This window comes from Mycobacterium sp. 050272, assembly GCF_039023525.1.
Taxonomy (GTDB): Bacteria; Actinomycetota; Actinomycetes; order Mycobacteriales; family Mycobacteriaceae; genus Mycobacterium.
Window position 1 is genome coordinate 1 of the sequence record NZ_JBCHKV010000022.1, and the last position, 57671, is coordinate 57671.

At 65.3% G+C, this 57671-nt stretch carries 52 protein-coding genes and 6 pseudogenes (1 of these 58 running past the window's edge); 40 read left to right on the forward strand and 18 right to left on the reverse strand.

Annotated elements, in window-relative coordinates:
* Positions 1 to 89: 89 nt before the first annotated feature.
* The 5 genes from AAHS21_RS28040 to AAHS21_RS28060 all read left to right on the forward strand — a co-directional run bounded on the left by AAHS21_RS28040 (position 90) and on the right by AAHS21_RS28060 (position 6636).
* Positions 90 to 383 (forward strand): transposase, encoded by a 294-nt coding sequence (locus AAHS21_RS28040; protein WP_342930788.1) that lies wholly within the window; start codon positions 90 to 92, stop codon positions 381 to 383.
* A gap of 421 nt (positions 384 to 804) precedes the next feature.
* Positions 805 to 1953 (forward strand): hypothetical protein, encoded by a 1149-nt coding sequence (locus AAHS21_RS28045; RefSeq protein WP_330981135.1) that lies wholly within the window; start codon positions 805 to 807, stop codon positions 1951 to 1953.
* 59 nt (positions 1954 to 2012) lie between these two features.
* The gene (locus tag AAHS21_RS28050; RefSeq protein ID WP_330981136.1) at positions 2013 to 2729 is read left to right on the forward strand and encodes a DUF4226 domain-containing protein; all 717 of its coding nucleotides are present in this window, start codon (positions 2013 to 2015) and stop codon (positions 2727 to 2729) included.
* Positions 2730 to 3141: 412 nt separating this feature from the next.
* On the forward strand, positions 3142 to 3885 hold the full coding sequence (locus tag AAHS21_RS28055; RefSeq protein ID WP_330981137.1) for an AAA family ATPase: 744 nt from the start codon (positions 3142 to 3144) through the stop codon (positions 3883 to 3885).
* A gap of 114 nt (positions 3886 to 3999) precedes the next feature.
* On the forward strand, positions 4000 to 6636 hold the full coding sequence (locus AAHS21_RS28060) for an adenylate/guanylate cyclase domain-containing protein (RefSeq protein ID WP_342930789.1): 2637 nt from the start codon (positions 4000 to 4002) through the stop codon (positions 6634 to 6636).
* 209 nt (positions 6637 to 6845) lie between these two features.
* On the opposite strand, the gene chrA (AAHS21_RS28065) is transcribed toward AAHS21_RS28060, so the two are convergent.
* Positions 6846 to 8036 carry a chromate efflux transporter gene (gene chrA / locus AAHS21_RS28065; RefSeq protein WP_330981139.1) on the reverse strand — a complete coding sequence of 397 codons (1191 nt, stop codon included), beginning with the start codon at positions 8034 to 8036 and terminating at the stop codon, positions 6846 to 6848.
* A gap of 190 nt (positions 8037 to 8226) precedes the next feature.
* Here chrA (AAHS21_RS28065) and AAHS21_RS28070 point away from each other — a divergent pair, with 190 nt between their 5' ends.
* From AAHS21_RS28070 to AAHS21_RS28085, 4 genes and pseudogenes are all read left to right on the forward strand, one after another.
* Entirely contained in the window at positions 8227 to 8718 is a 492-nt protein-coding gene (locus AAHS21_RS28070; protein ID WP_330981140.1) for a DoxX family protein, read from the forward strand.
* 74 nt (positions 8719 to 8792) lie between these two features.
* The gene (locus AAHS21_RS28075; protein WP_330981141.1) at positions 8793 to 9536 is read left to right on the forward strand and encodes an ArsR family transcriptional regulator; all 744 of its coding nucleotides are present in this window, start codon (positions 8793 to 8795) and stop codon (positions 9534 to 9536) included.
* 229 nt (positions 9537 to 9765) lie between these two features.
* The gene (locus AAHS21_RS28080) at positions 9766 to 11202 is read left to right on the forward strand and encodes a multicopper oxidase domain-containing protein (RefSeq protein WP_330981227.1); all 1437 of its coding nucleotides are present in this window, start codon (positions 9766 to 9768) and stop codon (positions 11200 to 11202) included.
* Positions 11203 to 11275: 73 nt separating this feature from the next.
* A pseudogene (locus AAHS21_RS28085) lies at positions 11276 to 11738 on the forward strand (polysaccharide deacetylase family protein); the annotation flags it as partial.
* 56 nt (positions 11739 to 11794) lie between these two features.
* Here AAHS21_RS28085 and AAHS21_RS28090 read toward each other — a convergent pair.
* The 5 genes and pseudogenes from AAHS21_RS28090 to AAHS21_RS28110 all read right to left on the reverse strand — a co-directional run bounded on the left by AAHS21_RS28090 (position 11795) and on the right by AAHS21_RS28110 (position 14435).
* Entirely contained in the window at positions 11795 to 12403 is a 609-nt protein-coding gene (locus tag AAHS21_RS28090; RefSeq protein WP_330981228.1) for a maleylpyruvate isomerase family mycothiol-dependent enzyme, read from the reverse strand.
* Between the two features lie 20 nt (positions 12404 to 12423).
* Entirely contained in the window at positions 12424 to 12912 is a 489-nt protein-coding gene (locus tag AAHS21_RS28095; protein WP_330981143.1) for an SRPBCC family protein, read from the reverse strand.
* Positions 12909 to 13232: a metalloregulator ArsR/SmtB family transcription factor gene (locus AAHS21_RS28100; RefSeq protein WP_330981144.1), complete on the reverse strand. Its 324-nt coding sequence runs from the start codon at positions 13230 to 13232 to the stop codon at positions 12909 to 12911. Before AAHS21_RS28100 ends, AAHS21_RS28095 begins: the two co-directional genes overlap by 4 nt.
* 95 nt (positions 13233 to 13327) lie before the next feature.
* Positions 13328 to 14079: pseudogene (mddA, locus tag AAHS21_RS28105) on the reverse strand (methanethiol S-methyltransferase).
* A 26-nt stretch (positions 14080 to 14105) separates the two neighbouring features.
* On the reverse strand, positions 14106 to 14435 hold the full coding sequence (locus AAHS21_RS28110) for a hypothetical protein (protein ID WP_330981145.1): 330 nt from the start codon (positions 14433 to 14435) through the stop codon (positions 14106 to 14108).
* A 12-nt stretch (positions 14436 to 14447) separates the two neighbouring features.
* On the opposite strand from AAHS21_RS28110, the gene AAHS21_RS28115 reads away from it, so the two are divergent.
* A complete protein-coding gene (locus AAHS21_RS28115; protein ID WP_330981146.1) occupies positions 14448 to 14933 on the forward strand; it encodes a TetR family transcriptional regulator C-terminal domain-containing protein in 486 nt (161 codons plus the stop codon).
* Between the two features lie 201 nt (positions 14934 to 15134).
* Here AAHS21_RS28115 and AAHS21_RS28120 read toward each other — a convergent pair whose 3' ends face one another.
* Together AAHS21_RS28120 and AAHS21_RS28125 are read right to left on the reverse strand one after the other, a co-directional pair.
* Entirely contained in the window at positions 15135 to 16475 is a 1341-nt protein-coding gene (locus tag AAHS21_RS28120) for an ATP-binding protein (protein ID WP_330981147.1), read from the reverse strand.
* Complete coding sequence (locus tag AAHS21_RS28125; RefSeq protein ID WP_330981148.1) at positions 16472 to 17170, reverse strand: response regulator transcription factor; 699 nt, start codon at positions 17168 to 17170, stop codon at positions 16472 to 16474. Before AAHS21_RS28125 ends, AAHS21_RS28120 begins: the two co-directional genes overlap by 4 nt.
* Positions 17171 to 17394: 224 nt before the next feature.
* Between AAHS21_RS28125 and AAHS21_RS28130 the strand changes: the two genes are divergently transcribed.
* Complete coding sequence (locus tag AAHS21_RS28130; protein WP_342930781.1) at positions 17395 to 18369, forward strand: DUF1259 domain-containing protein; 975 nt, start codon at positions 17395 to 17397, stop codon at positions 18367 to 18369.
* A 6-nt stretch (positions 18370 to 18375) separates the two neighbouring features.
* Here the strand turns inward: AAHS21_RS28130 and chrA (AAHS21_RS28135) are convergent, their stop codons facing one another.
* Positions 18376 to 19593, reverse strand: coding sequence for a chromate efflux transporter (gene chrA, locus AAHS21_RS28135; protein WP_330981150.1), 1218 nt, complete (start codon positions 19591 to 19593; stop codon positions 18376 to 18378).
* A 57-nt stretch (positions 19594 to 19650) separates the two neighbouring features.
* Positions 19651 to 19950 carry a PepSY domain-containing protein gene (locus AAHS21_RS28140; RefSeq protein ID WP_330981151.1) on the reverse strand — a complete coding sequence of 100 codons (300 nt, stop codon included), beginning with the start codon at positions 19948 to 19950 and terminating at the stop codon, positions 19651 to 19653.
* A gap of 516 nt (positions 19951 to 20466) precedes the next feature.
* Between AAHS21_RS28140 and AAHS21_RS28145 the strand changes: the two genes are divergently transcribed.
* The gene (locus AAHS21_RS28145; RefSeq protein ID WP_330981229.1) at positions 20467 to 21381 is read left to right on the forward strand and encodes a C40 family peptidase; all 915 of its coding nucleotides are present in this window, start codon (positions 20467 to 20469) and stop codon (positions 21379 to 21381) included.
* Positions 21382 to 21465: 84 nt separating this feature from the next.
* Here the strand turns inward: AAHS21_RS28145 and AAHS21_RS28150 are convergent, their stop codons facing one another.
* Positions 21466 to 21600: a hypothetical protein gene (locus AAHS21_RS28150; RefSeq protein ID WP_330981152.1), complete on the reverse strand. Its 135-nt coding sequence runs from the start codon at positions 21598 to 21600 to the stop codon at positions 21466 to 21468.
* Between the two features lie 27 nt (positions 21601 to 21627).
* On the opposite strand from AAHS21_RS28150, the gene AAHS21_RS28155 reads away from it, so the two are divergent.
* The 5 genes from AAHS21_RS28155 (at position 21628) to AAHS21_RS28175 (ending at position 26315) form a co-directional block, all read left to right on the forward strand.
* Positions 21628 to 23634, forward strand: coding sequence for a DUF4226 domain-containing protein (locus AAHS21_RS28155; RefSeq protein WP_330981153.1), 2007 nt, complete (start codon positions 21628 to 21630; stop codon positions 23632 to 23634).
* Between the two features lie 69 nt (positions 23635 to 23703).
* Positions 23704 to 24006 carry a type VII secretion target gene (locus AAHS21_RS28160; protein ID WP_330981154.1) on the forward strand — a complete coding sequence of 101 codons (303 nt, stop codon included), beginning with the start codon at positions 23704 to 23706 and terminating at the stop codon, positions 24004 to 24006.
* 7 nt (positions 24007 to 24013) lie between these two features.
* Complete coding sequence (locus tag AAHS21_RS28165; protein ID WP_330981155.1) at positions 24014 to 24310, forward strand: DUF2694 family protein; 297 nt, start codon at positions 24014 to 24016, stop codon at positions 24308 to 24310.
* An 11-nt stretch (positions 24311 to 24321) separates the two neighbouring features.
* Complete coding sequence (locus tag AAHS21_RS28170) at positions 24322 to 26004, forward strand: hypothetical protein (protein ID WP_330981156.1); 1683 nt, start codon at positions 24322 to 24324, stop codon at positions 26002 to 26004.
* Positions 26001 to 26315, forward strand: a complete 315-nt coding sequence (locus AAHS21_RS28175; protein WP_330981157.1) for a hypothetical protein — start codon at positions 26001 to 26003, stop codon at positions 26313 to 26315. Before AAHS21_RS28170 ends, AAHS21_RS28175 begins: the two co-directional genes overlap by 4 nt.
* Before the next feature lie 293 nt (positions 26316 to 26608).
* Here the strand turns inward: AAHS21_RS28175 and AAHS21_RS28180 are convergent, their stop codons facing one another.
* From AAHS21_RS28180 to AAHS21_RS28210, 7 genes and pseudogenes are all read right to left on the reverse strand, one after another.
* Positions 26609 to 27169 carry a hypothetical protein gene (locus AAHS21_RS28180; protein ID WP_330981158.1) on the reverse strand — a complete coding sequence of 187 codons (561 nt, stop codon included), beginning with the start codon at positions 27167 to 27169 and terminating at the stop codon, positions 26609 to 26611.
* Between the two features lie 53 nt (positions 27170 to 27222).
* Positions 27223 to 27861, reverse strand: a complete 639-nt coding sequence (locus AAHS21_RS28185; RefSeq protein ID WP_330981159.1) for a class I SAM-dependent methyltransferase — start codon at positions 27859 to 27861, stop codon at positions 27223 to 27225.
* A gap of 313 nt (positions 27862 to 28174) precedes the next feature.
* Positions 28175 to 28641 (reverse strand): annotated as a pseudogene (locus AAHS21_RS28190) (thioredoxin domain-containing protein).
* Positions 28634 to 29278 (reverse strand): class I SAM-dependent methyltransferase, encoded by a 645-nt coding sequence (locus AAHS21_RS28195; protein WP_330981160.1) that lies wholly within the window; start codon positions 29276 to 29278, stop codon positions 28634 to 28636. The pseudogene AAHS21_RS28190 and the gene AAHS21_RS28195 overlap by 8 nt, the downstream one beginning before the upstream one ends.
* Positions 29275 to 29904: a YHS domain-containing protein gene (locus AAHS21_RS28200; protein WP_330981161.1), complete on the reverse strand. Its 630-nt coding sequence runs from the start codon at positions 29902 to 29904 to the stop codon at positions 29275 to 29277. Before AAHS21_RS28200 ends, AAHS21_RS28195 begins: the two co-directional genes overlap by 4 nt.
* A 52-nt stretch (positions 29905 to 29956) precedes the next feature.
* The gene (locus AAHS21_RS28205) at positions 29957 to 30607 is read right to left on the reverse strand and encodes an isoprenylcysteine carboxylmethyltransferase family protein (RefSeq protein WP_330981162.1); all 651 of its coding nucleotides are present in this window, start codon (positions 30605 to 30607) and stop codon (positions 29957 to 29959) included.
* Positions 30607 to 31167: a class I SAM-dependent methyltransferase gene (locus AAHS21_RS28210; RefSeq protein WP_342930782.1), complete on the reverse strand. Its 561-nt coding sequence runs from the start codon at positions 31165 to 31167 to the stop codon at positions 30607 to 30609. Before AAHS21_RS28210 ends, AAHS21_RS28205 begins: the two co-directional genes overlap by 1 nt.
* Before the next feature lie 179 nt (positions 31168 to 31346).
* Between AAHS21_RS28210 and AAHS21_RS28215 the strand changes: the two genes are divergently transcribed.
* The 23 genes and pseudogenes from AAHS21_RS28215 to eccE form a co-directional block, all read left to right on the forward strand.
* On the forward strand, positions 31347 to 32120 hold the full coding sequence (locus AAHS21_RS28215) for an AraC family transcriptional regulator (protein WP_330981164.1): 774 nt from the start codon (positions 31347 to 31349) through the stop codon (positions 32118 to 32120).
* A 46-nt stretch (positions 32121 to 32166) separates the two neighbouring features.
* A complete protein-coding gene (locus AAHS21_RS28220) occupies positions 32167 to 33162 on the forward strand; it encodes a sterol desaturase family protein (protein ID WP_330981165.1) in 996 nt (331 codons plus the stop codon).
* Positions 33153 to 33563 (forward strand): metalloregulator ArsR/SmtB family transcription factor, encoded by a 411-nt coding sequence (locus tag AAHS21_RS28225; RefSeq protein WP_330981166.1) that lies wholly within the window; start codon positions 33153 to 33155, stop codon positions 33561 to 33563. The genes AAHS21_RS28220 and AAHS21_RS28225 overlap by 10 nt, the downstream gene beginning before the upstream one ends.
* Complete coding sequence (locus AAHS21_RS28230; RefSeq protein ID WP_330981167.1) at positions 33560 to 35524, forward strand: cation-translocating P-type ATPase; 1965 nt, start codon at positions 33560 to 33562, stop codon at positions 35522 to 35524. The genes AAHS21_RS28225 and AAHS21_RS28230 overlap by 4 nt, the downstream gene beginning before the upstream one ends.
* Before the next feature lie 34 nt (positions 35525 to 35558).
* Positions 35559 to 36012: pseudogene (gene lspA, locus AAHS21_RS28235) on the forward strand (signal peptidase II); the annotation flags it as partial.
* A gap of 14 nt (positions 36013 to 36026) precedes the next feature.
* A pseudogene (locus AAHS21_RS28240) lies at positions 36027 to 36625 on the forward strand (cadmium resistance transporter).
* Between the two features lie 64 nt (positions 36626 to 36689).
* Positions 36690 to 36869: pseudogene (locus AAHS21_RS28245) on the forward strand (TlpA family protein disulfide reductase); the annotation flags it as partial.
* A gap of 482 nt (positions 36870 to 37351) precedes the next feature.
* Entirely contained in the window at positions 37352 to 37918 is a 567-nt protein-coding gene (locus tag AAHS21_RS28250; RefSeq protein ID WP_330981168.1) for a hypothetical protein, read from the forward strand.
* Between the two features lie 1056 nt (positions 37919 to 38974).
* Entirely contained in the window at positions 38975 to 39454 is a 480-nt protein-coding gene (locus tag AAHS21_RS28255; RefSeq protein ID WP_342930783.1) for a hypothetical protein, read from the forward strand.
* A 1538-nt stretch (positions 39455 to 40992) separates the two neighbouring features.
* Positions 40993 to 41895: a hypothetical protein gene (locus AAHS21_RS28260; RefSeq protein WP_330981170.1), complete on the forward strand. Its 903-nt coding sequence runs from the start codon at positions 40993 to 40995 to the stop codon at positions 41893 to 41895.
* Positions 41895 to 42143 carry a hypothetical protein gene (locus AAHS21_RS28265; protein ID WP_330981171.1) on the forward strand — a complete coding sequence of 83 codons (249 nt, stop codon included), beginning with the start codon at positions 41895 to 41897 and terminating at the stop codon, positions 42141 to 42143. The genes AAHS21_RS28260 and AAHS21_RS28265 overlap by 1 nt, the downstream gene beginning before the upstream one ends.
* A complete protein-coding gene (locus tag AAHS21_RS28270) occupies positions 42143 to 42460 on the forward strand; it encodes a hypothetical protein (protein WP_330981172.1) in 318 nt (105 codons plus the stop codon). Before AAHS21_RS28265 ends, AAHS21_RS28270 begins: the two co-directional genes overlap by 1 nt.
* Before the next feature lie 111 nt (positions 42461 to 42571).
* Positions 42572 to 46822 (forward strand): type VII secretion protein EccCa, encoded by a 4251-nt coding sequence (eccCa, locus tag AAHS21_RS28275; protein WP_330981173.1) that lies wholly within the window; start codon positions 42572 to 42574, stop codon positions 46820 to 46822.
* Positions 46823 to 46972: 150 nt separating this feature from the next.
* Entirely contained in the window at positions 46973 to 47278 is a 306-nt protein-coding gene (locus AAHS21_RS28280; protein ID WP_330981174.1) for a PE domain-containing protein, read from the forward strand.
* Between the two features lie 27 nt (positions 47279 to 47305).
* Positions 47306 to 48502 (forward strand): PPE domain-containing protein, encoded by a 1197-nt coding sequence (locus AAHS21_RS28285; RefSeq protein ID WP_330981175.1) that lies wholly within the window; start codon positions 47306 to 47308, stop codon positions 48500 to 48502.
* Positions 48503 to 48588: 86 nt separating this feature from the next.
* On the forward strand, positions 48589 to 48912 hold the full coding sequence (locus AAHS21_RS28290) for a type VII secretion target (RefSeq protein WP_330981176.1): 324 nt from the start codon (positions 48589 to 48591) through the stop codon (positions 48910 to 48912).
* A gap of 48 nt (positions 48913 to 48960) precedes the next feature.
* On the forward strand, positions 48961 to 49263 hold the full coding sequence (locus tag AAHS21_RS28295; RefSeq protein ID WP_330981177.1) for a hypothetical protein: 303 nt from the start codon (positions 48961 to 48963) through the stop codon (positions 49261 to 49263).
* 93 nt (positions 49264 to 49356) lie between these two features.
* Complete coding sequence (locus AAHS21_RS28300; RefSeq protein ID WP_330981178.1) at positions 49357 to 50211, forward strand: ESX secretion-associated protein EspG; 855 nt, start codon at positions 49357 to 49359, stop codon at positions 50209 to 50211.
* Positions 50212 to 50286: 75 nt separating this feature from the next.
* Positions 50287 to 51789: a type VII secretion protein EccB gene (eccB, locus tag AAHS21_RS28305; protein WP_330981179.1), complete on the forward strand. Its 1503-nt coding sequence runs from the start codon at positions 50287 to 50289 to the stop codon at positions 51787 to 51789.
* Positions 51790 to 51865: 76 nt separating this feature from the next.
* Positions 51866 to 53509, forward strand: a complete 1644-nt coding sequence (locus AAHS21_RS28310) for a MinD/ParA family protein (RefSeq protein WP_330981180.1) — start codon at positions 51866 to 51868, stop codon at positions 53507 to 53509.
* Positions 53490 to 54992 (forward strand): type VII secretion integral membrane protein EccD, encoded by a 1503-nt coding sequence (eccD, locus tag AAHS21_RS28315; protein ID WP_330981181.1) that lies wholly within the window; start codon positions 53490 to 53492, stop codon positions 54990 to 54992. The genes AAHS21_RS28310 and eccD overlap by 20 nt, the downstream gene beginning before the upstream one ends.
* Positions 54992 to 56617 carry a type VII secretion-associated serine protease mycosin gene (gene mycP / locus AAHS21_RS28320; RefSeq protein ID WP_330981182.1) on the forward strand — a complete coding sequence of 542 codons (1626 nt, stop codon included), beginning with the start codon at positions 54992 to 54994 and terminating at the stop codon, positions 56615 to 56617. The genes eccD and mycP overlap by 1 nt, the downstream gene beginning before the upstream one ends.
* A protein-coding gene (gene eccE / locus AAHS21_RS28325) for a type VII secretion protein EccE (protein ID WP_330981183.1) crosses the window boundary here: on the forward strand, positions 56614 to 57671 show its 5' portion. Its footprint extends 691 nt past the window's final position; only the first 1058 of its 1749 coding nucleotides appear in the window; its start codon is at positions 56614 to 56616; its stop codon lies off the right edge, out of view. Before mycP ends, eccE begins: the two co-directional genes overlap by 4 nt.

Here is a 57671-nt window from a genome sequence, read left to right on the forward strand (position 1 = left end):
GCCGTCGGTCCGGCCGACCTGCGCCGCGCCTCAACGACGCAAGCGGGTCAACTTTCCGGGAACCGCAGCGGGTCAATTTTGAGAAACCGTTGACAGCCCGGGCGAAGTCCGGGCTCAACCGATCAATCAGTGACGCTGGCTGGGGTCAGTTCGTCTCGATACTGCGCGCCAAAGCGGAAGACGCTGGGCGCACATGGATCGAGGTCAACCCCCGGCACACCTCGGATGGGTGTGAATGCTGCGGTCACGCCGCACCCGAAAATCGCGTCAACCAAGCCGAATTCATCTGCCAACACTGCGGCCACACCGCACTAGCCGATGAACACGCTGCACGCAACATACTCAGGGCCGGACTGGCCCTACACGCCGCAACCGCAGCGTAAAAGAAGCCGACGGCTTCAGCCGTCGGAGAAGTCACTGCTGGTCGGCGATCCTGCGCGCGCTGCGCAGGACTTCGACGAGCTCGGCCACGAGCGGCTCTGGCAACGACGCGCGCACGCGGGCCAGTGACCCGATCCCGCTGTTGATTGGGGTGCCGGCGATCTGGTAGGACGCCTGTAGCAGCGCGGCGAGGTCGTCGATGCATTTGCCTGCGCGCTGTCCTGCGCGGAGACGGTGACGTTAGGGCTGTGGTGCACTCGCATGGTTGGATCGTATTGGGGCGCATAGGCATTGCCGTGCGCTAAATTGTGCAGCCGCGTGGTGTGGATGGGCCTACAATGCGCGTGCACCGGCGGCGGGCCCACCGATCGGGGGGCCAAAAATGTGTGTGGGGTGGGGTGTGGGTGCGTTGATACTTGAGGTGTGTCGATAGATGCGCTGGTGCAGCACGTGGGCCAGGTGCTCAATCGTGGGCATGCGTTGTTCGGCCAGCCCGGCACGGGTGGGGACGTGGCCGCGGGGCGCAGCGATGCGGCACTGGCCGGTGCTGCCGAGCTGGTGCGTCACAGCCAGCAGCGCATGTCCGGGTTGTCCGGGGTGCTGCCGGCGACCTACACCACGTTCGCGACCGATGCCGCCCCGGGCTTAGGCAGGGTCTCTACCGCCGATAACCGGCTGGGCACCCAGATACACGATGCGGTGCAAGTGGATTGGACCGGCGGGGCCAACTCGGGTTCGGTGGTCAAAGGCGCTGCCGCAGACACCACCACCTTGGCCCCGGTCTCGGGCACCCCGGCCGGCCAACGCGCCCTGATCGCCACCCTGCGCGCCCGCCTCGCCCAACAACAGCAGATCGTCAACGCGCATAAGGCTCGGGACGCGCAGCTGGCTTCTATGGTCCGCTCGATGCTGTACTCGCGTCGCCGCGGTAGTGGGGGTGGCGGGATGCCGATGGGCGGAATGCCGTTCGGCGGCGGGGGAGGGGGCCCAGGTGGCGGCACCGGCGGCGGCGGAGGGTTGAGTGGTCTGAGTGGACTGATCAGCCCGCTGGCGGCACTCGGCCGCGGTTCGGGTTCTCGGTCCGGGTCGACCGCCGGGCTGCAGCCAGCGGGACCGGCGGTCGGGACCCCACTTGGTGCGCTGACGCTTGACTCGAGTCCACGGGAGGTGGCGTCGGCCATCATCCATGAAGCATGGCGCCGCGGGTATTCGCCGTACCAGACGACCGCGATCCTGGCCGACGCCATGCAGGAGAGCAATTTGAATCCGCGGGCCAAAAGCCCGAATAGGCTGTGGGAGAGTATCTTTCAGCAAGACGCATCGTATTCGGGGCGGCGTAACCCGAATTTGGCGATCTCGGAGTTCTTCAACCGGCTCGACCACCACGGCGGCCCAGGATCACCGGATATCTGGAAATCGATCTTCTGGCTCCAACAGCGTCCCGGCGAACCCTCAGCGGCGGCGGCCTACGCCTATGGCCGGCAGGCCTACCTCTCGGAGATTCAGCGCCAACATCACAGGGCGATATCGATGTACCACGACATCGTCGGCGGCGGCGCCGTTATGGTCTGAGCCGCCTAGATTCCCAAATTTTGGCGGGCGCCGGCGTCGAGAGGCCGGATAATTGGTCTATGTCGGTTGTGCAGGCTTGTGTTGCTGTGCAGGCCGCGATCGCGCGGGCCCGCTCGTTGTTTGGTTCGGCGATCAACGGTGGCATTTCCGACAACTCCTCCACGCTGATCGCCGAGGCGGTGCAGATCACCACCGCGGCGCGTGACCGCACGGTCGACATGGCTGGCGGATTGGGAATGCCCTCCTACCGCGACATGGTGGATCGCTCGATCCCACCACTAATGACCGCGTCGACTAGCGATGCGGGCCTGACCACCCAATTGGCGGCCGCTGCCGCGGCCACCAGAGCCGGCGCTGACCGTCTTGATGCGATCGCCGCCCAGACCCGCGTCATCGCGCAGGCGGCCGCAGTCGCGCGCACCGCCGCAGCGCAGCGTGCCATCCTGACTGCATTGCGCGGCCAGCTCCAGCAGGCCTCCGAGGTTGTCCAAACCACTCAGCAACAAGGTGGTGCCGCGGCCACTCAGATCCGTGCACTCAGATACCCAAAGAGCGCGCCCGGGGCAAGCCTCGGGTACGGCCAGCACGGTCCGTTGCCCACCGACGGCCCTGGCGACCTATGGGACCCGTCGACGGCTTACAAGTTATTCAACTCACTGAATGAATGTGAGGCCTGGATTACGTTCCGCAGAGTTCTGTATCCCTGGCAGCAGTGGGAGTGCCACCTCGCCGGGCCAGGCGGAGTGGCGGGCTCGTTCATTGTCGACAAAGCTTAAAAGCGACGTGACGTCGCAGACTAAGAAAGGATAGTCATGTTCGATCAGCCCGTCTGGAATTACCGAGCAGTCATCAGCGCGGCTGACACCGATGCACAAGCCGAAGTCCGCGACAGGCTCTTTCGGACTCTTTTTCAAATTCAGTTATACAATGGCGGGACATTGACCAGCTCTGTATACAGAGCAGCCGACCAACTTGAGCTCTATAATCCAGATCACGTCGTTGACCTCTTCCAGGCCTTTCATGATGCGGGCGCCTACGAATGGGACTCGAAGACACAAACCATGTGTGAAGTGGAAGACCCAGACATTTACGTACACCGAGTCAAGCGGCCCGCCAACATACCTCGAACACCTGGGGCTCGCGAGTAAAAGGCGATAACAAGTTGGCGCAAAGTTTGAAAGGAGCGTGGTGTCGAATTATTTGAAACGCATTCGATTAGCGCGAAGCGCGGTCGAAGACTTCAACATATACCCATTTTCGCTGCCGCTCGTCAGTTCTCTGGACACGGTGGAGTTTGATTCGCAGGTGACATTTTTCGTAGGCGCCAACGGGGCGGGCAAGTCAACTCTGCTCGAGGCAATCGCCGTGGCGCTAGGCTTCAATGCTGAGGGAGGAAGCCGTCACTTCAACTTCACAACTCGAGCCTCCCACTCGAACCTGCACGCTTATCTCGACATTGCCCGCGGTACGCGCAAACCCCGCTCGGGGTATTTTCTGCGCGCGGAAAGCTTCTTTAATGTCGCGACAGAAGTCGATCAACTTGGCTCCGACATCATCGCCGGCGCCTACGGTGGCCGTTCTTTGCACGAACAATCGCATGGCGAATCGTTTTTGACACTGATGGTCGAAAGGTTCACCAACAACGGCCTCTACCTGCTTGATGAACCCGAAGCAGCGTTATCGCCCACGAGCCAGTTGGCCGCCTTGGCACGGATCCACGACCTCGTTCGCCAAGGTTCACAGTTCCTGATAGCGACGCATTCGCCGATCCTTATGGCCTATCCTGGCGCGACCATCTACGCCTGCACAGACGCCGGCATCAGCCAAGTCGCGTATCAGGACACCGAACACTTTCGAATCACGCGGGACTTTCTCGATGCGCCTGAGCAATTCCTACATGAATTACTCGACGTAGACTTACCGAAGTCCTAAACAGCAGAAACAGACGACTACGAGCGTCTCGGAAGTCGGTCGTGGTTGCTGCGCGGAAGCGGATTGGTGTGACATTCTGTGCGGGTGTCCGCCCGGGTGCCGCCGTCGGGGGTTGTGACGTTTCTGTTCACCGATGTTGAGGGGTCGACCCGTCGGTGGGAAGCAGACGCCGGGGGCATGCGGAACGCCCTGGCCGTACATGACGAGGTGTTGCGCTCGGCGGTCGAGGCGCACGGGGGCTGGTTGTTCAAGCACACCGGCGATGGGGTGTGCGCGGCATTCGCGTCACCAGGGGCAGCGGTAGATGCCGCCATCGCCGCACAGCGCGAGTTGGAATTGCCGGTGCGGATGGGCATCGCGACCGGCGAAGCCGAACTTCGCGGCGGTGACTACTTCGGCATCGTGCTTAACCGAGCAGCCAGGGTGATGGCTGCCGGGCACGGTGGTCAGATCCTGGTGGCCGAGTCGACGGCGGTGCTGCTCATTGGGGTTGATTTATTGGATCTGGGGCCGCGGCGGCTACGGGATGTACCGATTCCGATCGGGATGTTCCAGGTCCAAGCGGAGGGACTGCGCACCGCCTTTCCGGCGTTGCAGGCGCTGGACCCTAGTCCCGGCAATCTGCGGGCGCCGACCACAAGCTTCGTTGGCCGCGAGTCCACGGTCGCCGGGCTGCGAGCCGCGGTACAAGCTCATCGGTTGGTGACGTTGACCGGGGTGGGCGGGGTGGGCAAGACCCGCCTGGTGTTGGAGGTCGCGGCGCGGCTGGCTGACGAATTCCCTGACGGTGTTTGGATTTTCGAGCTGGCTGCGGTCACCGACCCGGCGGCCGTGTCGGACGCGGTGGCGGCGGTGCTGGGCGTCATCCAGCAGCCCGGGAAGAGCGTGTGCGAGTCAGTGGCCGCCGCGTTGGAGGGCAGAGTCCGGTTGTTGGTGTTCGACAACTGCGAGCACGTGCTCGATGCCGCAGCCGATTTGATCGAGGCCGTGCTTGCGTTCTCGGCGACGGTGACGATTGTGGCCACCAGCCGCGAAGGATTGGGAGTCGCCGACGAACGCTTATGGCCTGTGCCCTCGCTAGATGTCGGCGCAGGCATCGACTCTCCAGCGGTAGAACTGTTTGTCCAACGCGCACAAGCTGTTTTGCCGGGCTTCTCGGTCCCCAACGCTGATGAGGCAGCCGCGGTGGTGGAGATCTGTGCTCGCCTCGACGGGATCCCGTTGGCCATCGAATTAGCGGCCTCACGGATAGCGTCGATGACGCCGAGCGAGGTACGGGATCGCCTCGATCATCGATTCCGGCTGCTGGTCGGGTCGCGGCGCGGAGTGGAACGCCACCAGACGTTGCGTCAGGCGGTGGCGTGGTCTTATGACTTGCTCGAGGATGCGGAGAAGGTTGTGCTCGAGCGGTGTTCGGTGTTCGCCGGTGGATTCGGTCTCGAAAGTGTTTGCGCAGTCGCGGATTCTCATGACGAGTTCGCCATGCTCAATCTGCTGGACGCGCTGGTGCGCAAGTCGCTGCTGGTCGCCGACCGGTCGGCGGGGCGGACCCGGTTTGCGATGCTGGAGACGATCCGCCAGTTCGCCGAGGAGCAACTCGTCGCCCGCGGCGAGGCATCCGAGATTCGGGCTGCTCACGCGCGGTACTTCGCCGGACGTGAAGTCGACACTCTTGCCCTGTGGGACAGCCCCCGACAGCGACAGGCCTACGACTGGTTCACTCTCGAGCTGCCCAACCTGCGCACCGCGTTTCGGTGGGCCGCCGACCAAGGCGACCTCGACACCGCCGCCGCCATCGCCACCTATGTGGGGTGGCTCGGCAATATCGTCCAAACCTATGAGCCGATAGCCTGGGCTGAAGAGCTGATCGAGGCTGCCCGCGCCGTCGATCACCCGCGGCTGGCGTTCCTGTACGTGATTGCGTCGCTGTGCTACACGACCGGACGGATCGAGGCGGCTATCCGCTATTGCGACGCCGGCCAGATCGTTCTCGGCAGGAGCCGCGAGGCGCCGCCGTACGGCATCGAAGCCATGCTTGGATCTGTATACCTAGTCATCGGGCGGCCCGAACGATGTGTCGAGTTGTGCCGCGCCCAGCTCGCACGCCGCCGCGACACCCACGTCTACATCCGGGCATATCTGGTTGTCGCCCTTGCATTGGCCGGTTCGGGTGGGGAGGCGATGGATTCCGCGGATGGCCTCATCGAGGCTGCGGAGGCAACAGGCAACCGGTCCGTGCTCGCGTTCGCGCTCGGTGCCTACGGTCTCGCTTTCCGTGACGCGGATCCCGTCGGGGCGCTTAACGCCGTCGGCCGGGGTCTGGTGATCGCTCAAGACAGCGGCGACCGCGCCAACGCGTCAGTCCTGGCACACGCTCTGGCCCTACTCGAGGCCGAACAGGGCGAGACCGCGTCCGCGTTCGATCACCTCACTCTGGCAATCCGCAACTACCACGATTCGGGCAACACTACGACGATCCGCGGCGCGCTGGCCGTCCTCGTCGCCCTTTTCGACCGGCTCGGCCGCCACGAACCGGCGGCCACCATCGCCGGGTTCGCATTCAGTCCCTTCGCGACAGCGGCGACCCCGGAGATCACCACCGCGATCACGCACCTCCGCGATGTCCTCGGCGACCAGACCTACGAATCGCTCGCCCGCACGGGTGAGACGATGGCCACCGCCGCCATCGCGACCTACGCGAACGACCAAATCGACCAGGCCCGAGCGGAACTGAACATCGTCGCGAAATAGACCACATTCGAGAGTCTGGAAAGTTAGTTCCGGTTTGCTGGGTGTTCGTGGGTTGGGTGGGACGTCGTGTGCGGGTATCTGGTGGGGGCCCGCCTTCTGGGGTTGTGACGTTGCTGTCGCCCGAACGGGTCGGGTCCCATATCTGGTTGCGGTGTCGCTGCGACCCGCAATGCTGTTGTCGTGGGCCCTAATTGCTTAGTGGTTGGGCCTTAGTGCGGGAGTGCAAGCCCTGAGCTGATCAAGACGATGCCGGCGCCTGCGGCGGCGAGGAGGGTGAGCACGACGCCGCGGCGTAGTAGGAGGAGTAAGACTGCGGCGGCGGCGAGGACTGCGTACTGCCACGGCTGGGTTAGGGCTCTGGCGAGGCTAATCGCGGAGCCGAAGATGGCGCCGATCGCGGCTGGTCCGGCGCCGTCGAGAAATGCGCGGGCGATGGCGTTGGTGCGCAGCTGGTCGAAGTGCCGGGCGCCGAGAAGCACGAACGTGAAGGACGGGCTGAATACAACGAGGCACGCAAGGACAGCGCCGAGCAGCCCGGCGGCGGCGTAGCCGACTACGGCGACGGTCTGCACGACTGGTCCCGGTGTGATCTGGCCGAGGGCGACTGCGTTAAGGAACTGGGGGCCGGTCATCCAGTGGTAGTGATCGACAGCGTCGTTTTGCATCAGCGGGATGATGACGAATCCGCCGCCGTAGGACAGCGCGCCGACCTTGAACGCTACCCAGATCAAGGAACCGAGTGTGCCAAGGCTCAGCGTTCCGAGTGCCAGCAGGGGTGTGGGCGCAATGGCGGTCGGGCCAGTGGGCTCGCGGCGGATACGGCTGGCGATCTCGATCACGCCGCAGGCCAGCAGCGCTAGTACCAGCCAGGGGCCGATGGTCGCCGCTGCGAGCAGACCGGCAGCAACAAAGGAAATCCACCGGAGCCGACTGGCACGCCCGGCGGGGTGGGCGCCGTGCCAGCTGGTAGGCAGCAGGCCGGCTGCGGCGTGCACCGCGACGGCTGCTACCGCTGATCCGGCGCCGGCACCTGCGGCTAGGACCGCGCGCGGCGGTGCGTCGCCTAAGAACAGCACCGCCAGGGCGAGGATGAGGATTAGTCCGGGGACGATGAACGCGGCCCCGCCTAGCAGCGCGCCGCCCCAGCCACGGACCCGCCAGGCGCAAAAGATCGCCAGCTGAGTGGAGGCGGGCCCGGGCAACAGGTTGCAGGCAGCGACGGCGTCTTCGAACTCAACCGGCGTCAACCAACGCCGGCGCTCGACGCACAGCTCGCGCAGCAGCTTGATGTGTGTGGGCGGACCACCAAACCCTATACACCCGATCCGTCCCCACTCGCGCAGCACGATGGCCAGGCTCGGCCGCGGCGGCACCTGCGCGTCGGCGTCGGGGTCACTCATCGGTGCATGACAGAAGCCGATTTGCGCGCCTGGATTACTCGATGGGTCATCAAGTTCCCCGGGCTCTGGACACCGAGCGACATTACATCAATCTAGTTTGATATGTATGGCCGGTGCGTGCCTGCTCGGGCATAGGGTGGGTTGAGTATCTGGTGAGGTCAAAGGCGCTATGCGAGAAGGAGACAACGAAATGACTGTCTTTGCGAGCAAGGTCCTCGCGCTAGCCTCGACACATGCACCCGCGGCGGTTGTGCTGATTCGCCTCTATGTGGGGCTGGTTTTCGCATGCGAAGGGGTGCTGAAGTTTTTATGGCCTGATTCGCTGGGCACCGGTCGGTTCGACAAAGCCGGCATCCCAGCGCCGGCGTTCTTCAGCGCACTGGACGGCGTCTTCGAGATCGGCTGCGGCGCACTCATTCTGGTCGGGCTGCTGACTCGGCTGGCCACTGTGCCAATGATCGTCGACATGCTCAGCGCGTTGCTTATCACCAAATTGCCGATCGTCTGGGGCCATGCCCCACTCTTCGGCACGGAGCATGGCTGGTGGGACTTCATCCACGAATCCCGTGTCGACCTCGCGCAGCTGTGCGGCAGCGTGTTTCTGCTTATCGTCGGTGCCGGCAGCTGCTCTCTCGACGCCCACCTAACCAGTGGGAAGTCCCTGCGCCCACAGCGCCGCTGACCGTGTTCCGAGGCGATGCAGGAGGTGCTGCACGTCCAAACTCGATCAAATCATTTTGATGTAATGTGGCCGCCATGGCGACGACTGATCGCATGCCGGTTCCGCTGCTGATGCAGATGGCCTCGCATCCGCTGCGCTGGGCGCTGTTGACCGAGTTGGCGTCGAGCGATCGCCGAGTCCGGGAATTGGTTGTCGCCGTGGATGCCCCGCAGAACCTTGTCTCCTACCATCTGCGATTGCTGCGCGTGGCCGGGCTGGTAGCTACTCGTCGCAGCAGCTTTGACGGCCGCGACAGCTACTACCACCTCGAACTTGCGCGGTGCGCGGCGGCGTTCGGTGACGCCGCAACCGCTCTGCATCCTGCATTGGCCCCTGCCGTCGCCGCGAGGGCAGCGGCGGGCAAGTCGGTGTTATTCGTGTGCACGGGCAACAGCGCGCGCTCGCCGATGGCCGAAGGGCTACTGCGGCTTCGCGGCACTGGCCGTGTCCGTGTTACCAGCGCTGGCAGCCACCCCAAGCCGCGTCTACATCCCAACGCGGTGCGGGTAATGCGTGAGGCGTATGGCATAGACATCGGCCGCCGGCGGCCGAAATCGCTGACTGCAGTTGCCGAACGACGCTTCGATTACGTAATTACGTTGTGCGACAAAGTTCGCGAGTTTCCCTATGAGCACGGTTCGGCTGCCGCGATGCATTGGAGCCTGCCCGATCCGTCAGCCGGCCCGGCGGGCTATCGACAATTCCGGAGAGTGGCAGCCGAGCTCGACACCCGCATCGGATTTCTGCTGCCTGTTTTGGCGCACGCCACGGAAGGGTAAGTATGTCGATCGCATCGAAGCAACAGGCCGGCACCTGTTGCCTGGTCGACGATATAGAGCGGCTGCGCGCGGCTGGGCTGGGTTTCCGCAACGGCATCACCCGTGGCCCTGGTGGACACCCTGCCAGCACTCTCATCGAGCTATTCCAACCCGCCAACCGCTAGACCACACGGGGGCCCACGTGGTACTGGATCGACGCGATTTCCTTACATGGGGCGGCTTGGCGGTCATGGCCGCCGCCGGCGGCGTTGGTGTCGGAGTAACTGCTGGGTGCTCGCAGACGGCACCCACCCCGCCCACCGGCAAGCCTGACTACACGCTGCGGATCGGCACCGGCACCGTCGACTTGGCCCCAGACCAGATCGTGTCGACCACCGTCTACAACGGCCAGTTCCCCGGTCCGCTGGTGCGCTTAAAAGAGGGCCAACGGACGTCGGTGGACATCTACAACGACACCGACACCCCCGAGCAGCTGCATTGGCACGGCCAGCACGTGGGCGTTGATGTCGACGGCGCCGCTGAGGAGGGCACGCCCTACATCCCCTCGCACGGCATGCGGCGCATCTCCTTTGTGCCCGGCCCGGCCGGGTTCCGGTTCTATCACACCCACGTGGTGCCGCGCGCCGATCTGTCCCGCGGTCAGTACACCGGCCTGGTGGGCCCGGTCTACATCGAACCCAAGCAGAACCCCGGCGCATACGACCAAGAGATCTTCTTGACGCTCAAGGAATTTGAGCCTACCTTCAGCCGCGGCGGCGACATGGCCGCCGATTTCCTCGCCGGCGAGGCCGACCCCGATCTGAAGCACAAAGGCGAATCGGCGATGGATGCCTCACTGGCCCAGGGCAATCCCCATGGCTATGAGGTCAGCTACACGACATTCGCGATCAATGGGCGCATGCTCGGCCACGGCGATCCTCTCCGGGTGCAGACCGGTCAGCGGGTACTGCTGCATGTCCTCAACGGCAGCGCCACCGAAACCCGCAGCCTCGCACTGCCCGGACACAGCTTCACCGTGATCGCGCTGGACGGCAATCGAGTACCTAACCCCGCCCCGGTTCCGGTGCTCTGGCTGGGCGCAGCCGAACGGATCTCCGCGATCGTCAATATGACTAACCCAGGGATCTGGGTGCTGGGCGATCTTTCCGACGACGACCGCGGACACGGCATGGGCATCGTGGTGGAATACGCCGGGCGCAGCGGGGATCCGCAATGGGCGCCGCCCCCGCCCTTCAAATGGGACTACCGCCGATTCGCCGCACCCAACCCCAGTGCCGCGGCGCCGCCCGATCACACGATCGACATGCTGATCGAGAAGCGCAACGCTGCCGACAACGGCTTCAACCTTTGGACGATCAACGGCACACCGTTTTCGATGGACACCAATAAACCCGTGCTCGACCTACAACAAAACAAGCGATACCGGCTACGGTTTCGCAACGCCACGGATGACTTACACCCACTGCATTTGCATCGGCACACCTTCGAACTCACCCACATCGCCGGCACCCCCACCACCGGGGTGCGCAAGGATGTCGCAATGCTGGGCGGCTACCAGAGCATGGAGGTCGATTTCATCGCCGACCAGCCCGGTCTATCACTGCTGCACTGCCACCAACAGATCCATATGGACTACGGATTTATGGCATTGCTGCGCACCACCTGACCCGCGGCCGCCAGGGGTACCCGCATATGGATTGCGCGAAAGCCGAAAGGGATCAGTTCACGGCGACAATAACGCGGCGACGGGGCGCACCCCGACGCTCGACCGCGCTCCTGGTGGACTGCCCAACGGGGCGGTGCACGCCGCCGCCCGGCTGGGATTGGCCGAAATCCGTTGGGACGTGATCTCTTTCGATTGGATCGACGACGCCAATACGGCAGCGACAAGGTACATGCTGATGACCCAAATCAAGCCCGGGTCGGTAGTGCTGTTCCATGACACCTACTCGAGCACGGTTGACCTTGTCTACCAGTTCATTCCGGTGCTGAAGGCCAACGGCTACCGCCTGGTGACAGTCAGCGCGATGCGCGGGCCGCGCGCCGGGCAGCAGTTACGGTGACCGCGACAACGGCCCGCCGGTCAACGTCATCACCGACATCCCGGCCGCGAAGATACCGACACTGCCGAACACACCGTCACCTAAGCCGATGCCCAACCTGCCGATCACCGACATCCCCAACCAGAACCTCGGCGGGCCGCAATTGGAATTCCTGTCGCCTCGGCGGCGCCGTCTGTGTGGTTCGGCCGCAACCGACTACGCGGTAACGCGCGCGGCCAGCGTGGCCTGTCCGGGTCCGTCGAGTTCGGTGACCACTGAGTGCCGACCGGCCATTGCCATCAGGAGTGCTTCTCCGGTGCCGCTGACTTCCAAGCCCTCGCCGTGCTGCCAGTCGATGTCGGTCGCTCGTAGTCGGAGTCCTTTGATGCGACGCCCTGCGCCCAGGCGCGGATTTCCAGGCACCAAGGGCAGGATCCGTTCCAGGCGATCCGCGGGCACAGCGCGCCGATGTCCGAGTGCGCGGCGAATGTCCTGATGATGGATGGTGCCGTCGATGAGGGCAATCATGCCGCCGAAGCCAGCGGTCAGCCCGCGTGGTCGAAGATGTCTTCCAAGGAAGTGCCTCAACTCCTGCGGGGACAGAGGCGAAAGCTCTTGAACGCCGACCTCATTGGCATGGACGAACCGTCCCTTCGCGAAACGCTTCATCAATCCGAGTGGGCTCAACTCTTCGTAACTCACGACATGCGCAACGACGTCCTTCACCGACCATCGGTCACACAAGCTCGGTGCCTGCCACTCGTGTGGGCTCAGCGTTGCAAGGAATGCGGCCAGGTCGGCCCGCTCGTCATAGGCGAGGTCCATCAGAGACTTTTGATCGATGCTCACAGCGACTCCTCCCTCTTCGCGATCTCGACGTAGTGGCTGAGGTACAGCGGCCAACCCGCATCGCCGTCAACACCATCGGCTACGGCTTGCCAGCCCGTGCCATGCCGTTCCAAGTGTCGGTGTTCTAACTCCACGCGAGTGCGGTCCTCGGACTCGGCAATGAAGCGCACCTCAACCTCACTCGTCTTCGCGGGATCGGCTTCCAGTTGCCAGGTGGGGCTGATGTCCCAGGAAAAGACGACGCGGAACGGCGCCTCGTAGACGAGGACACGCGCCCATTCGCACCGGCTACCGTCGGTCCCCACGTCGTAGATGTGCCCGCCCACTCGCGGCTCGAAGACGGTTTCGGCAATCGGGACCGACAGCAGATTGTGCTCGCGCGGCTTGATGGCATCGAACTTGCTGATGAACAGCGTGAACGCACGCTCGATACCCGTGTTGACCGCGACGCTCTTGCGTATCGGCTCGACCTTTGATGAGCTCATCCCTGTTGCCCCTCTTCATCGGCGATCAGTGTGTAGGCGTCCAGCGCCTTGCCCCAGAACACGTCTAACTCCGACCTCAGTGCCTGAATGCCTTTCGGGTCCAACTGATAGACGCGCCGCGTTCCGACTGCGCGATCCGCAACAAGTCCAGCGCATTTGAGCACCTTGAGGTGCTGCGACACGGCCGGCCTGCTCACCGGCAAGCCATGAGCAAGCTCGCCGACCGCCATCGGCCCACCGGCAAGACGCTTGAAGATCGCTCGCCGGGTGCCGTCGGCGAGAGCGGCCCAGGCATCGACGGTGCCATGGTAAGTCGCCACGAACGGTAAGTCTACACTTACCGATCTATTCAGCTACAGCTCAGTGTCCAGAAAGGGCCGGAACTGAAGGTGTTGAGGGCACCGCTTGCACTGCCTCAACTGGCGCCCGTACGGCGGCCCGGCCGGTGAATCCGGGGGATAAGTTGTGGGACCCGGCGGCGGTACTGGCGATATTGATCGCCGAGCGCCGCGTTCAGATCATGCTCTTCGAGCTGCAGCGCGATCACGATGTAGCCGGTTGTTACTAGCGCGAAGAGCAAGTGCCCGGTCGTCATTGTCGGCGCGGCCCAAAACGCGATGATGAAGCCCAGCATGAGAGGGTGCCGCACAATTCGGTAGAGCAGGGGGGTCCGAAATCCGGTGTCGGTGTAGGGTTCTGCGCGCCACGCCAGGTACACCTGGCGGAGTCCAAACAGATCAAAGTGACTGATCATGAAGGTCGACGCGAGGGCCATAGCCCAGCGAGCCAGAACAGCACCTGCAGTCCGATCCGCCCCAACGGCCACGCGACGTTCCAAATGACTGTTGGCATCGTCCGCCATTGCCAGAACATAAGCAACAGAACCAGACTCGACAACAGAACATAGGTGCTGCGCTCAATGCTGTTGGGCACCAGCCGTGTCCACCAACGCTTGAATGCCGGTCGCGCCATCACGCTGTGCTGCACTGCGAATAGCCCGAGCAGCAGCATATTCACCACGACTGCCTCTCCGACGGGTGCCGTCACGCCGTGGTCGATGCTGCGTGGCACGACGAGGTTGCCGACGAAGCCGATGGAATACAGGAAGGCGGCCAGGAAAATTAGATAACTTGCCCCGCCGTATCCGAGTGTGAGATAGCGCTTCATGGTGCCCTTTCTGCTGTGGTGATGGCCTATGTCGTGGGCGCGCTATGGGTGAATGGTGGTGCCGCCGAGTCGGGTTTGGTGAGGGTCACTTGCCATAGCCGTCGGGGCAGGTCGCCTTCTTCGAATGCGTACACGTCGTTGAGTTTCCAGCCGTCTGCCAGCGCATCGACAAGTTCTCGGGAAAAGAAGTGGACCGCGAATCCGCCGTGTTCGAAGATGTCGTCACCGTGCGGGTTTCCGGCACCGTAGTGGGCGTCGCCGGTGTGCCGAACGGTGTAGATGAACGTTCCGCCTGGCCGCAGGACCCGCCGAACCTCGTTGACGATGGCGTGGATTTCCTTGGTCGACAGGGCCATACACAGTGCCATGTGTGCGAACACGGCGTCGACGGCCTCGTCGTCAACGCGGCATTGAGCCAGTGCTTTGGGATGTGGAATCAGCGCGTCGAGCAGGCATTCGAGGCGGCCGCAGGCCTGGCCCCCCGTGACCAACTGGGCGCCATCCTGCGTGCGGCAATCGATTCGTTCGCCGATCTGCGGTCGTCGGTGCACGCATGCGTCGAGTCCTATGCGCCGGCGCTGCGGTCGCAGGAGTTGCGGGAGAGACTCGCGGCTGGATACGCGGGAGTGCGTGAATCCGCTGTTCGGTTGGGCACCCAGCACATGGCCGATGTGGGTATGGCGGCGCCACAGAACCTGGCCCCGATCGCATCGGTGCTGATGGCGGTTTGCGACGGCCTGATGTTGCAATGGATTGCAGACCCGCAGGCCACCCCGCATGCAGCCGAAACACTCGACGCTCTCAGTGTGCTCGGAATGCTGGCATCGATGGGAGCGGACCAGGCTGCGCGCTAGGACTCGCCGCCATCTGGCGAGCGCCTGTGTGAACGCAACCGTAGCTGACGAAGCCGTGAAAGCTGTCGTGTCGAAATAGACGAGATATGAGGGTCTCGAAATTCCGTCGCGGTCGTCGCAGGGATAGTTCGGCGCAGACTTCGGCGTCACCAAGATCGTGCTCGGGGCGGCTTGTTTTCGACAGGATGCTCGTGGTCCGGCTCAGCACACAGAGGCGGCAGGAAGCTGGATGGTGATTTCGGCGCCGCCAGCGGGGCGGTTGTGTGCGGTGACGGTGCCGTAGTTGCGTCGCGCGAGGGTGTCGACGATGGCCAGGCCGAGTCCGGTGCCGCCCCTCGTGCGTGCGGGGTCGGCGCGGGTGAATCGGTCGAAGGCGTGCGGGAGGAATCCGGGAGGGAATCCGGCGCCGTTGTCGCCGACGCGGATCTCGACGCCGTCGTCGGTGGCCGGCTGGACGCGGATGGTGATCGGCGGGGCGCCGTGCTGGGTGGCGTTGTCGATGAGGTTGCTGATGATCCGGTCCAGGTCATTAGGGTCGATTCGGGCGTATTGGCCTGCGGGGCAGTCGATGTCGAGTTGGCCGTCCAGGCTGTGACGGTAGCGTTCGCCGATCGTTTGCAAGCGGGTGCGAAGGTCGATGGTTGGCGGCGGCTCAGCCGAGTTGCTGGTGTCTGCGACGGTGAGCAGGTCGCGAGCCAGGCGGGACAGCCGGGTGGTTTCGTCCAGGGCTGAGCACATCGCGGTGACCAGTTCGGGGTTGCTTCGTGGGCGCCGCAGGGCGAGTTCGAGTTCAGTCGTCAACAGACTCAGCGGAGTGCGAAGTTCGTGGCCCGCGTCGCTGACGAACTGTCGTTCTCGCTCTAGCGCGTCTTGCAGCCGTTGCAGGAGCTCATTAAATGTTGTTCCGAGATACCAGATTTCATCGCGAGCGGGTGGGACGGGCAGGCGGGCGTGCGCGTCGGTGGCGCTGATCCCCGCGGCGCGAGCGCGCATGCGTTCGACCGGTCGAAGGGCGGCGGCTGCTAACAGGTACGCGCCAATGGCGGCGGCCAACAATACGATCGGGAAACCGGTGGCCAGTTCGTCGCGCAGGTCCGCCACCGCGGCGTCGCGGTCGGCCAGGCTCTGGGCCGCCAGCACAAGGCGCCCACCGGGTGCAGGGCTCGCTGCCACCCGCACCGGGCTTTGCAGATTGCCGAGCCGGGAGTGATCGGCGACCAGCTGCCCGCGTCGGGCGGTGTCAAGCTCGGACGGTGACAGCGCGCTCTGCCCAGCGAGATTCGAGGTCGCGGCCAACACCCGACCGTCGGGGGCGATGATCTGTTGGGCCGCGTCGGGATCAGTGTCAGCGAGGACGGGATCGGTCGCGGCTGCGACCGGGCGCAAGTTGTCCAACCGATAGGACAGGGACTCGGTGATCGCCTCGTCCAGCGATTCTTTTGTGTGGGTGACGGTGAGAGTCCCAACGGCCAGTAAGACCAGCGCTATCACGGCGGTGAAGGCAGCGGTGAGCCTGATCCGGAGCGGCCAGCGCCGAATCATCTGGCTGTTTTCTCGGGCACGCCGCCATCGGTGCGTAGCCGATAACCGATACCGCGAACAGTTTCAATCGAGCGCACCCCAAAGGGTCGGTCGATCTTGTCACGCAGCGCGCGTATATGGACGTCCACGACATTCGAACGTGATTCGTAGGCGAAATCCCAGCAGTGTTCCATCAACAACTCCCGGGTCAGCACGGTTCCGGGTCGGCGCATCAGCAGCTCGAGCAGCCCGAATTCCTTAGTGGTCAAGGAGAATTCGACCTCGCCGCGCCAGCATCTACGGCTGGCGGGATCGGCGCGCAGCGCACCGACGGTCAACACTGTGGGTCGCGGAGTCGGTCCGCGGCGGATCAGCGATCGCAGCCGGGCGAAAAGCTCATCGAGGTGAAACGGCTTGGTGAGGTAGTCATCGGCGCCACCGTCGAGCCCGGCGACGCGGTCAGCGACGGCGCCACGGGCGGTGAGCATCAGCACCGGTACCCACTTCTGCCGGTCGCGCCATCTTCGGCAGATATCGAAGCCGGAAAGGCCCGGCAACATAGCGTCCAGCACGATCGCGTCGTAGTCGCAGGCCATGGCGGCCTGGAAGCCGCTGAGGCCGTCGGCGGCGACGTCAACGGCATAGCCGTCTTCGACCAGGCCCCGGCGCAGCAGGTCGGCCATCTTGGGCTCGTCTTCGACGACCAGCACACGCACCGTCGCACCGTCCTGTCTTTACTAGGCCCTTTGTGTACTTGGCGTTGTGCCCGACTCCATCATCACCTTTAGGCGAGGTAACGCAGTTGTATTCGGCATTCATGAAGCCACGATGAGGACGATGGCCGACAGCTTCATCGTGACTTCATGAAGACGCGATAGACCATGGGCTAGCCGAGCGGCCATCCAGACGGCGTGGATTTCTTCGAACATTGGGAGGGCTCATGGGTGGGGTCAGGCACGCGGTTGCGCGAACCGTGGTGATCGCCGCCACGGTGGCGGTGGTGCTGTCGGGCTGTAGCGCGGGTTCAAAGACGGGCGCGGGTAACGACAAAGACCAAGTCGGCAATCCCCATTCGGCCGTGCGGACAACAGATGCCGATTGGAAGCCGGTGGCCGATGCGCTGGGACGTGTCGGCAAGCTCGGCGATAACAACACTGCCTTCCGAATGGCCTTGGTGCGCAACGATCTTCAGGTCACCACCGACGGTGTGGCGATCAAACCGGGATTGTCGCTGGGCGGGTACGCGGCCTTCGTGCGCTATGACGACAATCAGACGCTGTTGATGGGCGACCTGGTGGTAACAGAAACCGAGCTGGCCAAAGTCATCGACGCACTACAGGCCCACGGCCTCGCCCAGACCGCGCTGCACAAGCATCTGCTGCAGCAAGTCCCGCCGGTGTGGTGGACCCACGTGCATGGCATGGGTGACGCCGTCCAGCTGGCCCAGGCGCTCAGAGCCGCCCTGGACGCGACCTCGATCGGACCGGCGACCCCGCCGCCGGCGCAGCAGCCGCCTCTCGGCATCGACACCGCCGGGGTTGAGCAGACGTTGGGCCGCAAGGGAACTTCGGACAACGGGTTGTTCAAATACGGCATCCCCCGCAAGGACACCATCGTCGAGGACGGGTACGTGCTGCCCGCGGTGTCGCTGAACCTGACGACCGTGATCAACTTCCAACCCACCGGCGGCGGCCGGGCCGCGATCAACGGCGACTTCATCCTCACCGCCCCCGAGGTCCAGAAGGTCATCCAGGCATTGCGCGCCGGCAACATCCAAATCGTCGAATTGCACAACCATGGCCTCACCGAACAACCCCGGCTGTTTTATATGCACTACTGGGCCGTCGACGACGCAGTAACTCTTGCCAAAGGGCTGCGCCCGGCGCTGGACGCCACCAACCTGCAACCGGCATAGCCGATTTCAGTACACGACGAGGCCGAGCACGCCAGTCGCGAAGACTACATAGGGTTCTTTGATCTTGAACCGCCATAGCAGACCGAGGGTGGCCACGGCGATGGCGGCGGTGATCCAGTCGGTCACAGCTTCGCGGGTGAGCACCACGACGGCACCGCAGAGTGCCCCCGCCGCGGCGGCGGTGGCGCCCGAAACGAAGGCGCGTAGCTGGGCGTTGTCGCGGTGTCGCAAAAACCAGCGGCCGGGCACGACGACGCCCAGATAGATCGGAGTGAAGATGGCGATGGCCGAGATGATCGCACCCGGCAGTCCGGCGACTAGGTAGCCGATGAATCCGGCGCTGATCACAACCGGTCCAGGGGTGATCAGGCCGATCGCTACGGAATCGAGAAACTGGCTGTCGCTTAGCCAGTGGTGCTGGTCGACCACCCCGGCGCGCATGAACGGCACGATCGCCAACCCTGACCCGAACACGATCGCCCCGGTTTTCAGGAAGAACAACCCAAGCGACGCCAGCGTCCCCGCACCGGCCAAGGTGCCAAGCCCGACCAGCAGCGGGACGGATTTGGGGCTGTCATCGGTCCCGGTGACGTCGTCTGGGGATTTTCGGCGGCGTCGCCGAATGCGCGGGCGGGCGTCGAGCAGGATCATCAGCAGACCCGCGCCGACGATGACCAGCACCGGTTCGGAACCGGTGAGCGCGGTGAGCGCGAACACTGCGGCGCTGATGCCCCAGAGCCGCCAGTCGCGGCGGTCGGTCAGTTTGATCAGCCTGATCGCGGCGATCGTGATGATTGCCATCACGGCCGGGGCGATGCCGTAGAACAGCGCCTGCACAACACTCGAGCCGGAGTAGTGCGAATAAACGGCGCCCACGGCCACGACGATGACGAACGACGGTGCGACGAAGGCGCCCGCGACCGCAGCCGCGCCTAGGGCGCCGTGGCGCAGGTAACCGACCCACATCGCGACCTGGGCCGCCAACGGGCCCGGCATGGTCTGTCCGAGGGCCACGCCGTCGAGGAAGTCTCGCCGATCCATCCACCGACGCTGTTCGACCAAATCTCGTTGCATGTAACCGACCGTGGCGATCGGTCCACCAAAGCCGATCGCGCCCAGCTTGAGGAAGTAGGTGAGGATGCGGCCGAAGGCGACTGGTTCGGGGTCAGCTTCGGCTGATGGGTGATGCTCGTCGGCCGGTGGCTGCGGATCGGACTCACTCACGCCGAATGATCTTTCCCCGACTGTGAAGCTGCGGCGATTCCAACCGAGATCCCGGGGTCAGTCGTTGTCCGGAGCTTCTGTGCCCACGAATCGGAAGCCCTGGTCCAGGTGTACTTCTACTCGACTGCCGTCGGTCTTGGTTACGAGGACCCCGTAGTAGGCGGCGCCCTCGTTGGATTCCTTTTCGACCTTCCCAGCTTTGCCCGGTACGGCTTGCACCGCCGCGGCGCGGGCCTGATCTGCTGCCGGGCCAGTGACCTCGCCGTCGTCGGCGACGGCGACGAAGACGCCGAGGCCAACGCCCCCCAGGACGGCGGCACCGGCCACACCGATACCGATCCTCGTTCGAATTCTCATCGACCCATCCCTCCTCGTCATAAACCCTGGTATCGAAAGCGACGCTAGCGTCGGCACATGAAGCCAGGATGAAAGTGAGCACCAAGGCTAGGCGCGGTTGCCCGACCGCGAGACCCGCCGATAGCGCGTATCGAAATACTGCGACACAGCGCGCGTGCGACACATGTTTCGGAATGCGTGCCCTGAACGAACTTTGGAGCCCGCGTCCGATACTCCGAGAATGTGTCCGGCCGCTTCCGACTAAACCGTCGCGGTGCTTAGCTGCAGACACAGCAATAGCGCAGGCGGAGCAACAGCGAGTTCGGGAAGCTAGCCAAAAATGTGTGTGGGGTGGGGTGTGGGTGCGTTGATACTTGAGGTGTGTCGATAGATGCGCTGGTGCAGCACGTGGGCCAGGTGCTCAATCGTGGGCATGCGTTGTTCGGCCAGCCCGGCACGGGTGGGGACGTGGCCGCGGGGCGCAGCGATGCGGCACTGGCCGGTGCTGCCGAGCTGGTGCGTCACAGCCAGCAGCGCATGTCCGGGTTGTCCGGGGTGCTGCCGGCGACCTACACCACGTTCGCGACCGATGCCGCCCCGGGCTTAGGCAGGGTCTCTACCGCCGATAACCGGCTGGGCACCCAGATACACGATGCGGTGCAAGTGGATTGGACCGGCGGGGCCAACTCGGGTTCGGTGGTCAAAGGCGCTGCCGCAGACACCACCACCTTGGCCCCGGTCTCGGGCACCCCGGCCGGCCAACGCGCCCTGATCGCCACCCTGCGCGCCCGCCTCGCCCAACAACAGCAGATCGTCAACGCGCATAAGGCTCGGGACGCGCAGCTGGCTTCTATGGTCCGCTCGATGCTGTACTCGCGTCGCCGCGGTAGTGGGGGTGGCGGGATGCCGATGGGCGGAATGCCGTTCGGCGGCGGTGGTTTCGGCGGCGGTGGGGGCGGTATGCCGGCGCTGTCTGGTCTGTCGGGGTTGGGTGGGTTCGGCGGGCACGGATCTCGCGGCCCGCATGCCAGCCTCGTTGATTCCTTGCGTGGGGCCAGTAGCGTTCCGGGGGAGCCGGGTGCCGGCGCGGCGCAGGCAGCGCTGAGTAAATTGGGCCGGCCTTACGTGTGGGGAGCTAAGGGCCCCAATAGTTTTGATTGTTCCGGATTGACGCAATGGGCGTGGCGCCAGGCTGGTGTGCAGTTGGGTAATGACACGTATTCCCAAATCAAGGAGGGTGTGGCGGTGCCGCCGGGGCAGGTGCGGGCCGGGGATCTGATTTTTCCGCTCGACGCTTTCGGTGAGGGCGGTCGTGGCGGACCTGGACATGTGCAGTTGGCGATTTCAGATCACCAGGTCGTGCATGCTCCTACCCCCGGTGACGTGGTCAGGATCGCCTCGCTGCCTGGCCGCTATATCGCTCGCCGACCAGTCCGCGCGCTGGCGGGTTGAAGGCAGAAAATTGTGCAGGAAGGGGTCACCGGGCGCGGTTAGGCTCGAATCACCTCCACGAAAGGACCGGCGGTGAATTCACGTTTAGAGCAAGAGGCCCAGCAGGTGTTGGGAGTTGTTTCTCACGCGCAGCGCGTTTTTGGCGGCGACGTGCTCCCTGCTGAGCCGCCGGCGTTCGCGCCTCGCCGTGATCTTGAAGACGATCTTGGCCTTGGCCACTTCTGACACCGGGGACGGGGGGAATTGATGGGCACCAAGCACTTCGGCGACAACACTTCGTGGGGCGTTTGGAATCGCCAGGGCGGCAGCGAGGGGTGGTCTGAGCCGGGTTGGGCGATGCCGTCGGATCACGCTCGCTACATCAGCAAGCATGACCCGTACTGGGGCCGGGTGTTAGATCATGCGCGACAAGCCTACGGCGACCCCACTATTCACTACAGCACTGACAATGTGGGCGATGAACGCCATCTGGTGTTCGGTGACGGCACGAGGCTGCCCGACAACGGCGTGATCGTCTATCACGATGGGGCAAGCAAGCAGAACTGGGCCCAAAATGACGACGGCACAGTGTCTTTGGTCGACCCGGACGGTAGGCAGGGTCCGCCGATTCCGCCGGCGGGCTACCGGAAGTTGGGTGACCACTATGCGCCGGTGAACGCGACCGGTCAGCAGATCGGGCCGCAGTTGGGCGGTGTTCCCAGTAGCGACAACGGTTTTTATAACGATCCCAAGAGCGGGTTGTTGACGCCGAAAAACCTCAACGGCGATTACTACACGCTGGGCCCGGACGGCAAGAAGTCGCTCTTCGACAAGAACGGTGCACCGATTAGTGAGGAGCAGTTCAACAACGCCAATAAGCCGCGTGATCCGGGGACCCGTCCCGGCGACGGCGGGCTAGCCACCGATGAGCAGCAGTCAGGCAAGGCCGCTGACGCGGTCAAGAAGCTGCAGCAGGAGCTGAAGAATCGCTACACCAAAATCAGTGACGCGGAGGAGAAACTGTCGGAGGTGCTGCTCAACGCGCACGCCACGACCAGCGCGGGTCAGCAGAAGCTCAACGACATTCAAAAGAAGATCGTCGATGCGGTCAACAACCCGACCATGGCGATGGACACACCGGCCGGTGAACGGGCGTTTCTGACGTTGTTGCGCAACCAGGTCGGTGCGACCAACGACTTGCTTGCCGAGGGGGGTCTGAGCGCTGAGGATCAGACCAAGGCCGCCCAGGCGCTGGCCGCGTTGTATGCGGCCGACAGCGGCGCGGGAAACGCCAATACTTCGCCGAACCCTGCTGATCCCGCCGCGGGGCAATCCTCTGCGCCGCCGGGACCCAGTTCGCCTGCCGGCGCCGATCCGGCTCCCGCCGCAGCCGATCTTGGGCCAGTTGCAGCACCAGATATGTCCGACCCCGGGTTGTCAAACATGCTCGGCGCCAACCCGTTAGGCGCCGACCCGTTATCGTCGTTAGCTTCGATGTTGCCCGCGTTGGGCAATCTGGGCGGAGCTGGGGGAAGCCCGCTGGATTCATTGGGTGGGTTGGCCGGCGCGGCAAGCCCTTTGGCGGGCTTGGCATCAGGTCTAGGTGATCAGGCCAACCACGAGCGGCCCTCCGACACCGCGGAAAAGACCGACGACGGGCCCGATCATCCCAAAGGCAAGGAAGCCAAGGACGGCAAGACGGACACCACGACACCGCCAGACGGTGCAGCTGGGCAGCCGGGGCCGCAGGCCCAAAACGCGGGTAACTCCACACCGGGGGATCCCCCCAACCCCGCCACGCCGCCGGCGGCGGCATCGCCGACGGTCAAGCTGCCCGACGGATCGATGGCGACGGCCCGCAGCCCGCAGGCGGCGCAGGCCATTCGCGACTATCTTGCGGGTAAAACCGTCGACGCGGCCTACCGCCAAAACAACATCCAGCTGCCACCGCCGGGCACACCGGTGACCAATCCGGTGGACCCAAGCCGTCTCACATGCGGGGACTTGGCCATGTTCAAAGATCACTACGTGCCTGTCCTGAGCTCGGTCAAGGCCTTCGTCAACGGCCAGGTGGTTCCTCTGGAATCGGTGTCCTCAAGCCCGGACTTTTTGGGTTGGATCGACCCCACGGCCGCGGCCGGCAGCGCCACGCCCCACGGTGGGCCACCGGCGCCGGCTCCTCCCCAGCCCGCGATACCTCCGGTCCCCTCGGCCCCGCCGGCCGTCTCAGCACCGCCTGCAGCGGCGGGCGCGCCTGTGCCGATCGGCGGGTAGCGGCCAAACGCCACCCACAAGTAGCCACCACCGTGGACACTTGAAAAACACAGAAAGGAACACTCAGCCATGTCCGAGCCGATCCGTATTGATCCCGAGGTGCTCCGCGAGGTGGCCGGCAACCATGACGAGGTCGTGCGCGTCGTCGAAGCCGCACGAGAGCGCGGCGGCGACATCCAAGCCGCCGTGGAAACCCTCGGCCCGATCATGCACGAGGTCAAAGCCGCAGTCAGCGATGTGTTGATCGACCGCGACAACGCGCTGGCCGAGCACGCCAGCCGGCACCGCAGCGCCAGCGAGGACCTGCAGCGAGGGGCCCACATTTACACTGACGTCGACGACCAGAACTCCCAGCACCTCCGCCAGCTATAACAGACCCATGACAACCGACGCCGCCGACCGGGAATACACCGCCAACACCCCCGATGAAACCGTGTGGGTGCGGGTGGCCGGGTCGGGTCAGGTGCTGGGCGTCCAACTGGAGCCGCCCGTGATGGATCTGCGCGGCCACGAGATCGCCGAGCGCATCCAGGCCTGCGCCGACGTCGCCTACCTGAAGGGGCAAGTGGCGCTGCGCGCCGACTTCGAACAACGCGGCACCCCCGCCGACGCAATCGCCTGGATGGCTACGCACGAAGACCTCGACCAGGCCCACACCCGGCTCAGAAATCTGTAGGGACATTTGGGATGAAGGTCGACGCACCCGGGCTGGTCGCCGCCGCGCAGCGGCTGCTCGCCGCGGTCGAAGCCCTTGGCGGTAGCGGTGTGCCGCACGCGCCGCTGGCCGCGGACCCCGCGTCGATTGGCGCGGCAACCCGGTTGACCACCGCCGGTGCGGAGCTCACGGCGGCGCTGACCGCCCACATCACAGCCCTGGTCGCATCTATCGAGCATCTGACGGGCACGGCGATCACGTTCGTCGAGACCGACGCCAACAATGCGGCGGCCATCGCCGCCTTGAACACGGGTGGGGCCGCCGCGGCGGGGGTTGCGGGTTCGGCCCCGCCTGCTCCGCCCGTGCCCCCCGATGTGCGAGTACCGATCGGGCCACCGCCACCGATGCCGCCCGAGGCCATTTCGGTGGCCGTGCACTCTGGGTCTCCCAGCGGCGGGGAACCGTTTATCAACGCGTGGTCGCAGGTCGCCCGCGCGACACACGATGCCTCCCAAATGATCCGGTCCGCGGTCCAGCAGCTCCCCGACGTCTTGGATGGGCCGGTGTCCACCCCGGCGGTGAGCCAGCACCTGATGTCGTTCGCGACGGGTCTTGAGACCTACGGTCAGCGTGCTCAGACTTTGGTCAGGCAGGCAAATCACCACGCGGACAACCAATTTGAAGTCCGCCAGGCTGTCCCGACACCGCAGCAATTCACGAGCGCTGAAAACCGGGTGCAGACTATCGCTTTCGCGAATGCGGCCTCAGGGGGTAAACACGCGGCGCAGCTGGCGCAAGCGGTCGCGGTCAAAAACCAGCTCGACGACCAAGCGGTGACCCATTACCCGCCCTATCACGTGCGCACGGTGGCCAGCACCGATGGTGAAGATCCCGGCACCCCGCCGACCGAGCAGCACACCGCCGATCCCACGGGCCAAGATCCTACGACTCCAAAGACTCCGGGCGATCCGACGACCAGCGGCACCGACGATGGGGAAGGCCTCGGCGGCACGGATCCGGCCTCAGATCTCGCACCGGAGCAGAGCGGCGGCGCGGCGGGCTTGATACCGCAACTGCTGCCCACACTGCTCGGGGCCGCTGGCGGGATGATCGGCGGCGCGCTGGGCGCGGTGACGAAGGGGCCTGAGGCCGCGCTGCAAGCAGGCCAGCAGGCGATCCAGGCGGCGACTCAGGGCTTGTCGGGTCTGGGGCAATCGAAAATGGATCCCCCGGAGATGGGTAATGAGCCGTCGATGCCCGGGGGTGGGGATCCGGCCGGCGGGGGTGGCGATCCTGCACCGACCACGCCTGCCAGCGGTGCGGGGGAGCTCAGCGTTGCCCCGTCAACCGGTGCCCCGCCCACCCCGGCGGTTACGCCGGTAGGAGCCGCAGAAGGATCGTCGCCTGGCGGCGCAGGTTCGGGGGGTGGCGGGCCGATGGGCATGCCGATGGGCGGCATAGGGGGATTGGGCGGGGCGCCGGGCGGGGCCGGCGCCGGTAAGGGCGAGCGCGACCGGGAACGTAAAGTGACTGTGCGCGATATCCCGCACACCGAGGACGTCACGGGGCGAGTCGATACGAACCGTTTATCGGTGGCCGCGGCGGCTACTCAGCGCGACCGTAACCCTGAGCCGCCCGACGATGATGACCCGCCCGATGCGGGGACCCCGGTCGTGCGCCGCCTGGTGACCCGCCCGCCCAAGGAGCCGTCGTGACGATCAGCGCCGACGACGAGTTCAACAACCTCGGTGATGCCGAGAAAGTTAAATTCAGCCAAAACGAAACCGCCGCAACGCTGTCACGGCTCGATAAGCTACTTAACGAGCTCGACGGCTTACGCGCCGGCATCGATGACCCCGAGGGCCTGGTGTCGCTCACTCTGGGTTTCGATGGGCGCCTGCTCGAGGTGCGGATCGCTGACGCGATCGGCAACGTGATGACGAATCTGCAGCTGGAGAAGAAACTCAACGGCCTTTTCGCTGCGGGAAACAAGGGTGTCGACGAGATGCGCGGCGAAATCCTCTAACCGCAGAGCACCTGACTGCCTGCATCTCTAGCCGCGGCTATCAACCGTCCGCAACCTGTTTATCTGTAGATCGATTAGGGGTGTACTTGACTGTCGCTGACGGTGGGTATTGGTGCGGTGCACACCGTGAGGGACCAGTCTATCTGTAGAGCTGTACTTGACGATATTCGGGTGCACCGCGCCCGCTGCCCGATCCGCGTGCATTTGAGAGTTTCACGGTGCTGGCTGACGTTAGTTCGTGGTGTGGAGTTTGCGCGGATCGCCGTAGGCAATGTTGCTCAGTCGGTCGGGTGTTAGGGACGCATCATTCCGCCGCCCATCATTCCGCCGCCCATCATGGGGCCCATCATGGCGGGCATGCCGTCGGTGACAAAGCCGGTGACTTCTTGTGCGTGGGCGCGGATGGCGTCGGTGAGGGCGGGATCAGTGGCGGTTTCGGTTACGGCAACACCGTTGGGGGTCAGGGTGATTCGGCGTTGGTAGTCGGATGCTCGGCGGAATAGGGTGGGCAGGCTGTCGCTCATGCAGGTCACTTCTGCGCCCTGGTTGAGGTGGTCATACATCGAGGACACGTGGGCATGCAGTTGCGCGACGAGATCGGGCGCGTCGGATTCGGTGGTGGTGCGGATCCCGCCGGGAATGTTCTCGACGGTACGACGCAGTTCGGTGTGGCGGGCGAACATGGTCATATAGCGGCTCATATCGGTGCCCGAGATACCACCCATCATCCCGGGACCGTCGGCTCGGCCGGCGGGCATCCGAATAGTGGTGGTGCGCAGAAGGTATGCCAGTGCGGCCACGGCGCCGGCCGCACTGAGGACGGCGAGTGCGGTGCGTCTGGGTATTTCGGTCATGTGCGGCTTCTTTCATGATGGTGTCCTGCTCGGAATCACCGCCGCCGGGCAGGTCAGGTCGTGGCGGTTTTGCGGGCGACGACGCGTTCGACGAGCCCGAGGGCGAACCGCTCGACGCGGTCGATATCGAGGTTGTCGGCGGCGCGCAGATGATTGAGGGGTCGGCGCAGGAAGTGTTCGCCGCCCAGCGGCACGGTGAACAGTTCCAGCAACCGCTGTACCGCCCGCACCGCGGCAGCGGTGCTGCGGACGTGATCGACCAGGATGAGCCGTCCGCCGGGGCGCAGCACCCGGGCCATCTCGGTGAGCGCCCGGGTGTGGTCGGGAATGGCGCACAGCCCGAACGTGCACACGACGGTGTCGAAGCTGGCGTCGTCGAACGGCAATCGGTGGGCGTCGGCCCGTTGCAGGATGGCGGTATGGCCGAGGTCGGCGGCGCGGCCGCGGGCGAGTTCAAGCATCTGTTCGCTCCAGTCGATGCCGGTCAGCCTGACAGTCTCTGGGTAGAAGGGCAGGTTGAGGCCGGTCCCGATGGCGACCTCTAGGACTTCGCCGGTGGCTTGGCTGCAGACCCACTGGCGGGAATCGCCGAACAGGTGGCGGTCGAAGAACCCGATCTCACGGTCATAGTTGCGGGATTTTTTGTCCCAATACCGGTTCCAGCGGGCGCTGCGGTCATTTGATGTGGCCATGAGTTCACCTCGCGTCGCCGGTCAGACGTTGCGGTGCGTCCGATGTGGGCAACCAACCGGCCGACAGTCTCACAGTAGTCGCGCAGGCCTGGCCGTGGGTGTCGTTCAGGTCGGGCTCCTCGACCACGCGGACCTCGGCTTCGATCGCGGCCAGCACCACCGTCTATGCGGCCATGGCGAGCGGGTTGGGTCATCGCGGTGATGCCGGTGGCGCGGCACTGGGCATCGGGGTGAATCCTACTGTCGGAGTGCAGATGTGGCTGACTATCGGGTGTTGCACGTTGCCGACGAGGAAGGCCCGGCAGCTGGCTGCCTAATCTCTGAGTGCCTTGTCGAGCGCTGTGGTCACGTCCTCGTAGCTTCTGGGCTGGAACCGGGTGCCGTTGAGGAAAAAGGTCGGGGTACCCTTGCGGTACATCGCCTCCAATTGCCCCTGCTGGGCGGCCGCTTCCACGGCACGTGCGGCCCGCTCAGAGTTGTAGTGCGCTTGCAGCTGGAAGTAGCGGATGACGAAATCACCCGGTCCCCGTATTCGGCCCTCAGCTGTTCGATCACGGGATACAGGGCACCGCAGCCTTCGCATTCGAAGTCGAGAAACTCCACGAAGGTCACGTCACTGCCGGGTGCCGAATTCAGCCGGTGACTGTTCTCGCGCACCACCCGGCCCACCTCGCTGCCTTCCGGCCGCGCTTGGGTGGTAGCCCCGCGATCGCGCACCGACAGGTAGACCAGCACACCGATCGCCAACGCGGCAATGACAACCGCGGTGAGCTTAGGCACCTCTTTTCTGGGCGTGGATGATCTGGAACGGCGCGGCCCAGCTGCGCGCGGGCTGGTGGGCGGTGATGGTCAGGCCGTGCGCGGTGAAGGTGTCGGCGAGCCCGCTGCCCACGACGTCGCGGGCATAGGGCCGTTCAGCCAGCCGCAGGTAGATGCCGTAGACCCACCGCGCGGCCGGTGGTGGATCGAGGTCGATGGCGATGACCTGCCCACCAGCGCGCAGCACGCGCAGGGTTTCCTCGACCGCCCGGTGGCGGGTATCGGTGGGGAGTTCGTGCCAGCCGAACACGCTCATCGCCACGTCGAACGTACCGTCCTGGAACGGCAGGGCCGCAGCATCACCTTCACGCAGCGCCACATTGGTGATCCCGGCGCGGTGCAGTCGGGACCGGCCGACGGCCAGCATTTCCGGGGAGAGGTCGAGAGAATCGATGGTGGCAGTGGGCAGGCGTTTGGCTAGCAGGCGGGCGGCATAGCCGGTGCCGCCGCACAGTTCGAGCACCCGCTGGGGATGTTGGTCGGCGACCAGGCGGGCCAGCCGGTCATGCGGCCGGCCGGGGATGAACCGGTTGCCGGCTTCGAACACAGGCCCGGCGAGAGCGAATTTGAGCCGGTTGCGGCTCCAGTGACGGCTCATCGGTGGTGCCTTTCGCTGGCGGCGATCGGGGGTTGCTGCAGTGTGGAAATGCTTGGGGTGGTGGTGAATCGGTGGGCGCAGTCGGTCGAGCAGAACCACCAATCCCGGCCATTGCGGTGGTGGTGGGCCGCGGCGGTGGCCGGGTCGATGCGCATGCCGCAGACCGGGTCGCGCGGATAGTGTGCGGCGGCCAGTGCGATCGTGTGCAGTGGGATCGGGGTGGTGATATTGCGCAACCGCGGTGCGCCCATGGCAGTGGTGGGTAGCCCGAACTCGCCGGCGGCGTCGATGATCTGGTCGGTCAGTACCGCCTGCCCGGCGCCGGCCAGGGCGGTGATCCGGGCGGCGATGTTGACCGCATGCCCGAATAAATCCCCGTCGCGGGCAATCGCGGGGCCGTGATGGATGCCGGCCCGTATCGGCAGAAATCCGTCTTCACTAGCCACCCGGTCGGCCAGCTCGGTGATCGTGGCCATCATCTGGGTGGGAGTGTCGGCGGCCAGCATGGCCGCGTCCCCGATCGTCTTCACCAGCCTGGTGCCCGGTTGTAGGGCGCTGTGGGCGAGTTCGGCCAGTCGCGCGGCCAACTGGGCGGCCTCGCGGTCCCCGCAGGCCTCGGTGAGCACGCTCTAGCCGGCCAGGTCGACGAACGCCACCGTCACCTCCACGGTGTCGAAGTCAGTTGTCGTGTCGGGCAGCATCATTGGCCTCACGTCGTGAGTTGGAGCGGGTGCGGCCCAGATGCGGCAGGAAGCGGCCCACCGTGGCGGTGTAATCGGTGTAGGCGCGGCCGTGGACGCGGCGCAGGTAAGGCTCCTCGGCCCGGCGCACCTGCAGCTCGATCCCCGCCACCGCGACCAGGAGGCCGACGACCGCAACGGGGTTGGGGACCATCAGGGCCAGCCCGGTCAAGGTGAGCAGCAGCGCGGTAAAGATCGGGTTACGCACTATCGCGAACGGGCCACCGGTGACCAGGGCGGTGGTCTCGGTCTCGTCGACCCCGATCCGCCACGACGCCCCCAACCCGAGTTGCGCGAACAGAGTCAGGGTGATCCCGGCGACCGCCACTACCATCCCGACCACCTGCACCCACGGCCGGTCGACGATATCCAGTGCCGGCAGACCGGCCAGGGCCGCCGCCGGGGCGGCGATCCCGACCAGCAGATACCCCACGTCGGCGAGGACCAGAGCCCACCACTCCAGAGTTCCGTCGGGACGCCAGGTGCGTCGGTTGCCACTGTCGCCGGTTTGGTGCAGTTGGATGCGCCGGCGACCCGCGCCGATCACCACCATCATCGAAGCAAACAGGACCAGGACCGCGACGGCCATCATTGCTCACCGCCGGTGGGTAGCGGCTTGGCGGCCACGCCGAGTAGGTAGTCGCCCTGGATGCGGGTCAGTGAACCCAGGACGACGAGCCCGTGGTGGGCGAGTTCATCGAGGAATTGCTCGGCGCTGAACCGGTCTACGGTCGGGTGGTCGAACAGCCGCTTGTAGGTGGGCCGGGCGAGGGCGTGGGCGGTGACTTCGTCGAAGTAGAACCGCCGTCCCGGCGCAAGTACTCGCGCGACTTCGGCGACTGCCTTCCGCCAGTCGGGAATGTGGTGGACGATTCCGAAGTCGAACACCGCCCCATAACTGCCGCCGCCGGCATTGAGTGCTGTGGACAGGTCGGTCGCGCTGCCCTGGACCAACCGAACCCGGTCGCCGTAGGCGGTCAGACGCCGACCGGCCCGTCGGATCATCGCCGGGTCGAGGTCCACGGCCTCCACGGTGGCAGCGCCGAATCGCTCCAGTATCAGCTGCGATCCGTATCCAGATCCGCACCCGATTTCGAGGGCTCTGCTGTCCGGGGGCAGCCGGCCGCCGAACCGCAGCAGTACCGGCACCTCGTGTGGCGTTGCAACCACCGCCGCGGCGGCGAGTTGATCAGGGCCGTCTCCGTCCGATTCATCAACACCGCAAACCCCTTCCCACCCAGTCGGCAATCGCCACGGGTATCAACACCAACGGACGACATCGGTGGCATCGCCTGTTAGCGATCTATGCTTGACGCTATCATCGTCGTATGACGATTAATAGGTCTGGCGGTGATCTCACCGTTGACCCGCGCTGGGGCGGGGCGGCGCTGCTGCGTCCGGGGGTGCTGGCCTTCACCGGGTCGATCGGCACCACCGATACCCATGTCCATCACGCGGTACAGGTCATGACCGCCACAACGGCTTTCGCGGTGCTCGACGAGCACGGCGCTCGACACTGCGGGACGAGCGTGGTCGTGCCCGCCGATGCACCGCACCGGATCGAGGTCGGCGCCGAGGAAGGCACGGTGGTGTTCCTGGAGCCGGAATCCGCGCCGGGCCGATCCGCGCATCTGCGTGCGGTCCGCTCCGGATGGGCCGTCACCACCGCCCTCACCCACGCCCAGCGACGACCGCTTGCTGTCGTGGTTGACAATGTGGTCGCGCACCTGGCGTCCGCCGGGGCAGGCGAGGTCGCGCCGCGCCACCGGGCGGTCGATGACGCGTTGGAGTTGCTGCCCGACCTTGTGGCGGCAGGCCCGGTCAGCGGTACGGAACTCGCTGCGCAGGTGGGTATCTCGGCGAGTCGGCTGACGCATCTGTTCACCGAACAGGTGGGCATCCCGCTGCGCCGGTACGTGTTGTGGTCGCGTTTGCAGATCGCGATCACCCGGGTGCAGGCCGGTGACGACCTGACCGGTGCTGCGCACGGTGCGGGGTTCGCCGACAGCGCGCATCTCACCCGCACCACCCGCGACATGTTCGGCCTGGCGCCTTCGGTGCTGAGCCGGCACGTGTCCTGGGACCTTCCCACCAGCGGTTAGCCGAATCATTCAAGCTCGCCTCGGGTAGGGCGCCGACCATCAAGCCATGAGCACGATTACTTCTTCAGCCGTGGCCAGCATCCCGGTCCACAGGGTGGCCCGCTACGGCTACGTGCCGTTCATGCTGATCGGCCTCAACGGCACAGCCATCACCCTGACCGCCTTGGGCGCACCGAAACTGTGGCTGCTGCCCATCTTGGGCGTCGCGATCGCGACATCGTTTCTGGTCGAGCGGATCATCCCCTATGACCGCGACTGGAACCATGACCGCGCCGACACCACCCGCGACCGCCTCCACGTCGCGGTCAACGAAGCCCTCATCCTGGCCAGTGTGGGGGCCATCCCACTGGTGGCCGCGATCGTTCCCGCTCCGCAGCTGTGGCCGCACAACTGGCCATTTCTGCTGCAGGTCCTTGCCGCGATCCTGATCGCCGACCTCGGCATCACCGTCGCACACCTGGCCAGCCACAAGATCGGCGTGCTGTGGCGCTTCCACGCCGTGCACCACAGCATCACCCGCTTCTACGGCCTCAACGGCCTGATGAAACACCCCCTGCACCAAACCGTCGAAATGGCCGTCGGCGTGGCCCCCCTCATCTTGATCGGCCTCCCCGTCGACGTCGCCTCGGTGCTGGCGCTGGCGGTGGCAATCCAGTTGCTGCTGCAACACTCCAACGCCGACTACCGCATCGGCCCCGCCAAGTACGTCTTGGCCCTCAACGAGGGGCACCGCTTTCATCACCTCAAATGGGCCGGCGTCGGCGACGTCAACTTCGGGCTGTTCACCCTGGCGTGGGATCACCTCATGGGCACCTTCTCCTACGACCGGACCCGCCGATTCGATTCCACCCAACTGGGCATGGCTGCCAAACCCGACTACCCCAGCAGCTACCTGCACCAGATGATCTACCCGTTCACCCGCAGCGGTGGCTGCACACTCAGCTCCACCCCCACCGAGCCCGCCAACGAGACGCAGACGGCGGGTCCCAACCCCACGTCGAAGCATCGCCGCTTGTCGGATATCATCGCCATATGGCGATGAATAAATCGGATGCCTGCCTCGTCGGCAGTACCTCAGGGACCTCCTCCAATTTGGATGCCGCGGTGGCGCTGTTTCACAGCCTCTCCGATGGCGCCCGGCTGGCGATCGTGCGCCGGCTGGCCGACGGGGAAGCCCGCGTGGTCGACCTGATCGGTGAGCTGGGGTTGGCGCAGTCCACCGTCTCGGCGCATGTGGCATGTCTGCGGGACTGCGGACTGGTCACCGGCCGCCCCGAAGGACGACAGGTGTTCTACTCGCTGACGCGCCCCGAACTGCTCGACCTGCTCGCCTCAGCGGAGACGCTGCTGGCCGCCACGGGCAGCGCGGTGGCGCTGTGCCCCAACTACGGAACCCGCTCCCGCACGGGCGCGACGACCACCACGAAGCAGGCCCGGCGATGAGCGACGCATGCGGCTGCGGCAACGACGAACCCCGCGGCGCCGACGAGCAAGAGCATGAGCCCGAGCGGCTCTGGCAGATCAAAGAACTGCAGTTCGCCGCTATTTCGGGGGTGTTCCTGCTGGCAGCGCTGATCGCTGGATTCCTCGACGCCGCCGCCCCGGTCGTCCTCACGCTGCAAGCGGTGGCGCTGCCGGCCGGTGCCTATACCTTCGTGCCGTCCACCCTCACGCGGCTGGCCAACGGCAAGATCGGGGTCGGCACGCTGATGACCATCGCCGCGGTGGGCGCGGTGATCCTCGGCGAGGTGGGCGAGGCCGCCATGCTGGCCTTCCTGTACTCCATCAGCGAGGGACTGGAAGAGTACTCGCTGGCCCGCACCCGCCGCGGACTGCGTGCATTGCTGTCGCTGGTGCCCGACGAGGCCACCGTGCTGCGTGACGACGCCGAAATCGTCGTCGCACCAGCAGAATTGCAGATCGGCGACCGGATGCTGGTCAAGCCGGGTGAACGTGTTGCTACCGACGGCATCATCAGGCAAGGCCGCACCGCGCTCGACGTCTCGGCCATCACCGGAGAGTCAGTTCCCGTCGAAGGCGGGCCAGGCGATGAGGTGTTCGCCGGGTCGATCAACGGCACCGGCGTCCTCGAGGTGGAGGTCACCACCACCGCCGAGGACAACTCGCTGGCCCGCATCGTGCGCATCGTGGAAGCCGAACAGTCCCGCAAAGGCGCCTCCCAACGCCTGGCCGACCGCATCGCCAAACCGCTGGTGCCCGGGGTCATGATCGCCGCGACCCTGATCGCGGCGATAGGCAGTCTGCTCGGTGACCCGGCCACCTGGATCGAACGGGCCCTGGTGGTGCTGGTCGCCGCCTCCCCGTGCGCCCTGGCGATCTCCGTGCCAGTCACCGTCGTGGCCGCCATCGGGGCCGCCAGCAAGCTGGGCGCACTGGTCAAGGGCGGGGCCGCACTGGAAGCGCTGGGCAAGATCCGCGGCGTTGCACTGGACAAGACCGGCACACTCACCGCGAACCGGCCCACCGTCATCGACGTGGCCACCACCAACGGCGCCACCCGCGAACAGGTGCTGGATCTGGCGGCTGCCCTGGAAGCGCGCAGCGAACACCCGCTGGCCGCGGCGATCCTCAACGCGGTAGACACCGTCATTCCCGCTGCCGACGTCGAGGCCGTTACCGGTGCCGGGCTCACCGGACATCGCGACGGGCACACCATCCGCCTCGGCCGCCCCGGCTGGCTCGACCCGGGCCCACTCGCCGGCGACGTCGCGCGCATGCAGCAGGCAGGCGCCACCGCCGTCCTCGTCGAAGACAACGGACAGTTGATCGGTGCCATCGCCGCGCGCGACGAGTTGCGCCCCGAGGCCGCCGAAGTGGTCACCCAACTGCGCCGCGACGGCTATCACGTGGCGATGCTCACCGGCGACAACCACGCCACCGCCGCCGCGTTGGCCCACGAGGTCGGCATCGAGGCCGTGCACGCCGAGCTGCGCCCCGAGGACAAGGCCCGACTGATCGAACAGCTACGGGCCCAGCGCCCCACGGCGATGGTCGGTGACGGCGTCAACGACGCCCCTGCCCTGGCCACCGCCGACCTGGGTATCGCGATGGGCGCGATGGGCACCGACGTGGCGATCGAAACCGCCGACGTCGCGTTGATGGGCGAAGACCTACGCCACCTGCCGCAGGCCTTCACGCATGCGCGCCGGGCGCGGCGGATCATGCTGCAAAACGTCGGCCTATCCCTGGGCCTGATCGTCGCGTTGATGCCGCTGGCCTTGTTCGGGGTGCTCGGACTGGCTGCGGTCGTGCTGGTCCACGAACTCGCCGAAATCGTGGTCATCGCCAACGGTGTACGGGCCGGGCGCACCAAACCGCTGGCCGCGCCGGTGAAACGGCCCGCCAGCCCGACCCGCGCGGCGGCGGTCGGCGCGACGTCGTGACGCCCCGACCACCTCAGCTGGGCAGCCGACGGTGATGCGGGCGCGGATCACCCTGGCCGCCACGGCGGTCCTGGTCGCGGGACTGGACCTGGCCGTCAAGATGTGGGCCGGCCGCGCGCTGAACGACGGCAGCACAACTGATCTCGGGCCGCTAGAACTGCGGCTGACGTTCAACCCTGGTGTGGCATTCAGCCTCGGCGACACCCTGCCCCACGGTCCTGCTCGGCGTCACCGGCGTGATCGTGGCCGCACTTGCGGTGTTCGCCTTCCGCTTCACTCGCACCGCTGCGCTGCCCTTCGTGCTGGCACTGGCCGCACTACTGGGTGGCGCTGCGGCCAATGTGATCGACCGCGCCGCTGATGGGCTGGTCACCGACTACCTGCACACGGGCTGGTTTCCCACCTTCAATCTCGCTGACGTCTTCGTCGTCACAGGCGCAGCCGTACTCGCTCTGGCTAGCTGGCGGGCAAGTGCCCCCGCAGACACCGGGACGGGTGCACGATCGCGTCGTCCGTGCTGCCAGCGATCGGGCTGTTCACCGTCACCAACATCGACGACATCATCGTGCTCTCACTGTTTTTCGCCCGCGGCGCAGGACAACCCGGGACAACGACCCGGATCACCGCAGGCCAGTACCTGGGATTCGCGGGCATCCTGGGCGCGGCGGTGCTCGTCACGGTGGGTGCGGGAGCGTTTCTTCCTCCAGAAGTCATCCCGTACTTCGGACTCATACCGCTCATGCTGGGGCTGTGGGAGGCATGGGAAGCCTGGCGTGACAACGACGGCGATGACGATGCTGCGAAGGTGGCAGGCAAGAACGTCCGCGTCTGGACCGTCGCTGCAGTCACCTTCGCCAACGGCGGGGACAACATCGGCGTCTACGTCCTTGTGTTCCTGTGTTCCTCAGCGTGGGACCCGCAGCCGTGGTGGCTTACTGCATCGTCTTCCTCGCGCTCGTCGCGGTCCTCGTCGTCGCCGCCAGATTCGTCGCCACCCGCCGGCCGATCGCCGAAGTCCTCGAACGCTGGGAACACATCCTGTTCCCGATCGTCCTGATTGCCCTGGGCATCGTCATCCTGGTCAGCGGCCTCGCCGACTAAGGGTCAGGAAGCCCCTCTCGCGCACCGGTTCACCGCCGAAAGCGTTGCCGCCCAAAGGAGATCTATGCGTAGCGTCACGCGATCTGTCGCCGTCATGGCAACCCTTGCCATCGCTGCAGCACAGGTCACCGGCTGCACCACTGGCGAGGATGCCGTGGCCCAAGGCGGCACTTTCGACTTCGTTTCCCCCGGCGGCAAGACCGCGATCTTCTACGACCCTGCTTCGGCACGGGGCACGATCGGCGCAACCGCTCTTGTAGGTTCGCACGGCGAATTTCGCACACAAAAACAGGGAGTGCAAGCAACACGCCGTACCGGCGTAGCGCCGAGATTTCTATTGCTAGACACGTTCATAGAGTACATGTACTTCACGATAAATATGCAGATAAACACGCATATTTAGCTCTCTGTAATCTAGTTAACTACAGATAAGCGGTTCACACTGCTATGTGTGCGAGACGTGTTGGCGCGCAACACAAAGTTGAAAGGGCTCGGCTTGAAGTGGGAGTTCGCCGAGCTCTTTCCGCCACACCGTGGTGGGGCGTCTTCAACCCTACCGCCCCGGAAATGCCAGCCATGCACAATCTTTCGCCCACCAAAAGCGAATCACCGTCAGCGACATCCGAACTGGCGTGGACCAGCGCAGCCGATTCGAGGACGACGAACGCCAACGATCGAGGAAATATCGCGTCAGCCGTGGTGCCCAGGAGGCTTTACCCTGGAACCGTGAATTGGCCAACCCCGCCGGCACCACCTCAGCGAAACAAGGCAGTAGCCATCGCAATCGGGACATCATTGGTGGCCACGGTTATCGCGATTGCCGCCCTCATCGTCGGCATCATCGACCTAACTCGGCCGACGACCTCAGCTTCGCCAACCACAGAAACGTCAGTCTCCACTCCGGCCCGTCAACCCAACCCAAGCGACATTGCTGCCGCGAACCGCGCATTGTGTGGTGCGATCGCGCCGATGACGACGGAGAGTGATCGGATCTCAAAGGCCTACTCAAGCTTGGGCCCGGCAGGCAGCCCAACATATAGCGCGGGCGTATCGACGTTCATGGGCGACACCAGAAACTGGGTGGGAAGGATTCAACCGGTCATCGATGGACACTCGAATGTCGATCCCTACTTACTTCGCTCGCTGCAGCGCTTTGTCGATGACCGCAGATATCTCATCGCTGATCTTGAGGAAGGCGAGCCACAGCCGTACGACCAAACTGACTGGAATGACAGCTTATCGGCGTACAACGGTCCGTTGGTTACATGCTGGAACGTCGTTGTCAACTGGTAGCAAAAGCGATGGCTCCTCGGAAATGCCAGTCGTGCACAATCTTTCACCCACCAAAAGCGAATCACCGTCAGCGCCAGCTGAGCTGGCGTGGACCGGTGCAGCCGATTCGAGGACACCGAGCGCCAACGATCGACCAGATTTCGCGTCAGTCGTGGTGCCCTGCAGGCTTTACGCTGGAACGGTGAATTGGCCAACGCCGCCGGCGCCACCGCGGCGAAATCAGGCAGTAGCCATCGCAATCGGCACGGCGTTGGTGGCGCTGGTTGTCGCGATTGCCGCGCTCATCGTCGGCATCATCGACCTAACCCGGCCGACGACCTCAGCGCCGCCAGCCACAGGAACTTCTTCGTCGCCAGCCCCCCACGCTGCGCCGGCGAATAGCAGCGGGGCCGATCGAGCCCTCTGCACAGAGATCGCACCACTGATGTCCGAAAGCAATCGAACGGCGCAAGCATATTCGAGGCTAGGCGCGGCGAATACCCCCGAGTGGAATACGAGTGCGCGAACATTCATCAGCGACACGCGGGATTGGGTACGGCGAATCCAACCGGTGATAGATAGCCATCAGGACGCGGACCCCTATTTTCGACGGTCGCTTCAACGATTCGTCGACGACCGTAGGTATCTGATTGCTGACCTTGAGGCTGGCCCCTGGCAGCCATACGACCAGACAAACTGGAACGACAGCCTGTCGGCGCTGGGCGGTCCACTGAGCATTTGCTGGGATTTAGGTGTCAAGTGGTAGTTGAAAGCGAGGGCTGCCAGGGCACGCGAAGGGTCTCGACCGCGACTTAACTCATTAAGCCGACCAGCGAGCGTACCTTTCGTGATGAGTTTTCCGTGGCTAGTCCCGCTTGCGGGCCTTAAGCTGGATTAATGTCGACGACGCATCATGGGGGGCCCGGCACACAGGTAGGGCCGCGCTCGGACCCGTTTCTGCCGGGTGCTCCTCCTCCTGCCCCTCTACCCACTCCGCCAGGGGCGAACTGGCCATACTCGCAACCGCTACCTCCGCGACGAAGCAAGACGCTGGCCATTGCTGTCGGCGCAGCAATCGTGATCTCTACCGCGGCGCTCGTGGTGGGCATCATCGGCCTGATACGGCCCACAACGTCAGCCGCGCCAGCTGCCGGAACATCGTCGCCGCCCGCACGGTCGGCTCCTGTCGACATGGCCGCCGCGAATCGGGCGCTCTGCAGTGCGATCGCGCCTCTGATGGGCGAGAGCGATCGAATGGGAAAGGCCTTCACCAGTTTAGGGCCGCCAGACTCAGCAACGTCGGCTGCAGGGGTGCCGAAGTTTGTTAGCGATACCAAGGATTGGGTGGGGCGCATTCAGCCGATCATCGACAGTCACCCCGACGTCGACCCGTACTTCCAGCGGACGCTCCAACGCTTCGTCGACGACGAGAAGTCGTTGGCAATCGACCTTGCTGCCGGTCCGTGGCAGCCGTATGACCAGACCATATGGAACGACGCGTTAGGCGCAGAAAACGGGCCTATGAGCACCTGCTGGGCTCTGGGAGTCAAATGGTAGGGATGAGCGCGCCGGCGGGTATGCCACACCGGCGATACTCGGCGGTGATCCTTGGCGGATCCTGGCCGCACACAGACCCGCAAAGCTGCCAGTCGTGTTCTGAGGCGCAGCATGGCGAAGGCGTTAAGAATCTCGATTTAGCGGACGTAGTGCGTGGGGCCTCTGATCGGGTTGCTACGGAACTTTCGGGCCATGTGGCGGATGGGTTTGTCCAGGCCTGCGGCCGCATTGCCGCTATGTACGTTGGACATGCCGACCGTTGGTTCGCGTTCTCCCGGGTTTCCGAGGAGGTTGGGCGGCTCGGCTACGGTCTGCGCGAAGATCTCGACCAGATCGATCTACAGGCGCACCAGGAGATTGCGCGCCTAGAGGAGCAAGCCCGGCTCGGCATGGGAATGATGGCGCTGTCCGAGATTGGCCTGGTCATCGCTAAGGCGCGTGCGGAGGCGATGGCCAAGTCTGCGACAGCGACCGCCGCCGTGGAAAAACTGGCCCCACAGCTCAACCCGGGCGGCGGTCAAGGGTCCACGCCAGCAGGAGGCCCGCCGGGAAACGGCGACGACCCCGTCGATCCAAAGCTACGTGAAATGCAGGAGGCCGGTAGTGGCCCCGGCGGCGGACGCGGCATAGGCAACATGCCAAAAGGACCAGTACTTGGAAACCCGCCGCCAGAGAACCCGCCGCCTTCCCCATCCCCAAAGCCAGGCAACGCTCACAATGCTGCCCCGCCCGGGCAACAACCTGGCGATCCAGGCGGACAGATAAACCCTGCTGACAATCCGACGGGGAAAAACGGCACTCCGGACTCTTCTCCCAATCCCAAGCCGGGTAATCAACATGGGGGCTGGGATAACAACAACATGCCCCTGCCGCCCTTGCCGTTTAGTGGTGGCAGTGGGGGCGGTCTCCCGTCGCCGTCGAGTGGCGGCGGTATGGGTGGCGGAATCCCTGGTGGCGGTGGTTTTAAGTTGCCGGAGTCTCCGGGCGGTCTGGGTGGTCTGGGCGGTGGTGGTTTGCCGCAGGGTTTGACGCCTACGGGTTTGTCTTCGGGAGCTGGGGGGATGGCTTCGCCGGCCGCCTCTCCGACGGATTTCTCTCGTGGGTTGGGCGCGGGTTTGGGTGCTGGTCCCGCGCCGTTGGCTCCTCCGGTGACGCAGCCGTCTCCGATGTCGACGAGTGCGGCTCCGGCAGGTGCGTATTCGCCGGGGCCGGCGCCGGTCGCTGCTTCTGGGGGTGCGCCGGCGGTGTCGTCACCGGTGGCTACGCCCGCCCCGGCGGGTGGCGGTGGTGTGCCTGCGGGCCCGGTCGGGCCGTTGCCCCCGTTCGGGTCAGATGTCCCTCGTGCAGCGGCGGCCGCTTCGGCTGGGGCGGCGGTAAGCCCCGCGTCGGGTGCGCCGCTGGCTCCATCGTCTCCGGGTGGGGGCTCGTCAGGGTCAGCGTCGGTGGCGCCGCTTCCTCCGGGTGTGGTTGGTTCCGGCGTGGGAGCCAGCGCGGGGGCTGCGACTGAGGGAGTGCGCTCGTCGCGGCCGGATCCTTTGTTGGAGTCGGCGTCACAGCTGGTTTATCAGTTGCTGCATGCTTCCCAGAAGAGCAAGTACTTGTTTATGGACTGGTGTGTGGGGGTGTTTCGCACGCAGTCTGGTGTTGAGACCGTTGTCGTGAATAGTGATGGCGCGGGCTACATTCCGGCTGGGGTGTTTGTGCCGCGTTCGGCGCGGATGCTGTTCGCGGATTCAAGTTTGAGTCCGGCATTTCGGGAGCGGTGGTTTAGCTGGGCGAACCCGGCCGAGACGATGCTGGCTTATGCCGAGCTCGCGACGAGGAACAGTCCGGGTGTGGAGTTGTGGGCGTTGGCGGTGTCGACAAGTTATGGCGGCTCGTCGGTGCCTGCGCGGGCCGTGAGTGTCCCGCACTTTGAGGATTGCCCGGTGGAGCTGTCCCCGATTAAGGAGACGGACCCACCGATGCCGCTTGACGAGAGTCATATGCATCGGTTGGAAGTGGTGGATCGTGCTTTGTATGCGCGGCTGCTGGGTTTCGGTGATGGTCCTTTGCCTGATCCTTCCGAGGCGTGGCGGATGACGCAGGAGGCGGCCGAGGCCGCGCTGGGGCGCGCGGGTGCGGTGCGTGATCTGGCGGTGGCGCCGGTGATTCGGGAGGTATTGGGGACGTTGCGCAGCGGTGTGCCGGTGAAGCAGCAGCGTTGGACCGCGCTGGAAGGTGCCTATTTCGAGGCGGTCGGGATGGGTACGAGCCTGCGCCCGGGATTGATCAACCGGGATGGCGCCTCACCGCATGTCCTGGCGTATTTTGATTTGTCGAGGTTGATCGAGATTTTGCTGCTGTGGAGCCTCGATAATGAGACGGGTGGGCGGGGTATTAAGTATCCCGAGATCGCGTATCTGACGCGCCAGATTTTGGGTCATGGGGAGGGCAGCTGATGGAAGGCCCGATTTTTAGCGCCTTGGTCGATATCGCCGCGCTGACCGGCAGGGCGGCGGTGAGTATGCCGGTGATCCCGCCGCTGAAGGCGGGGCCGATGCTCGATGATGTGTGCGCCGAGTTGTCGCAGCAGATGGAAAGTCGGAGTCGGGAGATGGCGGCGGAGTTAGCACGGACCGCTGCGCAGCTTGAGGCGATGATCTTCGAGGGGAAGATCGGCTTTGCCGAGGAGATGGGGGAGAGCTGATGCCAGCTCAGGTAATTAAGGTGACGCCGCCGACGCTGCTCGAGGCTGCCGCTACGGTCGCGGCGACGTCGGCAAGAACCGCACCGACGCCGGGCGCGGTGCCGACGCCGGTGCCGGGGTCTCCGTTCGACGCTGCCTGGGCGGGCTTGGGGGCCACGATGGGCGCTGAGGCTGCGACGATGACGGCCGAGGCTGCCGGCGAGGGTCCGGCGCTTCAGGATATTTCGCAGGCGGCGGTGAGCACACTGCAGGCCGAGGATGATCGCAACGCGACTCAGCTTCAAGCGGTCGGACAGTCGGCCGTCATTACGGTCTGAAAACCGCAGCGGGCCAGCACTGTTCGGCAGCACGTCATGAACCCGCTGCACGATGTCTGGGGTAGCCGATTTAGCGCGGATTTGGGTGCAGACACGGGTTAGGGTGATGAGGTGACCACTCACAAATTTGAGCGCCCGGGCGATCCTGTCCGTCCCCCGAAAACTGGTGGCGGCAAGATCAAGTTAGAGCCGCCTATTGTGGCGCCGGTCCCGCCGCCGCGAAGCATTTGGGGCATCGTGTTGCCGGTCGTGCTGTTGGTTGGGATCGTCGGCTTGATCGTGGTGATGTACGCCTCGGGTGCTCGCCAATTAGCCGGTGGTTTCGGGCTTTTCGGTGGGATGGCGGCTTTTAGCGCGATCGGCATGGTGGTGCGTAACCGGGGGGCGTCCCGGAAAATGTCGTGGGGCGAGCTGACGGCGCGGCGGCGCAAGTGGTTCTCGCAGCAAGACGACACGCGCGACATTGTGGATGTTCAGCGCCGAGCGCAGTGGGAGCATCGCTGCCATTTCCATTGGGCGCCAGAGGATTTGATTGCGGTAGCAGGCTCGGTGCGGATGTGGGATCGCGAGCCGGGCGCGGACATGTTTTCGGTGGTGCGCGTCGGTGTCGGCAAGGTGAAGCTGGCGATGATGCTGGAAAAGCCGGAGATCGCACAGGCTGCTGACCTTGAGCCGGCAACGGGGCATGCGTTGCGCAAGTTCTTGAACGCCCAAGAGTACGTCGATGGTGTGCCCAAAGCGGTGTGGTTGCAACGTTTTCCCGGCGTCGGGATCGTAGGCAACCTCGAACAGGGGCGCGCATTGGTGCGTGCGATGTTATGCCAGCTGGCCGCCTTTCACAGCCCCGGTGATCTGGAAATCATCGTGGTGAGTTCTGCACCGACGCAATGGGATTGGGCGAAATGGCTTCCTCACATGCAGCATGCCAGCGTGCGCGATGGCTGCGGTGAGCGTCGGATGCTGTTTTCCTCACCGGCTGAGTTGGAGGCGTTCTTCGATGAGGACCCCGACAGCTCGCGGGAGTCGTGGTCGGCGCCGTCTAGTGGCATGTCGGCTGGCGTTGGGGCGCAACCACTTCGGGTCATTGTCGATGATCACTGCGCGACCCCGGAGGACTGGGCGGGACTGACCGGCGCGCTCGGATATGCCAGCACCTGCTTTATCCGATTGGCAGAGCGTGTCCCACCGCGCCCGGGCGGCACGCTGGGCGGCGGCGCCAAGCAGTGGGTGGGATTTTCGCCGGAGACGACCTACCGCATCGACGGGGGAGTGCTGCGCAAGCAGGTGCTGCTCAGCGAGCAACAGCAGCATGCGGCGACGATGTATGGGACGTCGGACACGAAGTCCGACGAGCTCGAGGAAGCGTTCTACGCGACCGCCGATCAGATGAGCGTTGACGGCGCAGAGCGTTTCGCTCGCGCCCTGGCCCGGTATCGCGCTAAGGGCTCGGCGAGTGTGGCCCTCGTCGACGAGGCTGAGCAGCGAGATGTCTTGGATGTGTTGGGGATTCGTGACCCCCGCCACCTCGACACCGACCGGTTGTGGGCAGCGACCCGGGCGCAGGGGCCGGGCTGGATGCGTTTCCCGATCGGGCTCTACACCGACACCGGTGAAACCGTGTGGCTGGATCTGCGGGAGGGCGCGCAGGGCGGCATGGGGATGCACGGGTTGTTCATCGGCACCACCGGCGCCGGGAAGTCCGAGGGTTTGATCACCGAGATCTCCGCGGCATGTTTGACGCACTCCCCGGAGGTCCTCAACATCGTGTTCACCGACTTCAAGCTGCGCTCGGCGGCCGGGGCGATTAGCCGGTTCCCGCATGTGGTGGCCGCGGTGAGCAACCTGTATGAGGAACGGCATTTGTTGGGGCGTCTTTATGACACTCTCGACGGTGAGCTGGATCGCCGGGGTGAAATGTTGGCCGCTCTTGACGATTGCCCGGATGTGACCAGCTATAACCGGCGTCGTCTGGTTGATCCGACTTTGCCTCCGATCCCGGTGCTGTGGGTGATTACCGACGAATACAACGAGGTGTTCGCCGACCCGATCTGGGGGCCGAAGTTCCGCAAGCTGTATTTGCGGATTGCCCGGGTGGGCCGCTCGTTGCATGTGTTTTTGAAGTTGGTGGGCCAGACCAAGGACACCCAGAATCTGCGCGACATCACCAAGTTGCTCGGCTACAACATTGCGGCGCGCACCGGCACGGAGGAGGAATCCAAAGCCGGGATCGGCGATGCCCGGGCCGCTCATATCGCGCCTCGGGGCGAGGAAGGCACCGCCTATCTGCGGGTGGCGTTGCGGGAGGCGCGCAAGTTTCGCTACTTCTTCACCTCGGCTGATTTCGTTCCTCCCGAGGAGGGCGCGGAGGCCGCGCCGGCGCCGCGCCGGGCGGCCACGGAGTTCATTCCGCGGGTGTTCACGGTCGACGAAAGCGAGGATGTTGACGGCCGTCTGGCGCCCGAGCCTGAGCTCGTTGATCAGGCGAGCGCCGCGCCGGCGGCACCGCGGACTCCAGAGCAGGAGCCGGTCAAGATGGTGACGGCGATCGCCGAGTCGTTGCAGGCCGGTCCGGAGCGGCCGCCGCGCCCCATCTGGCTGCCGGTACTGGGGGATCCCACACCGGCCGATGAGTTGGTGGCCCGCTGGCGGGGACGGCCGTGGCATGTGGACTATGGCAACAACCCGGGACTGTTCATGCCGGTAGCGCTGGCCGACTATCCGCGCGGGGCCCGCCAGGAGCCGTACTGCATGGATTTGCTTCGCGACAACGCCCTCGTTGTGGGCGCGCCGACTCGGGGGGCGACTACTGCGGTGATGACGATGGTGACGTCCACGGCGCTGCTGTATCGCCCGGAGCGGGTGCAGTTTTACTGCATCGCGGCCAGCGGCCCTCAGCTGGCACGGGTTTCGGATCTTCCGCATGTGGCGGCGGTGGTGGCGGGCACCGACAGCGAGGGTGTCACTCGGATCATCGCGACCGTGGAAGCGATCGTCAACGAGCGCGATAGGGCGTTCACGACACAGCGCCTTGACATGGACCAGGTGCGCGTTGCGAAATTCGGCGCCGACCAATATGCCGGTGCCACACCGGTTACCGATGTCCAAGCGGCACGGTCGGTCGACGGTGGCGACGTCGTGTTGATTATCGATGGGTGGAAGAACTTCACCGAAACCTATACGAATCTGGCGCCGCGGGTCGCGGCGCTGATGCGGGCGCGGAACTACGGGGTGCGGGTGGTCTACACCCACACCAGCACCCTGTCGGGGATTTCCACGGGCATTAAGACCGAGACCGGGGTGACGCTGGAGCTCAAGCTGGTCCAAGAGCACGACACCACCGTCAAACGTGACCGGGCCGATCCGGAACGCAACCCGGCGCGCGAGGTCCCCGACAAGCCGGGCCGTGGGCTGACCCCCGATGGGCACCACATGATGGTGGGCTGGCCGGCTTTGGCTCATCCACCCACTGAGTCCGGCGAGCCGGACACGGCAGCGCGCCAGCTCGAGGCAGACGAGTTGAGCGCGGTGGTGCGCCGTGTGGCCGGGGTCGCGAAAGCTGCTGCGGTGGCGCGGCTGCCGGAGAAGGTTCTCCTCGACGATGTGTTCGCCGGGATCACTGAGCCGCTTCCGGCTCGGGTGGTGCCGTTTGGTCTTGCTGAGTCGAATCTGCCTGGCGCGCCGCTGGTTCCGGCGACCATTGACTTTTTCGATCACCCTCACGCGGTGGCGACGGGGCTTGCCGAGTGTGGTCTGAGCACGTGGCTGCGCGCGATGATGCTCGGCATCATGCGTTCGTATCGCCCGGAGGACGCGACCATCATTTTGTTGGAGCACCGCCGCGCCAATATCGGTGTGGTACCGCCTACGCAATGGTTGTCGGCCTACGCGCAGAATCCCAACCAGATCGCCGAAATCGTCAAGGAATTGGCGGCGCTGTTGGAAAAGCGTCGGCCGCCGCCGGGCGCCACGCCTGAGGATTTGGCCACGAAGCGATTCTGGGAGGGCCGCGAATTGTTTGTGATCATCGACGGGATCACCGCGTGGCCGGGTGCCAGCAGTCCATTGATGCCGCTGGCCCAATATGTTGCGGAAGCCGAGGATTTAGGGCTACACATTGTGGCTACCGCCGACATCGCGCAATTCAGCTATCACGCGCAATCAGGGCAGGGCGTGTTGGGCAAGATGATGAACATGACGCCACCAGTGGTGGTGATGAATGGGTTGCGCCAGCACGGGGTGATCGTTCCTGGGGTGTATGCCGAGCCGCAGCGCGAGGGCAAGGGTCGGCTGGCTCGTCGCACGGCCATCGACAATGTGCTGGTGGGGTGGTCTGAGCCGCCGTTTGTGGGCAAACGCCGTTAACCGGCGGATAGTGCGACGAAAAAGTGGGTATAGGTGTACGACCGTTCACACGCGGGTGTCGCGTGTGAACGGTAAGATTTAGCGTCAGACGTTGTCCGCGGGGCCATAAACTGGACACCACAGTCGGGATGTATTTGGGGAGGCTGAATTATGACGAATCCACTATTGATCGCGGCTCCGGTGCTCGCCGGCGCTTCAGCTGCCGAAGAGGGCGGTGCAGCGACGATGGGCGGCACGATGGCCGGTGCTGCCGGCCCGGTGACGGCAGTTCTGCCACCGGGAGGCGAGGACGCGTCAGCGGCCGCGGCCGCCGGTTTCGCTGCGCACGGTGCCGCCACCGACGCGATGCTCACACAGCTGACCCTGGTGCGGTCACTGTTCGCGCAGACCATCGCCAGCAGCGGCGTGGCTTACACCGCGATGGACGCGGCGAACGAGGCGACGCTAGTCATCTAGCCAGGCGCCGGGGGAGGCAAAGACGCGATGAGCGCGTTTGGGGACGCCGGTGCTGTCCCGCCGGACATGAATCACACCCTGATGATCGCCGGGGATCTCGGGGCGAGCTTGGTGGGGGCGGCGGCGGGCTACGAATCAGTAGCCGACATGCTGATCGCTGAGCTGACGGCGATGGGGTTGACCACCTCGACCACCGCCATGGTGGGGTGGCAAGGCCCGGCCGGGGAAATGATGCAGATGTCTGCCGCCGAGTTCATGGAGGTCTGTGCGGCAGCGTCGGCGTGGATTCGTATCGGTCAGATTCAAGCTGCTGAGGTGGCCGCGGCCCACACCGCGGCGGTCGAGCAGATGATTCCCGCCCCGGTGGTCTGGACCAACCGCGCCACCCAAGTCGGCTTAGTCGCCACGAATGCGTTCGGGCAGAACACACCCGCCATTAATGTCCTCGACGCACAGTATGTTGACTTTTGGGTGACCAACGCGACCAGCCGCACCCAATACGGCGCGGTGGTGTCGACGGCGCTGGGCGCGATTTCTGCACCGTTTCCGCTGTCGCCAACGGCCTCGAATCCGCTGGGCCCCGCGCTGGGTGTTGCCCAGGATGTAGGACAAACCGGAGGGCAAAGCGCGTTTCAGGCCGCCTCCAAAACGATGACCACCGCGGCCGACGGGCAGTCGCAACCGACGTCGATCATGTCGTCGATGGCGGGTCAGGCCGGTGGCCTGTTTGGCCAGGTGGGTTCGGCCTTCGGACAGGTCACGTCGGCGGGCCAGCAGCTGCCGTCGATGCTGGGGCAAGCGCCTCAGCTGTTTTCCGGGATGTTAGGCCCACTGTCGTCGATGAATGGTCTGAACAGTGCCGCCGCGGGCGGGCTGGGCCCCGAAACCGCCGCTGCGGGAGCGTCGATGGGGGGAATGGGCGCCGCCGGCGGAGGCGGGGGTGGACTGCTGACCGGGTCGTCAGCGTTATCGAGCAGCTTTGTGCGCCCTGCCAGCAGCTTTAGCACCCCGACCGCGCCCACCTTGCCGGGCGGTTGGCAGGGTTCCTCGACGACGGCGGGCGAGTCGTCGCCGCGCCCGGCCGGTGTGGGCGGCGGCGGCCTTTACGGCGCCCCGGGGGCGGCGGGCCGCGAGACTGCCAGCGGGGAGCAGCAGCGCCCGGGCCGCACCATGCAGGTCACTGAGCGGCCCGGATCGAGTAGGGGGGAGCGGCAACGAGCCTGAGAAAAAAGCGTCTGGGACCCCCTCAACGGGCTTCTAGACTCAGAATCACCACCGACGGCACACCATTTGTTGCAAGGAGAATTTAGATGTCACAACCCATTCACGTTGATCAAAGTTCAGTGGTCAGCCTGGCCGGACAGATGGACGAATTGTCCCATCGCGCGCAAGACGTTTTGTCTCGCTATTCGGACCTGGTGCAGCATGGCAATTCCGCGCAGTACCTGCGGGGTAGCGCCGGGTCGACCAACCTGGTGACCGCTGAAGAAATCCACGAGGCCCAGAACAAGATCCAGTCGCGATTCCAGTCGGTCAACGAACTGCTGCGCAGCGGTGCCTCGCAGTACCACAACACCGACTCCGAGGCCCAAGGGCACATCGCGTCGGTGGCGGGCCACCTACGTTTCACCTGATCCCTGCCAGCACAGCATTTTTCGCTACGACGAGCAAAGGAATTCACGATGTCAGAAGGACCAATGATCTACCACCCGGCCGGCCTGGCCGATATGACGGCCGGCATGCACAGCTTCGCTCAGGAGCTGGATTCGATTGGGCAAGAAGCACATAACTTGCTCGCGTCCTCACGCGACTTCTTCTCGGGGCCGCACGGTGCTGAGGCCTACGCGCAAGCGCAGCAGTTGATCAACGAGGGCATTCAGGACGGCAAGGATGTCATCTTCCGGCACGGGGACACCATCGACGGAGCCTCGCAGGCCTTCCAGGCCGCCGACAGCACCGTTGGCCAAAGCTTTCAGTCGATCTAGGTCAGGGTTTAGCCGTCAGAACCCGTATAGAGGGGGGCCAGCTGCGGCGGGCCCCCCTCTTGCGCGTCACATCATGATCGGGGGTTGCGAGCTGTGTTGAACACATCGGTCGAATGCGTGTGGGCTCTGCAAGCGTTGCTCGGTGTCGAGCGGATGCCGATCAGCTTGCATCTCAAGCCCTACATCCCGTCGGCGCACTCCGATCTGATCGTCGAGACGGACGCGGGCAAGGTTCCCCTGGCCAACACTGCGCAATACCACAGCTTGGTGCAGGCGGGCGTGATCGACGAGCACGGCCGAGTCGACGCCGCGGTGCGGGATTGGATGACGGTACTCGGCCGCGCCGAGCGCGAGGTGGTCCTCACTATTCGCCGGCCCGATCAGCCTGCGACGCAGGACTGCGGCGCCACGGTGCATGAGCGCGTCATGGCGGTGTGCCGTTACGGCCGCTATTTGGCGATGGCAGCGCGCGACGGCGAGGAGATGGTGATCGGCGGGGTGGGCGAAAGCGATGAGCCCACACACCAAGTCGAGCTGATGTGCCACATGCTGCTGCCCGCTTTCGGTGATCACCCGCCGGCCGACATCGACGGCATCAACGTCCCCAAAGGCATGATGCAAATGGCGATCGACGCGGCCGGGCGCGAACCGGAAGCGATGGCGGCGGCGCTGCGCCGGCTGGGCCTGGGTCCGTGGGAGGTCGAGGTGGTGCAGGCGGCCGCGGACTTGGATCAGTCGGCGATGGCGGTGGTGGCCGTCATCGACCACTGCCCCGACGTGCGCCCCCACTCACGCGTGTTGACCGTGGCCGACACCGAGTATGGGCGGATCAGTTTCACCACCACCACCGGTGCGGACGGCAAGGAATGGACGAGCATCTGGCCGACCACCGCAACCGGTCTGCGCGACGATCTGGCCAACCTGCTGTCTGCTCCGCAGCTGGTCTGACAGTCGCCATGACGTATGTCTTGGGTCGCCCAATTAGCGCGGATATCGTGCAATGAGCGCCGGTAAGGTTTCCTCATGGCCTTGAATCTCACGTCGCGACTGCAGGTTACGGCGCACTACTTCTGGAATCGGCGCAACGCGGCCGCATTGAGCCATCACGGCGTACGCCTGGATTACGACCCGGAGCAGCGCCGCATCTCAGCTCTGGTGCTCGGGTATACCTTGACCATCGTCATGATCGCGCTGGCCGCCCTGATGGCCTACATCAAACCGGCTGGGCAGGTGGGCAAGTCGCAAATCCTGGCCGACCGCGACACCGGCGCCATCTACGTCATGGTCGATGGCCGGTTGCACCCGGCGTTGAATTTGATTAGCGCCCGCCTGATTTCGGGGGAGGACGCCAACCCGACTTTCGTCAAAGCCGCCGAGCTGGCCAAGTATCCCCAAGGTCCCATGGTTGGAATCGTCGGTGCGCCAACGCAAATGCCGGTGCGCCCCGGCTTGGAGTCGCAGTGGGCGGTGTGCGACAGCGCCCCGACGGCCACGGCAACCAAGTCGGCGGGCCAAGCCCCGGTGGTGACGACGATCGCTGGGCCACTGGCCGGCCGGCGCTCGGCACCGCTGACGATGCCCAACGCGGTGCTGGCCCGCCACGACGACAAAACCGTGGTCATCTGGGACGGGCACCGCTCTGAGATCGACGTCTCCAACAAACCGGTGGCGTTGGCGCTGGGCGTGGATTCCTCAGCACCACAACCGATTCCAATGTCGAGGGCGCTCTACGACGCGATCCCGGCCACCGATCCGTTGGTCGTTCCCACGATCGCTAACGCGGGGCAACCGTCGCCATGGGATTTTGGGCGGCCCGCGCCGATCGGCTCAGTGCTGTCGGTTCATGACGTTCAGCAGTCCGGTGATCAGTTATTTGTGTTGCTTCCCAACGGGATTCAACATATTTCGCCGTTTGTGGCGTCGCTGCTGCGCTCGTCGAACTCGTTCGGCGACCTGGCCCCGGTGCTGGTGTCGCCTGACCGACTCACAGCCGTACCGGTGGTCGAGTCATTGCCGGTGTCTTACTACCCGCCGACCCGGCTGCACCTGGTGGACACCAACGTCAACGGCACCACCTGCCTGGCGTGGTCGAAAGGCTCCACCGACAAGGCCGCCAAGATAACCGTGCTGTCGGGCCAAGGGCTACCCACCCCGCCGGAATCCGATGACCGGCTGGTGCATTTGGTGAAAGACTCCCGCTCGAACGGCGCGGTGGCAGAGGCCGATCAGGTCTACATCGCTTCTAACGCAACGAATTTGGTGATGACCACCAACGCCGACCCGGTGTCAGTGAGCCGCGACTCGCTGTGGTGGGTGTCTGATCAAGGCGTCCGCTACGGCATCGAGCTCGACGACTCGGCCCTCAAACCACTACACATCGCCACCGCCTCGGCGCGCCAAGCGCCCTGGGTTCTGATACGCACCCTGGCGCCGGGCCCGGCGCTCTCGCGCGCCGACGCCCTCACTCAGCATGACACCCTGGCGCCGGTAGCCGGGGCCGAAACACTGCCAACGAAAACCCCCTGACCAGTAACGATGACGAAAATCCAGGCCAACGCAACTAGCGCGGATATCGTGCATTGCCGCTGATAGGATCAACAATATGACCGAGCGTCCAGACCCCGAAATCGACGAGAACGCGCCGCGGCCGCACCCCCCCACAGACACTTCGGGCAGCGCCGCAGAAGACCCGGACAGCGCTGCGCATCGCGACGATCCTGCTCCAGCGCTTGACGAACCGCCTGCCGGGTTGGGCGCCTCAGCGCAGACCGCTGCGCACTCCCGCTTCGATTGGCCGGACCGCCCCCATGTGGGCCACCCCGAGGACCCCACCAACCCCGGCGGCGCCTCATCGGTTCCACCGGGTGCACACCGTGTCGACCCTGCCGGCGGGGCACCGAGGCCGATGTGGCCGTCGCCGGCAGCACAGGACTTTCCGCGGCCTGACGAGGAAGTGACATCGGTGGTCGACCTGTCGAAGACTGCCGCGTGGGAGGCGCTGCAGCGCCGCCGCGGCGCGTGGCCAGCCGCGGCGCCCCCGCCAGCGGGCCCAAACAATTGGCGGGCCGGCGGCGATCGTTATGGGCAGCCACCCGGCGCGGCCCCGTCCGGACAGTTGCAGCCCTACGGCGCGCCGCGCCCACAGGGTGAACTGCCGCCGGCGCCGGCCCGCCCGGGTGACAACGCGCCCCACCCGCAATGGCAGCCGCCTTCTGGCCAAGGCGAAACCGAAACGCCAGAGGAGACCTACTCCTGGTCGCAGGCTCAGGGATCCGGCACGAAGTACAACTATGTGGACAACATCCGCAGCAGTGAGTTGGTGCCGATCAAACGCACCCCGCCGACGCGAGGCTGGCGCAAAGCTCTCTATCGGGCCACCTTCAAGCTGATTAATCTCGGTCGATCCAGAGACGAGCGTGAGCAAGACGAGCTGGAAACACAGATTCAGTCGCTGCTGCGCGGCAAATACAAAATCGGTGTGCTCGGCAAGGGCGGGGTTGGCAAGAGCACCGTTTCGGCTAGTGTCGGGTCGGTTTTCGCCGCGCTGCGTAAAGACGACCGGGTTGTCGCCGTCGACGCAGACACGGCCTTCGGCAAGCTCGCCAGCCGGATCGACCCCTCAGCCTCGGGCTCCTACTGGGAGTTAGCCGCCGACCAACACCTGGATACCTTCGCTGACATTCGCGGCCGATTGGGCAGCAACGCAGCAGGTTTGTATGTCCTTGGCGGAGAGTCGGCGACGGCACGGCGCCGAATCCTTGACCAGGCGGTCTACCAGGCAGCGACGTTTCAGCTCGACAGGCATTTCACGTTGTCCATCGTCGACTGCGGATCGACCCTGGATTCCCCGGTAACCCGCGCGGTCCTCAACGACCTCGACGCGCTGATCGTGGTGTCCTCGCCGTGGTACGACGGCGCGTCCGCGGCCGGGCAGACCTTGGAGTACCTGGCCAACGACGGCTACACCAGCCTGCTCAACCGAACCGTGGTGGTGCTCAACGACTCCGACGGTCACTCCCCAAAGCGTGATCGCGCGCTGCTGGTCGAACGGTTCAGCCAGGGGGGCCACAAGGTGATCGAGATGCCCTACGACGAGCACCTGCGCCCGGGTGGGGTGATCGATCTCAAGGGAGACATCAACCGCAGCACCCACCGCGCGCTGCTGAAAGTGGCCGCGGCGTGCGCCGAGCACTTCGCCGCCACCACCGACGGCCCGAGGGGAATCCATGACCGCCACCGCCGATAAGTCCGCGGCCACTGCGGCCGAGACGCTGATCCCTCCGTCGAGCCGGGTGTCGCTACTGGTGGGGGACACCCAGATCGATTTGCTGCTTCCTGCGGCGGTGCCGCTGGCCAAGCTCGTCGAGCCCACCCGCGACACCATTAACCGGCGGCTCAAATCGGTCGGGGCCAAAGAGCTGCCCGGCGGCGCGTTCGTGTTCGCCCGCGCGGCCGGCATGACGATGCTGTCGGGGAAGCTGTCCCTGGCAGCCCAGGGGGTCCATGACGCGGAGCTCCTCGCGTTTGTGCCCGCGGCGACAGCCCAGCGCTACGAACCCAACATCGAAAACGTCAGCGCGGCGATCGCGAAGTGGGCCAAACAGCATTTCCCGGCGGTGACCGCGCTGGATGCTGCCCGGGTGGCCGTTGCGCTGACCCTGGTCGCGTTGAGTGTGGCTGCGCTGCTGGTGTGGCGGCTGCGCTGGGCGAGTGCGGGTGGATGGCTGGTGCCGACGATTTTCGGAGCCACCGCACTGGTCTTGGCCGGTGCCGCGCTGCTGGCTACGCGCATGGGCGCGGACCGGTTCATTGCCGGCGCGACAACCTGGGCGGTGATCGTGGCGCTGGTCGCCGCCGGCGCGACCACCCCGCCCGGCGCGCATCCCGGCGCGCCCCACGCCGTGCTGGCAGCAGGTGTCGCGCTGATCGCGGCCGCGGCCTTGGGCAAGCTCACTGGTCGCTACTGGGTGGCCGCGACCGCCGTGGTGACGGTCTCGGTGGCCGGGCTCGGCAGTGCGGCGGCACGGATGTTCTTCGCCGTGCCGGGCCAACGCATTGCTGTCGTGGTGTTGGTGGGGGTATTGACGGTCTCGCTGGCCGCCCCGGGGATCGGGCGCCGTTTGGCGCGCGTGCCGCGCCAAAGCTTCGAATCAATCACCGGCAAAGACATGTATGAACGCTCACCCAGCGATCCTGAGGACACCATTTCCCCGGTCGCTGACAGCCCGCGCGATATTACGTTGACCGGTGAACAGGTGGGCGAGGTTGCCTTGCGGTCTAACCGCGTGTTGATGGGCCTGTTACTGGGCACGGCGGCGACACAGGTGGCCGCGTCGTGGTTCGCGGTCCAGCCGGGCGTGGGAACGCAGTGGACCTTTGTTGTGGTCAGCGCGTGCATTGCGCTGATTGCGGTGTTGCGGGCGCGCGCCTTTCGGGACCGCCGCCACGCCATCACGCTGGTTGTCGGTGCGGCGTTGTCGCTGTTTGCCATCCCCGCCCATTACGGATTTGCGGCCAACGCCGGCGCGACCGGTGCGGTGTTGGCGTGCGCGGCGGCCGTGGTGGGCATTGCGCTGGCTGCGCTGCTCGCTGGGGCGATCGTGCCCACCCACATGTTTTCTGAGCCGGTCCGCGAGGTCGTCGAGTACGCCGAATACCTCGCTACCACTGTGGTGGTGGTCTTCGCCGCGTGGACGATCGATCTCATTCAATTCGTGAGGTATCACTGATGCGTGTCAAGGCCGCGGCCTCCGCATTGGGTGCGGCCGCTTTGGTGGCCGCCCATGTGATCGCTGCGCCGGCCGCGATGGCCGTGGCGCCGCCGGTGATCGATCCAGGAGCGTTGCCGCCGGCGGAAACACCGGGCCCGGCCGAAGAGATGCGGCAAAGCGAGGCGTGCATCCTGCCCGTCGTAATTGCCGATCCGAACGTCGCCCAGCCCGCCCCGGGTAACGCGATGCTCAACGTGACGCAGGCCTGGCAGTATTCGACGGGCGCCGGGGTGACGGTCGCCATCGTCGACACCGGCGTCACCCCCAATCCGCGGTTCCCGTCGCTGTTCGCTGGCGGCGACTATGTGCAGGGATTGCCCAATGGTGGACTGACCGACTGCGACAACCACGGTTCCTTCGTCGCCAGCATCATCGGCGCCGCCCCGTCGAACCCCGCCAGTCGGCCCGCGTCGAAACCGGCCGGTGCGGGGGCACCGGCCGCTCCGCCACCGGTGCCTGCCAATCCGGCACCTCCGCCGCCGACTCCCAAAGCGCCGCCGCCCTCAACGGTCACGGTGACCGCGCCCCCACCGCCGCCACCCCCGCCGGGAGGCGATGCTCCCGCCGACGGTGCGGGAGGCTCCAACACGGGGCAACCGCTGGTGGCTGGACCCCCGCCGACGGGACCTGACGGGGTGGTCGGTGTGGCGCCTGACGCCACGCTGATCTCAATCAGGCAAGCCTCCGCCGCGTTCTCTCCGGCCCATCCGACCCCCGAAGAACAAGACCTGCACCGCAAAGCCGGTGATGTCCTGTCATTGGCCAAAGCGATCCGCACCGCGGCCGACCGCGGCGCGAGGGTGATCAACGTGTCGCTGGCGTCGTGCACCAACGCTGCGGCACCGGTCAATCAAGACGCGCTCGGGGCGGCGGTGCGCTACGCCGCGGTGGACAAGGACGCGGTGATCGTGGCCGCGGCCGGCAACCGCAATGACCCCATGCAGCACGACTGCGGCCAGAACCCGGTTTTTAACCCGCTCAACGTCGATGACCCACGAGACTGGGCCGGGGTGCGCACCATTGTGAGCCCGGCCTGGTTCTCCGATTACGTGCTCGCTGTGGCAGCGGTGACCCCGGAAGGCCAGCCGATGCCCGATTCCATCAACGGTCCTTGGGTGGGGGTCGCCGCGCCCGGATCGCGCATCATGGGGCTCTCGAGTGTCAACGGTGCGGCGGTCAACGCCTCACCCGGCACCGACCCTGGCACCGGAAACGGAGTGTGGGGCACCAGCTTTTCGGCGGCGTACGTGGCCGGTGTCGCTGCCCTGGTGCGCGCCAAATACCCGGATCTAAGTGCACACCAGGTGATTCGGCGCATCATGGAGACCGCCCACAATCCCGCCCACACCGTCGATAATCAGGTCGGGCACGGGGTGGTGGACCCCGTGGCCGCCCTGACCTTCGATATCACCCCGGGTGACCCCAAGCCTGTCGAGCACCTCAGCACGGCTCTGCATGTGCCACCCAAGCCGCCGACCCCCGATCTGCGGCCACGCAACGTAGCCCTGCTGGGCCTGGGCGTCGTGGTCCTGGCCGCCGGCGCGCTCTTTGGTGTAATGGCCATCAAACGGAGAATGTCGTGAAAGCGCGCCCGGTCACCATCCGTCCCGCCTTGGGCGCTGTCGTCGGCGCCGAGGTGATCGGAATCGGCGCGTTCGCCGCACTGCCGACGTGGCTTTTCGGGTGGTGGCCCGCAACAGGGATCACCCTGGCCGCGGTGGTGCTGCTGGTCGTCACGGTGCACCGGCGCAACGCCGCAGCCTGGGTGCTGGACCGGTCACGCTGGATGCGCGCTCGCCGGCACACCACCGCCGTGGGCGCTGCGGTGGACATCAGCCACGGCGGCAACGTGTACGGAGTGCGCACCGCCGACAATGAGGCCGTCGCGATGATCGAAGTCGACGGCCGACCGTATTCACCGACATACCTGCGGGGTTCGACGCTGGCGTTGACCGACAATCTGCTGCCGCTCGACGTGGTGATCGGTCTGATGGAACAACCCGGCGGTCTGCACCTGGGTATCGACGTCGCGACCGCAGGGTATCGGGTCCGCCCGGGCACCGGGTACCCGCAGCTTTACGGCACATTATTGGCGGATCGGGGCGCAGCCGGGCAACGCACCACTCATTTGATCGTGCGCCTCGACATCAACGAATCGGTCCGCGGCCTGATGTACCGCCGCTCGATCGGTTCTGCGGCAGCCGCGGCGACCGAGCGCATCGTCAAAGCCCTTGAGCAGCAAGGCTGCCGGGCCCGCGTTCTCAACGCCGAAGAACAAGACACGATGCTCGAGGACCTCAGCATGGGCCTAGCTTGTGCGCCGCCCCGCCCGCCGGTCATCGACGAGGTCGAGGACCTCGATACCGCCGCGGCCGGTGAGGGTGCCGACCAGCTCGAGCTGATCGGCTCGGGCGGCCGCCATCAACGTGCCGCGGGTGCCGCGTCCGCACCGCTGACCGCTGCGCAACGGACACGCCCCAAAGCCGACGTCGGGTGGAAAACCATCAACGCCAAACCCGGTTATGTGACCTCGTATTACTTTTCGCCCGAAGACATCACGACCGAATCGTTCAACCAGATGTGGTCACTGCGGAGCGACCACATCGTGCATGTGCTGATGCTGCGCAAAGTCCCCGC

Excerpts from the sequence above, each read along its gene's own strand:
- AAHS21_RS28050 (WP_330981136.1), top strand. The coding sequence starts at position 2,013 with ATGTCGGTTGTGCAGGCTTGTGTTGCTGTGCAGGCCGCGATCGCGCGG.
- chrA (WP_330981139.1), bottom strand. The coding sequence starts at position 8,036 with ATGAGTGACCCCGACGCCGACGCGCAGGTGCCGCCGCGGCCGAGCCTG.
- AAHS21_RS28070 (WP_330981140.1), top strand. The coding sequence starts at position 8,227 with ATGACTGTCTTTGCGAGCAAGGTCCTCGCGCTAGCCTCGACACATGCA.
- AAHS21_RS28075 (WP_330981141.1), top strand. The coding sequence starts at position 8,793 with ATGGCGACGACTGATCGCATGCCGGTTCCGCTGCTGATGCAGATGGCC.
- AAHS21_RS28080 (WP_330981227.1), top strand. The coding sequence starts at position 9,766 with ATGGCCGCCGCCGGCGGCGTTGGTGTCGGAGTAACTGCTGGGTGCTCG.
- AAHS21_RS28090 (WP_330981228.1), bottom strand. The coding sequence starts at position 12,403 with ATGGACCTCGCCTATGACGAGCGGGCCGACCTGGCCGCATTCCTTGCA.
- AAHS21_RS28095 (WP_330981143.1), bottom strand. The coding sequence starts at position 12,912 with ATGAGCTCATCAAAGGTCGAGCCGATACGCAAGAGCGTCGCGGTCAAC.
- AAHS21_RS28110 (WP_330981145.1), bottom strand. The coding sequence starts at position 14,435 with ATGGCCCTGTCGACCAAGGAAATCCACGCCATCGTCAACGAGGTTCGG.
- AAHS21_RS28120 (WP_330981147.1), bottom strand. The coding sequence starts at position 16,475 with ATGATTCGGCGCTGGCCGCTCCGGATCAGGCTCACCGCTGCCTTCACC.
- AAHS21_RS28130 (WP_342930781.1), top strand. The coding sequence starts at position 17,395 with ATGGGTGGGGTCAGGCACGCGGTTGCGCGAACCGTGGTGATCGCCGCC.
- AAHS21_RS28140 (WP_330981151.1), bottom strand. The coding sequence starts at position 19,950 with ATGAGAATTCGAACGAGGATCGGTATCGGTGTGGCCGGTGCCGCCGTC.
- AAHS21_RS28145 (WP_330981229.1), top strand. The coding sequence starts at position 20,467 with ATGTCCGGGTTGTCCGGGGTGCTGCCGGCGACCTACACCACGTTCGCG.
- AAHS21_RS28155 (WP_330981153.1), top strand. The coding sequence starts at position 21,628 with ATGGGCACCAAGCACTTCGGCGACAACACTTCGTGGGGCGTTTGGAAT.
- AAHS21_RS28160 (WP_330981154.1), top strand. The coding sequence starts at position 23,704 with ATGTCCGAGCCGATCCGTATTGATCCCGAGGTGCTCCGCGAGGTGGCC.
- AAHS21_RS28165 (WP_330981155.1), top strand. The coding sequence starts at position 24,014 with ATGACAACCGACGCCGCCGACCGGGAATACACCGCCAACACCCCCGAT.
- AAHS21_RS28170 (WP_330981156.1), top strand. The coding sequence starts at position 24,322 with ATGAAGGTCGACGCACCCGGGCTGGTCGCCGCCGCGCAGCGGCTGCTC.
- AAHS21_RS28180 (WP_330981158.1), bottom strand. The coding sequence starts at position 27,169 with ATGACCGAAATACCCAGACGCACCGCACTCGCCGTCCTCAGTGCGGCC.
- AAHS21_RS28185 (WP_330981159.1), bottom strand. The coding sequence starts at position 27,861 with ATGGCCACATCAAATGACCGCAGCGCCCGCTGGAACCGGTATTGGGAC.
- AAHS21_RS28195 (WP_330981160.1), bottom strand. The coding sequence starts at position 29,278 with ATGAGCCGTCACTGGAGCCGCAACCGGCTCAAATTCGCTCTCGCCGGG.
- AAHS21_RS28205 (WP_330981162.1), bottom strand. The coding sequence starts at position 30,607 with ATGGCCGTCGCGGTCCTGGTCCTGTTTGCTTCGATGATGGTGGTGATC.
- AAHS21_RS28215 (WP_330981164.1), top strand. The coding sequence starts at position 31,347 with ATGACGATTAATAGGTCTGGCGGTGATCTCACCGTTGACCCGCGCTGG.
- AAHS21_RS28220 (WP_330981165.1), top strand. The coding sequence starts at position 32,167 with ATGAGCACGATTACTTCTTCAGCCGTGGCCAGCATCCCGGTCCACAGG.
- AAHS21_RS28225 (WP_330981166.1), top strand. The coding sequence starts at position 33,153 with ATGGCGATGAATAAATCGGATGCCTGCCTCGTCGGCAGTACCTCAGGG.
- AAHS21_RS28230 (WP_330981167.1), top strand. The coding sequence starts at position 33,560 with ATGAGCGACGCATGCGGCTGCGGCAACGACGAACCCCGCGGCGCCGAC.
- AAHS21_RS28265 (WP_330981171.1), top strand. The coding sequence starts at position 41,895 with ATGGAAGGCCCGATTTTTAGCGCCTTGGTCGATATCGCCGCGCTGACC.
- AAHS21_RS28270 (WP_330981172.1), top strand. The coding sequence starts at position 42,143 with ATGCCAGCTCAGGTAATTAAGGTGACGCCGCCGACGCTGCTCGAGGCT.
- AAHS21_RS28280 (WP_330981174.1), top strand. The coding sequence starts at position 46,973 with ATGACGAATCCACTATTGATCGCGGCTCCGGTGCTCGCCGGCGCTTCA.
- AAHS21_RS28285 (WP_330981175.1), top strand. The coding sequence starts at position 47,306 with ATGAGCGCGTTTGGGGACGCCGGTGCTGTCCCGCCGGACATGAATCAC.
- AAHS21_RS28290 (WP_330981176.1), top strand. The coding sequence starts at position 48,589 with ATGTCACAACCCATTCACGTTGATCAAAGTTCAGTGGTCAGCCTGGCC.
- AAHS21_RS28295 (WP_330981177.1), top strand. The coding sequence starts at position 48,961 with ATGTCAGAAGGACCAATGATCTACCACCCGGCCGGCCTGGCCGATATG.
- eccB (WP_330981179.1), top strand. The coding sequence starts at position 50,287 with ATGGCCTTGAATCTCACGTCGCGACTGCAGGTTACGGCGCACTACTTC.
- AAHS21_RS28310 (WP_330981180.1), top strand. The coding sequence starts at position 51,866 with ATGACCGAGCGTCCAGACCCCGAAATCGACGAGAACGCGCCGCGGCCG.
- eccD (WP_330981181.1), top strand. The coding sequence starts at position 53,490 with ATGACCGCCACCGCCGATAAGTCCGCGGCCACTGCGGCCGAGACGCTG.
- mycP (WP_330981182.1), top strand. The coding sequence starts at position 54,992 with ATGCGTGTCAAGGCCGCGGCCTCCGCATTGGGTGCGGCCGCTTTGGTG.